The sequence below is a fragment of the Streptomyces sp. NPDC051243 genome, from assembly GCF_044455405.1.
Taxonomy (GTDB): domain Bacteria; phylum Actinomycetota; class Actinomycetes; order Streptomycetales; family Streptomycetaceae; genus Streptomyces.
On sequence record NZ_JBITES010000029.1, the window covers coordinates 1 to 56,147 of the forward strand.

Consider the following 56,147-nt stretch of genomic DNA (forward strand, 5'->3'; position numbering starts at 1 on the left):
ACGCCCGGTTACATTCCGAACCCGGAAGCTAAGCCTTACAGCGCCGATGGTACTGCAGGGGGGACCCTGTGGGAGAGTAGGACGCCGCCGAACAATCTTTGGAGGACCCCTGGTCACCAGCGTTCAGCTGGGACCAGGGGTCCTTTTGTTTTTACAATGCTTGCGGTACCGAAGACAGGAGTCACCGATGTCCACCAACTCTCCCGACGACCGACCGGAGCGCGATCAGCGGCGACGGGACAGTGGTGACCGTGGCGGCTTCCGTCGTGACAACGACCGTGGTGGTTACGGGCGTCGTGACGATCGCCGGGGTGACGACCGGGGCGGCGACCGCGGTGGGTTCCGCCGTGATGACCGGCGTGATGACCGGCGTGACGACCGTCGGGATGATCGCCGTGACGACCGTCGTGATGAGCGTCGTGGTGATGACCGGGGTGGGTTCCGGCGGGATGACAGCCGGGGCAGTGGCTACGGTCGGCGCGATGACCGGCGTGAAGGCGATCGTGGTCCGCGTCCGCCGTTCCGTAGGGACGACCGTTCCGGTGGGCCGCGTCGGGACGATCGCGACCGTGGCTACCGTCGTGAAGGCGATCGACCGTCCTTCCGTCGCGACGACCGTGGGGCGCGTCGCGACGACGAGCGTGGTGGCTTCCGCCGCGATGAGCGGCGTGACGACCGTCGTGGTGATGACCGGGGTGGGTTCCGGCGGGATGACAGCCGGGGCGGTGGCTACGGTCGGCGTGATGACCGGCGTGACGACAACCGGGGCGGTGGCTACGGTCGGCGTGATGACCGGCGTGACGACCGTCGGGATGATCGCCGTGATGAGCGTCGTGGTGATGACCGCGGTGGCTTCCGCCGGGATGACCGGGACCGTGGTTTCCGTGGCGACGACCGTGACCGTGGTTTCCGCCGTGACGACCGTCGTGGGGACGACCGCCGTGACGACCGGGGCGGTTTCCGGCGTGATGACCGTCGTGACGAGCGTCGTGATGAGCGTCGTGGTGATGACCGGGGTGGGTTCCGGCGGGACGACAGCCGCGGTGACCGTGGCGGGTTCCGTGGGCGCGATGACCGTGGCGGTCGTGGGCCTCGTCGTGACGACCGAGGTGGGCGTCCCGGAGGGTTCCGTGGGCGGGACGACCGTCGGGATGACCGGCGTGGCGGTGGCCGGTTCCGTGAAGAGCGGGATCGGGACCGTGGGGACCGCGAGCCGATCAAGCGGCTGCCGATCCCCGAGGACGTCACGGGCGACGAGATCGACAAGGACGTACGGCAGGAGCTGCAGAGTCTGCCGAAGACGCTCGCCGAGGATGTCGCCAAGAACCTGGTGATGGTCGCGCGGCTCATCGATGAGGATCCCGAGGGCGCTTACGGATACTCCAAGGTCGCGCTGCGGCTGGCGTCGCGCGTGGCTGCCGTGCGGGAGGCGGCCGGGTTCGCGGCGTACGCGAACCAGAAGTACGCCGAGGCGCTCGCCGAGTTCCGGGCCGCGCGGCGGATGACCGGGAACGTGGAGCTGTGGCCGCTCATGGCCGACTGCGAGCGTGGGCTCGGGCGGCCGGAGAAGGCGCTGGACATGGCCGGCGCGGCCGAGGTGCACAAGCTGGACAAGGCCGGGCAGGTCGAGATGCGGCTCGTCGCGGCCGGCGCCCGGCGTGACATGGGGCAGCTGGACGCGGCCATCGTGACGCTGCAGAGCCCCGAGTTGGCCTCCAACGCCGTACAGCCGTGGACCGCGCGGCTGCGGTACGCGTACGCGGACGCGCTGCTGGCCGCCGGGCGGCAGGGTGAGGCGCGGGAGTGGTTCGCCAAGGCCGTCGAGGCCGACAAGGACGGCAGCACGGACGCCTCGGACCGGCTCGCCGAGCTGGACGGTGTCGACTTCGTCGACGCCCTCGACGAGAACGAGGGCGAGGACGACAACGACGGCAGCGGTGAGGAGCAGGCTCCGGTCGACCCCGAAGAGGGCGGCAAGGAGTGAGCTGCGCGTGAGGTGAAGGGCGGGACCGCGGGTCGGGGTCCCGCCCTTCGGCGTTCACAGGTCCAGCGCGCGCAGCACCAGGCCCGAGGCCGGTTTCGGGCCGAACGACGTCGACTTGCGGGGCATCGTGACGCCCTGGCGGGCGAGGTCGCGTACGACGTCCTCGCGGACCGGGTGCATCAGGACGGCCGTACCGCCGTCGCGTTCCGCCTTTCTGACGGTGGCGGCGGTGTCGTGGATGTAGGCGATGCGGGTGGGGTCGTCCTCGGGGATGTGCCAGACGTGGGCGAGCAGGGTGGCGTGCAGGACCGTCGCGTCCAGGGTGCGCCAGGCGTCGGGGTGTTCGGCGGGGACCGTGCGGGCGAGGAGGGCCGGGTCGGGTTGGTCGACGAGGTGGAAGGCGCCGTCTCCGGCGAGGAGGTAGGCGTTGCCCTCGCAGGCAGCGTCGGCCAGGGACTCCAGGGCCTCGGGCAGCGGGACTTCGAGGCGGCGTACGCGGAACAGGCCGTCGAGGGCGGCCAGGGCGTCGGGTACGGGCAGGCCGTGCAGGAGGCGGTGGATGGCGCGGACGCGGAGGGGGTAGCGGGCCGTGTCGACCAGGAGGACGAGGCCGTAGTCCCAGGCGCTGGGGGAGGGGTGCTCCGCGCGTAGACGGCGGTATGTCGCCCAGCGGTGGTGGCCGTCGGCGATCAGGGCCTGGTGGCGGGTCAGGTCCGACTGGATGCGGGACAGGTCCGTGGGGTCCGTGATCGACCACAGGCGGTGGCTGAAGCCGTCCTCCGTGGTGGTCGCGAGGAGCGGGGGGCGTTCGACCGTGCGCTCGATGACGGCGGTCGTGTCGGCCGCCGTGCCGTTGCCGCGGTAGGTCAGGAGCAGGGGTTCGAGGTTCGCCGATGTGGCGCGCATCAGGGCCGCGCGGTCGGCGACAACGTGCGGCATGACGTCCTCGTGGGGCAGGACCAGGCCCTCCGACGGCTCCGAGACCCGCAGGGCGCCGATGATGCCGCGCTGGACCATGCCGTCGCCGTCGTGCTGTTCGTAGACGTAGAGACCGGGTTCCGGGTCGGCGGTGAGGACGCCCTCGGACAGCCAGCGGCGGAGGGTCTTGGCCGCCTGTTCGTTGCGGGCGCCGGGGGTGTCGGCCTGGGGGAGGATCAGGCGGACGATGTTGTGCGGGTCGGCCGACTCGAGATGGAGCAGGCCGTCGGGGCGGACCACGACGTCGTACGGCGGTGAAGTCACGGCCGCCAGGCTGCCGACCCGGTCGGGGTCGTAGCGAAGACCTCGGAACGGGGTCAGTTCGAGGCCTCGGCGCGCCGTTGTTTCCGGGTGACCTGCTGAGTTCATCCAGGCATCGTACGGGTGTCAGTGGCATGGGGGATGATCGGGGGAAAGCCGTCGAACGAGGAGCGATGCGGAATGAGCCAGAGCGTCAGGACGAGGCCCGAGGGCAGTGGCCAGGCCCTGAGCGAGGCGTACGACACCGCGCTGCTCGACCTCGACGGTGTGGTGTACGCGGGAGGCAACGCGATCGGGCACGCCGTGGAGTCGCTGGCCGCGGCCCGTGCGGGCGGGATGCATCTCGCGTACGTCACCAACAACGCGCTGAGGACTCCCGACGTCGTGGCGGCGCATCTGACCGCGCTGGGCATACCGACAGGGGCGGACGACGTGATCACCTCGGCGCAGGCGGCCGCGCGGCTGATCAGTGAGCAGGTGCCGGCCGGCGCCCGGGTGCTCGTGATCGGTGGGGAGGGGCTGCGGGTGGCGTTGCGGGAGCGCGGGCTGGAGCCGGTGGAGTCGGCGGACGACGATCCGGCGGCGGTCGTGCAGGGGTACGGCGGGCCCGAGCTGGCGTGGGGGCGGTTCGCGGAGGCGTGCTACGCCATCGCGCGCGGGGTGCCGTGGTTCGCCTCCAACACCGACCTGACGATTCCCGGCGCACGAGGGATCGGGCCGGGCAACGGGGCCGCCGTGGAGGTCGTACGGATAGCCACCGGCGCCGAGCCGCAGGTAGCGGGCAAGCCGTTGCCTCCCATGCACCGGGAGACGATCCTGCGGACCGGCGCCGAGCGTCCGCTGGTGGTCGGGGACCGGCTGGACACCGACATCGAGGGCGCATTCAACGGTGATGTCGACTCGCTGCTCGTGCTGACCGGGGTGACCGACGGCGCGCAGTTGCTGGCCGCGCCGCCGCAGCACCGGCCGACGTATGTGGACGCCGATCTGCGGGGGTTGCTCACCGGGCAGCCCGAGGTGGTCCAGGACGGGGGTGGCTTCCGGTGCGGTGGCTGGACTGCGACCGCCGGGGCCGAGCGGCTGGAACTCGACGGGGACGGTGCGGCTTTGGAGGGGCTGCGAGCGCTCTGTGCGGCTGCCTGGACCGTGGCCGGGGCGGGCACTTGCGCGCTGGACGCGGAGAAGGCACTGGCCCGGCTGGGGTTGTGAGCCGCTGTACGGCTGTGGAGCGGTCGTACGGCTCCGGAGTGGTCGTACCGCTGTGGAGCGGTCGTACGGCTTTGGGGTGCGGCTGACCGGGGGCATGCAGCGGGATCGTGGCTGAATGGGAGGGTAGGCTAACCTAACTGCGTGTTGGTCGACAGTCCTCCCGAACAGCGCGCGGAGTCCGTGTCCGCGCCCCCAACCCGACGGGCGATACGAGCCGTTGGGCTGCTCGTCTCTGTCCTGATCCTGGTGGTCGTCGCGTTGGCGAGTATCGCGATCGGGGCGAAACAGCTGTCCATCGGTGAGGTCTGGCACGGCTTGTTCGAGGCCTCCGGGACCTACGGCGACGTCGTGGTCGACGACCGGATCTCGCGCACCGTCCTGGGGCTGCTCGTCGGCGCCGCCCTCGGCCTCGCCGGGGCTGTGCTGCAGGCACTCACCCGCAACCCGCTCGCCGATCCCGGCCTGCTCGGGATCAACGCGGGCGCGTCCGCCGCCGTCGTCACCGCCATCACCTTCTTCGGCGTCACAAGCCTGAGCAGCTATGTCTGGTTCGCCTTCTTCGGCGCGGCCGCGGTCGGGGCGATGGTCTGGTTCCTGGGCGGCAGCCGGGGTGCCACACCGGTGCGGCTTGCACTGGCGGGTACGGCGATCAGCGCCGCGCTCTACGGCTATCTCCAGGCCGTGATGATCATGGATGACGCGGCGCTCAACAAGATGCGCTTCTGGACGGTCGGTTCACTGTCCTCGGCGACCGACGCGACCATCACCCAGGTCCTGCCGTTCCTCCTCGCGGGCACCGTCCTGGCACTCGCCCTCGCCCGGCCGCTGAACGCCATGGAGATGGGCGACGACACGGCCAAGGCCCTCGGTGCCCACCTGAACCGCACCCGGGTGCTGTCGATGCTCGCCGCGACCGTGCTGTGCGGGGCGGCGACCGCCGCCTGTGGGCCGATCGTGTTCGTCGGCCTGATGGTGCCGCACGTCGTACGGTCCTTCACCGGGCCCGACCTGCGCTGGATCCTGCCGTACGCGGCCGTCCTGTCGCCCGTGCTGCTGCTCGGCGCCGACGTCCTCGGCCGGATCGTCGCCCGCCCTTCCGAGCTCCAGGTCGGCATCGTCACCGCGATCCTCGGGGGACCGGTCTTCATCTTTCTCGTACGACGGCGGAGGACGGCGCAGCTGTGAGGACCGCAGTGAAGAGCGATGCGAAGAACGCGTCGAGGAGCGAAGCGAAGGCGGCGGACGAGGCCTCCGCGAAGATCAGCCGTGCCACCCGTGCCTTGCGGACTCCGGGCGGGCTCTCCGTCCGGCTGGACGTCCGGGCGCTGGCCGTCGTCGTCCTGTTGCTCGTCGCCGCGCTTGCCGCGAGCGTCCTGCTGATCGGCACGGGAGACTTCCCGATCGCCGCGGGTGACGTACTGAGGACGCTGGTCGGCGACGGCAACGCGGGGCAGGAGTTCATCGTCAACGAGCTGCGGCTGCCGCGGGTCCTGGTCGGGCTCCTCGTCGGCGCCTCGCTGGGTCTCGGCGGCGCGCTGTTCCAGGCGCTGTCCCGCAACCCGCTGGGCAGCCCGGACATCCTCGGTCTCGGGCAGGGGTCCACGGCCGGGGCGCTCGTGGTGATCGTGCTGTTCTCCGGGAGCGCCGGCCAGGTCACCGTCGGCGCGCTCGTGGGCGGCCTCGCGACCGGGCTCGCCATCTATCTGCTCGCCTGGAAGCGGGGTGTGCACGGTTATCGACTGGTCCTGGTCGGTATCGGCATGTCCGCGATCATGACGGCGGTCAACGGCTATCTGCTGACCAAGGCGGACCTGGTCGACGCGGCCCGTGCGGTCGTGTGGATGACCGGATCCCTCAGTGGCCGTGACTGGGCCCAGGTCTGGCCGCTGCTCGCGCTGTGCGCCGTCCTCGTACCCCTCGTCCTCGGCAACGCGCGGGCGCTGCGGATGATGGAGATGGGCGACGACGTCTCGTACGCCCTCGGAGTGCGCGTCGAGCGGGTACGGATGCTGCTGATGCTGGCCGCCGTGCTGCTCACCGCTGCCGCCACCGCCGCCGCCGGCCCCGTCAGCTTCGTGGCGCTCACCGCCCCGCAGCTCGCCCGGCGCCTAACCCTCCCCCGCTGCCTTAAGGGCGCGGGAGGTGCCCCCATGCCCGGGCCGAACCTGCTGCCCTCCCTGTGCATGGGCGCCGCGCTGCTCGTCGCCGCCGACTGGATCTCCCAGCGGGTCTTCGGCGCGGACCAACTGCCCGTGGGCGTGGTCACGGGTGTCCTGGGCGGTGTGTACCTGCTCTGGCTGCTGGTCACCGAGCGCAAGGCGGGCCGGATATGAGCGCCGCCGGCAGCAACAGCAGCGAGAGCCTCAGCAGCGGGCCGAACAACGGGCTGAACAACCGAAGGAGCACTGTGAACCGCCTGTCCGCCGACAACGTCACCCTCGCCTACGACCAGCGGGTCATCGCCGAGCAGCTGTCGGTGGAGATACCCGACAACTCCTTCACCGTGATCGTCGGCCCGAACGCGTGCGGCAAGTCCACGCTGCTGCGGGCGCTGTCGCGGATGCTCAAGCCCAGCCAGGGCCGGGTGCTGCTGGACGGGCAGGTCATCCAGTCGATGCCGGCGAAGAAGGTGGCGCGCACGCTGGGGCTGCTGCCGCAGTCGTCGATCGCGCCCGACGGGATCACGGTTGCCGACCTGGTGGGCCGCGGCCGGTATCCGCACCAGGGGATCCTGCGCCAGTGGTCGACCGAGGACGAGCGGGTCGTACAGGAGTCGATGGAGCAGACCGGGGTCGCCGAGCTGGCCGATCGCTATGTCGACGAATTGTCGGGTGGCCAGCGGCAGCGGGTGTGGATCGCCATGGCGCTCGCCCAGCAGACGCCGTTGCTGCTCCTCGACGAGCCGACGACCTACCTCGACATCCAGCACCAGATCGACGTCCTCGACCTGTGCGCCGAACTGCACGAGGAGCAGGGGCGGACGCTGGTCGCCGTACTGCACGACCTCAACCACGCCGCCCGGTACGCCACGCACCTGATCGCGCTGCGCGGCGGGAAGATCATCGCCGAGGGCGCGCCGAACGACATCGTCACGGCCGAGCTGGTCGAGGAGGTCTTCGGGCTGCGCTGCCAGGTCATCGACGACCCGGAGACGGGGACGCCGCTGGTGGTGCCTGCGGCGCGGAAGGCGCGTGTCGAGGGCAAGGTGGACAGGGCCGACAAGTCCGACAAGGCCGACGTCACGAAGGTCGCGGCCACGGAAGTGTCCTGAATTGCGGGCCCAGCAGGGAGCCTCTGAGGAGCGGGCTAGAGAAGTTTCCTGAGGAGCAGCAAGTCGCGTACGCCCGCGTGCAGTTTCACGCGGCCCGAGCCCCAGGCCTTGGCGAAGTGCAGTTCGCCGTCGACCAGGGCGACCAGGTCGTCGCCGGCCATGCTCAGTCTGATCTGGGCCTTTTCGCGGGGCGGGCCCTGGAGCGTGTCCTGGACATGGATCCGGCCGCCCGCCATGCGGCCGGCGAACGTGACGTCCAGGTCGGTGATGTGGCAGCTCACCGAGCGGTCGAGGGCCGCGGCCGCGCGGACGTCCCCTTCGGCACGCTGCATGTTGTCCGAGAGCTTTTCGAGTGCGGCGCGGCACTCCTCGATCGTGGCCATCGCGATCGACGGTACCCCAGCGGTTCGGGGTAGCGTCTGGGCATGAGCGACACAGTTCCGGAGACGGAGATCCCGGAGGAGGCCGGGGTGGCGGCCGCGGTCGAGGCCGGGGCGCCGGCAGGGCTCGCGGGCGAACCCGAGTACGACCCCGCCGCTCCCGCCCCGCTGAGCGTCCCGCGTACCCCCACCGGCAACGCCGACGTCGACGCCCAGCTGGAGCGGCTCGGCGACGCCGACCACCTCGCCACCGACGGGCACCTCGAGGTGTACGAGGATGTACACCGGGGGCTGCGTGACGCGCTCACCGCGCTCGACGCCCGCCCGGGACCGCCGGCGCCCCCGCCCGCCCGTCACCCGACCACCACCCCTCAACGAGGCCCTTCGGGCCACACCTTCTAGTCTGTACGGGAACAGGAGCTGAACCGAAAGTGGCAGGAGTCGCACGTCGCCGTCTGGACGCGGAGCTGGTCCGCCGGAAGCTCGCGCGCTCGCGTGAGCACGCCAGCCAGCTGATCGCGGCCGGGCGGGTCACCGTCGGCAAGACCGTCGCGACCAAACCCGCCACGCAGGTCGAGACCGCGGCCGCCATCGTCGTCTCGGCCGATGACAGCGAACCCGACTACGTGTCCCGGGGCGGGCACAAGCTCGCGGGTGCGTTGAAGGTGTTCGTGCCTGAGGGGCTCGTCGTCGAGGGGCGGAGGGCACTGGACGCCGGCGCGTCGACGGGTGGGTTCACCGACGTCCTGCTGCGATCCGGAGCCGCGCACGTCGTCGCCGTCGACGTCGGATACGGACAACTCGCCTGGACTCTCCAGAGTGATGAACGCGTCACCGTCAAGGACCGTACGAACGTACGCGAGTTGACGCTCGAAGCGATCGATGGGGAACCAGTGGATCTTGTCGTGGGGGATCTGTCCTTCATCCCGCTCGGCCTGGTGCTGCCCGCCCTGGTGCGGTGCGTGAAGCCGGACGCCGATCTGGTGATGATGGTCAAGCCGCAGTTCGAGGTGGGGAAGGAACGGCTGGGGAGCGGCGGGGTCGTCCGCAGCCCTCAGCTGCGGGCCGAGGCCGTGCGCGGCGTGGCCGAGAAGGCGTGGGGACTCGGGCTCGGGGTCAAGGGCGTCACGGCCAGTCCGTTGCCCGGGCCGTCCGGGAACGTCGAGTACTTTCTGTGGCTGCGTGCCGGGGCGCCCGCTCCGGACCCGGCCGACGTTGACCGTGCAGTGGCGGAGGGGCCTCGTTGATGCAGAACCGAGCTCGTACTGTTTTCCTGCTGGCCCACACGGGGCGGCCCGCCGCCATTCGCAGCGCGGAACTTGTGGTGAAGGGGCTGCTGCGGGAGGGCATCGGTGTGCGCGTCCTGGAGTACGAGGCCGCCGACCTGCCGCTACCGGGCGAGGTGGAACTCGTCAAGGAAGCGACTCCGCAGTGCCTCGACGGCTGCGAGCTGCTCATCGTGCTCGGCGGTGACGGAACGCTGCTGCGCGGTGCCGAGTTCGCCCGGGCGTCCGGGGTGCCGATGCTGGGCGTCAACCTCGGGCGGGTCGGGTTCCTCGCGGAGGCCGAGCGGGACGATCTCGACAAGGTTGTCGACCGGGTCGTGACCAAGGCGTACGAGGTCGAGGAGCGGATGACCGTCGACGTCGTCGTGCATCAGAACGGCAACGTCGTGCACACGGACTGGGCGCTGAACGAGGCCGCCGTGCAGAAGGCGGGCGCCGAGAAGCTGCTCGAGGTCGTGCTGGAGATCGACGGGCGGCCGGTTACGGGGTTCGGGTGCGACGGCATCGTGTTGTCCACGCCGACCGGGTCCACCGCCTATGCCTTTTCCGCGGGTGGGCCGGTGGTGTGGCCTGAGGTCGAGGCGTTGTTGATGGTGCCGATCAGTGCGCACGCGCTGTTCGCGAAGCCGTTGGTCACTTCGCCGGATTCCGTGCTCGCCGTTGAGGTTCTGCCGCATATTCCGCCGGGTGTGCTGTGGTGTGACGGGCGGCGGACCGTTGAGTTGCCGCCGGGGGCGCGGGTCGAGGTGCGGCGGGGGGCTGTGCCGGTGCGGTTGGCTCGGCTGCACCATGCGTCGTTCACCGACCGGCTGGTTGCGAAGTTTGCGTTGCCCGTTTCCGGGTGGCGGGGGGCGCCTCACTAAGCGGTCTGTGGGGGGTGGTTCCGGAGCGCGGGCGGCTGCGGGTTCTCTGTGGTTGCTCGCGCCCACGCGGCGGAGCCGCACATCGATACAGCCCCGCGCCCCTGAGGGCGTGACACTCGCCCGGGTGACAATGCGCCGTCGGTACACATTCGTCACCTGCACCTTCACACCATGCACCCGGGGGCCGTCGCACTCCCCGCCCCCGACCTCGTAAGGTCGTGTCCGTGTTGGAGGAGATGCGGATACGGTCGCTCGGAGTCATCGACGACGCTGTCGTCGAGCTGTCGCCGGGGTTCACCGCCGTCACCGGTGAGACGGGTGCGGGCAAGACCATGGTGGTCACCAGCCTCGGGCTGTTGCTGGGTGGGCGTGCCGACCCGGCGCTCGTGCGGATCGGGGCCGACAAGGCGGTCGTGGAGGGGCGGATCACCGTCGACGCGGGTGCGTCGGCCGTCGTGCGCGCCGAGGAGGCCGGGGCCGAGCTCGACGACGGGGCGCTGCTGATCAGCCGTACCGTTTCCGCCGAGGGGCGGTCGCGGGCGCATGTGGGCGGGCGCAGTGTGCCCGTGGGGCTGCTGGCCGACCTCGCCGACGACCTCGTGGCCGTGCACGGGCAGACCGACCAGCAGGGGCTGCTGAAGCTGTCCCGGCAGCGCCAGGCGCTCGACCGGTACGCCGGTGACGCGGTCGCCGGGCCGTTGGCCAAGTACGGCGAGGCCTACCGGCGGCTGCGGGCCGTGGCGGTGGAGCTGGAGGAGATCGTCACACGCGCGCGTGAGCGGGCCCAGGAAGCCGACATGCTGCGGTACGGGCTCGACGAGATCGCGGGCGTGGAGCCGCGTGCCGGTGAGGATGTCGAGCTGGCGGAGGAGGCGGAGCGGCTGGGGCACGCGGAGGCCTTGTCGTCCGCTGCGACGGCCGCTCACGCCGCCCTCGCCGGCAATCCGGAGGATCCCGAGGGCATCGACGCCGCCACGCTCGTCGCGGGCGCTCAGCGGGCCCTGGACGCCGTGCGGTCGCACGATCCGGCGCTGGCCGCGCTGGCCGACCGGATCGGGGAGATCGGGATCCTGCTGGGCGATGTGGCGGGGGAGTTGGCGGGATACGCCGACGACCTGGACGCCGACCCGCTGCGGCTGTCGGCCGTCGAGGAGCGCCGGGCCGCGCTCGGCGCGCTGACGCGGAAGTACGGCGAGGACGTCGCCTCGGTGCTGGCCTGGGCCGAGAGCAGTGCCGCGCGACTCACCGAACTGGACAGCGACGACGAGCGGATCGAGGAGCTGACCGCCGAGCGGGACGCGCTGCGAAGCGAGCTCGGCGGGCTGGCGCAGGCGCTGACCGACGCGCGGGCGGAGGCCGCCGAGCGGTTCGCCGCCGCCGTGACCGCCGAGCTGGCCTCGCTCGCCATGCCGCACGCGCGCGTGTCCTTCGCCATCCGGCAGACCGAGGACCCGGAGGGGGTCGAGGTCGGCGGGCGTACGGTCGCGTACGGGCCGTCGGGTGTGGACGAGGTCGAGCTGCTGCTCGCGCCGCACCCGGGGGCGCCGCCGCGGCCCATCGCCAAGGGCGCGTCCGGTGGTGAGCTCTCGCGCGTGATGCTCGCCGTGGAGGTCGTGTTCGCGGGGACGGATCCCGTGCCGACGTATCTCTTCGACGAGGTCGACGCCGGTGTGGGCGGCAAGGCGGCCGTTGAGATCGGGCGGCGGCTGGCGCGGCTGGCGAAGTCCGCGCAGGTCGTGGTGGTCACGCACCTTCCGCAGGTCGCCGCGTTCGCCGATCGGCAGCTGCTCGTCGAGAAGACCAACGACGGGTCGGTCACCCGGTCCGGTGTGAAGGTCCTCGAAGGCGAGGAGCGGATCCGGGAACTGTCCCGGATGCTCGCGGGGCAGGAGGACTCGGAGACCGCGCGGGCCCACGCCGAGGAACTGCTGGCGACGGCGCGGGCGGACGTGTAGCCGGGCCGGCGCTGGGCTTCCTCGCGCGAGGGCGGTGCGGCGGACCGGGTGGCGGCTGTGGCCGGGATTGTCAGTGGCGGCTCGTAAGGTGGCCGAATGATCGAACGTGCCCCCAGGACCACCGCCTTCGGCCTCTCCGCCGCCCTCACCCGCGTCACGGTCGCCGTCCTGCGCGCCAAGGCCCCCGGCGGCCGCGGCCGTTGGGAGCGGAAGAACTACGCGGGACGGACCGTGGAGCTGTACGCCGGTGCCGCCTCCGCGCTGGCGGCGACGGTCGGTGCCGGGCGGATACGGCCGGCCGCGGGGGTCGCCGTGGCCGTCGCCGGAGCCTGTGGGGCGTACGACGACGTCGTCGGGGCCGGTGATCCCCGGCGTGGGTTCCGGGCGCATCTGTCGGCCCTGCGGGACGGCGAAGTCACCAGCGGTGCGGTCAAGTTGTTCGGGATGTCCGCCGCCGGCCTCGCCGCGGGGGCGTTCCTCAAGGAGCGGCCCGTGGACAAGCTGCTCGCGGGCGTGGTGATCGCCGGGGCCGCGCACTTCGTCAACCTCGTCGATGTGCGCCCGGGCAGGGCCGCCGCGGCGGTGCTCGCGCTGGGCGTGCCGGGGCTGCTCCGCGAAGGGACCGGCGCCGGGATCGCCGCCGGCGCCATGGGAGCCGCCGCGGCCGTGCTGCCCGACGACCTCGGGGAGCGGGCGATGATCGGCGACACCGGCGCGCACGCGCTGGGCGCGGCCCTGGGCGCCGCTGTCGCTGCCGGGAACAGCCGGGCCGGGCTGGCCGCGCACGCCGCCGCCCTCGTGGCCGCCGCGGTGTACGGGGACAAGGTGAGCGAGGCGGCGCGGGCGTTGGGCCCGCGCTGATGTGAAACGTCGCGCCTCACCGGGGTGCGGCCCGGTGCGGCCCGGTGCGGTGCTGCGCGTGGGTTCGGATCGGTTGTCGGGACATGCGCCACGCGCGCGTGTTCGGGCACACCGGCCGACGTCAACTCACTCGTGCAGGTGACTCGGTACGCCGTGTTGCCTGCCCTCCGCGCTCCCGCCGTTCCCGGAACAACGGTGCCTCCTGGCATCCTTGGCGTAAGCACGTCGTATGCGCAGGGATCCTCGCGGTACACCCCCTCCGCGCGATCCTTCTGTACTTTCTTCGTGACCGCCCCACCCACAACCAGGAGCCCCGGCCACGTGACCCCCGTGAGCAGCCACTCACCGCACGGCCAGTCGTCGCTGCGCACCGTGCAGGTGCTGGGCGGCGGCAACGCCGGCAGCAGCGCGCATGTGCGTTCGCTGGCCTCGGGGCTCGTCGCACGGGGTGTGCGGGTCACCGTGTGCGCCCCAGTGGAGGCCGATCACCGCTACGACTTCACCGGCGCCGGGGCCGAGCACGTGCACGTTCCGCGCAGCAGCGACCCCGGCTCCGTGGCCGCCCTGCGGGCCGCGTGCGCGGACGCCGACCTGGTGCACGCGCACGGGCTGCACGCCTCCTTCCGTGCCGTGCTGGCGCTCAGCGGGCGGCGTACTCCACTCGTCGTCACCTGGCACGACCGGGCGCATGCCGAGGGGGCCCGCGCCCATCTCGTACGGCTGCTGGAGCGGCGGGTCGTCAAGGCAGCCTCCGTCGTGCTCGGGACCACCTCGGCGCTCGTGGACCGGGCCCGCCGGACCGGGGCGCGGGACGCGCGCCTGGCCGCCGTCGCCCTGCCCGGAACGGGACGCCGGGCCGCCGAGCACGACGACACCGACCGGCTGCGGCCCAAGATCAGGGCCGAACTCGGCTCCACCGGACGCCCGTTGCTGATCGCCGTCGGCTCGCTCGAGCCGCATCGCGGGTACGACGTGCTGCTGGACGCCTCGCGCGCGTGGCTGCGGCTCGATCCCGTGCCGTTGGTCGTGATCGCGGGGGAGGGGCCGCTGCGGGCCGATCTGCAGCGCCGGATCGAGGACGAAGGGCTGCCCGTGCGGCTCATCGGGCGGCGCGACGACGTGTCCGAACTGCTGGCCGCCGCCGACATCGCGCTCGTGCCCAGCAGTTGGGAGTCGCGGTCCGTGCTCGCCCAGGAGGCCCTTCACGCGCGCGTGCCGCTCGTCGCCACCCACGTCGGAGGCATGGCGGAACTCGTCGGCGACGCGGCCGAACTCGTCCCCTACGGCAACGCGAAGGCGCTCGCCGACGCCGTCGTGGGGCTGCTGGGTGATCCGGAGCGCCAGGAGCTGCTCAAGGAGCGGGGCGTGCGGCAGGCGGCGACCTGGCCGACCGAGGACGAGACCGTGGCCCAAGTGCTCAGCGTCTACGACGAGTTGACCCAGCCCCTGCCGATGATCTGAGCCGGCTCCTGATCCGGGCGCCCCTCCGCCGTCGTTCTGCCCTACGGCACGTGCCTGCGTGCCCGCAGCGCCAGGCTCAACGCCAGCACGGTCTGCGGGTCGTCGAGGTCGGTGCCGAGCAACTCGCCGATGCGGGCGAGGCGGTTGTACAGGGTCTGCCGGTTGAGGTGCAGTTCACGGGCCGTCTCCGCCTTGCGGCCCGCGTGCGCCAAGTACGTCTCCAGCGTGGGCAGCAGGGGCGGTTTGGAACGGTTGTCGTGGTCGCGGAGCGGGCCGATCGCGCGGTCCACGAAGGCCGCCAGGTCGGGGTGGTCGCGCAGCCGCCACAGCAGCAGGTCGATGTCCAGGCGGCGGGCGTCGTACCAGGGGCGGTCCGACAGGCCCTGTGCCGCAGTCGCCGTCTCCGCCGCGTGCCGCAGGCCCGCCGAGGCCGCCGCCCAGCCGCCGGCCACTCCGACGACCACGACCGGCGGCGGTGCCCCGGGCCGCTGGATCCCGGCCCGCTCCACGCCCGCCCGCAGCGCCGCCGCGACCCGGTCCGCGACCGACGACCGCTCCGCCTCCGAACGCAGGCCCAGCAGCAGCGGGACGCGCCCCTCGACCGGCCGTACGCCCAGCAGAACCGGCACTCCCACGGACGCCAGCTCCTCCCCGACCGCGCGGGCCAGCACCGCCCAGCCGCCCCCGCTCGCGAAGCCGCTCGCGTGGGAGGCACCCCCGTCCGGGGACAGCACGTCCCCGAGCCGCATCACCACCGGCAGCAGCGGGCTGTTGCCCGGCTTGAAGCCCAGCACGCGCGCCTGCGCCGGGGCGTCCTCGGCGGAGACGCGGCCCTCCGCGAGGTCGGTCAGGAAGTCGCCGCGTCCGCGTGCCGCCAGCTCCTCCTCCTGCCGGGCCTGCATCAGCACCACGGCCAGGATGCCCGCGGCCCGCTCGGCGGCGATGCGGTGGACGGGCGTGAGCAGGCCCCGCACGGGGAGCAGAACCAGCCGCGCCCTGACCGAACCCGGCCCGGGGCCGCCACCCGGCACATCCACCAGCACCGACCCGGTAGGCGGCGGCGCGTCCTTGTGCTGCCCCCGCAGCCCCTCCCACACCTGCAACGGATCCGCGCCCTCGGGACCGGCCCCGGCGGCGTACAGCAGCCGTCCGTCCGTCGTCTCCAGGAAGACCGGGTTGCCGCTGAAGTCGGCCAGGATGACCAGCACCTGGGGCACACCGCCGCCGCCGAGCAGTGCTTCCGTGCATCGGCGGTGCACCTCCTCCGCCCGTTGCAGCAGCGCGTAGTGGCCATTGACGATCTCGGTGTGGATCTCCTCGGTGACCGTCACGAAGGGCACCTCGCGGTGCAGCTGGACCAGCGGCAGGCCGGCCGTACGGGCCGTGTCGACCAGCGCGGCGGGCAGGCGCGTGAAGCGCGGGCCGAGTTCGACGACGAGGGCCGCGATGCCGCGCTCGGCCAGGGTTCGCACGAACGCGCGCTGGTCGGCGGGTCGGGTGCCGAGGCCGTAGCCCGTGGTCAGCAACAGCTCCCCGCCCTTCAGCAGGGACGCGATGTGGGGCACCTCGCCCGCGTGCACCCAGCGCACGGTCCGCCCCAGCCGGTCGGCGCCCGCCAGGATCTCGGGCAGCCCGCTGCGCAGCCCGGGCAGCTCCAGCGCGCGCCGCACGGTGATTCCGGCGCCGTGGGTGTCGAATCCGCCGTCCGGACCGCCCGTGCCGCTGTCCATACCGCCCGTACCGCTGTCCATGAGCCGGACGCTACCCCTGGGGACGCTTCCACGACATATCCGGACCGTTACGGAGACGATCATCGACCTCCCGCGCCCGACAATGCGTCGCGCCGCACACCGAATTGCCGGAATCCTTGTCAGTTGTGGCGTACATCACTGCACCGCCAGACTGACGCATTCGAAGGGTGGCGGAGCCTTCAGCTTCGGATTTCGTTGCGGAAACACCTCGAGAGGGACGGAATGACGGAAACACCCAAGTGAGAGGTCCACCGGCTCAAGGCGAACTCCATGGGCCTGGTGGGCGTCGTCTTCATGGCGGTCGCCACCGCCGCGCCGATCACCGCGATGACCGGCAACCGGCCCATCGCTGTCGGCTTCGGCAACGGCACGGGCGCGCCCGCCGGCCATCTCTTCGCGACGCTCGCGCTGACGGTGTGCTCCGTCGGCTACGTCGCCATGGCCCGCCGGATCACCGCCGCCGGCGCCTTCTACGGCTACATCTCGCACGGGGCCGGCCGGATCACCGGCATGGCGTCCGGGATGCTCGCCGTGCTGGCGTACGTCGTCTGCGAGGCGTCCATCGGGGAGCGGACGCAGACGGCGCTCAGAAGAGGCTGGTGAGGGCGCTCGGGCGAGGCTGGTGGCGGTGCTCAGGCCGGCCTGATGTTGTGGTTGAACCGGAAGACGTTGTCCGGGTCCCAGCGACGCTTCAGCTCCGCCAGCCGCCGGGTGTTCTCGGCGCCCAGACCGGCCACCACGCGCTCCGCGCCCTCGTCGCCGATGAAGTTCAGGTACACGGCGCCGGTGCTCCAGGGCCGGACGCCGGTACGGACGTCACGCACCCACCGCACGCACCGCTCGTCGTCCGCCGGGTCCTCCCACATGCCGTACGGATGGACCGCCCAGGGCGCGTCCCGGTACGGCACCGGGAACTCGTGCGGACCGGCCGCGACCGCGCCGCCCTGCGGGAGGAGGGCGTGCTGGGTGCCGGTCGGCACGGGCATCGTCAGCGCCTCGGCGGTGTAGACGTCCACGAAGTCGTCCGGCGCCCCCGTCAGGTACTCCGCCGACCAGTAGTGCCGCATGCCGGGCGGATCGTCGATCATGCACTGCACATCGGCGTACGGCATCGCACCCACGACCTCCGCCTCGTGCGGCAGGGCCAGCAGCGGCTCCGCGTACTTGCGCATGTCCTGCTCGGCACCGGCGTACGTCAGGAGCACACCGCACACCAGCGAGCCGACCAGGGGCGGCGGTACGAAGTCCTCGGGCGGGCCGGTGAACCACAGGGCGCCGCCGCCCACCTCGTCGGGGCCGGACTCGATCACGTCACGGAAGGTGCGGACGGCGTCCGGTGCGGACTCCGGCCGGTACAGCAGCAGCGCGATGGCGAACTCGGGCAGCTCGTGCAGCTCCAAGGTGATCGCGGTGGCGATGCCGAAGTTGCCGCCGCCCCCGTGCAGCGCCCAGAACAGGTCCGGGTTCTCGTCCGCGTTGGCATGGACGCGGTCGCCGTCGGCGGTGACCAGTTCCACACCGAGCAGATTGTCGACGGCGAGCCCGCACCAGCGGTCCAGCCAACCGGTGCCGCCGCCGAGGACGAAGCCGCCGACGCCGGTGGTCGAGGCCCGGCCGCCGGTCGTGGCGAGGCCGTACGGCTGGGTGGCGCGGTCCAGGTCGCTCATCGTGGCACCGCCGGCGACCCGTACCGCCTCGGCCGCGGGGTCGACGGTCACCGCACGCAGATGACGCAGGTCGACGACCAGGCCGTTGTCGTTCAGCGCCATGCCCGCGACGCTGTGCCCGCCGCCGCGCACCGCGATGTTGAGGTCCAGCTCCCGGCCGAACCGCACGGCCCGCACCACGTCGGCCTCGTCCACGCACTGCGCGATCACCGCGGGGCGCCGGTCGATCATGGTGTTGAAGACGGCCCGGGCGTCGTCGTAACCGAAGTCCCCCGGGGCGAACACATCACCGGAGAGATCCTCGCGCAGCGCCTCCAGGGCCGCGCCCGCCTTGGACCGGGAAGCCATGGCCGCCCCCTTCCGACAAGGGGCAATCGCTTGCTTCCAGGCTAGGCGGGCGCGTCACGCGCGTCCTGTCGAGCGGCAGTCCGGCCGGGCTCAGCCGCCGTACGCCCCGGACGCCGTCAGCCGCAGCGCGGTGTCGATCAGCGGGACGTGGCTGAAGGCCTGCGGGAAGTTGCCGACCTGGCGCTGCAGACGCGGGTCCCACTCCTCGGCGAGCAGACCGAGGTCGTTGCGCAGCGAGAGCAGCTTCTCGAACAGCTTGCGGGCCTCGTCCACGCGGCCGATCATCGCCAGGTCGTCGGCCATCCAGAACGAGCAGGCCAGGAAGGCTCCCTCGTCGCCGGGGAGGCCGTCGACGCCCTCGTGGTCTCCTTGCGTCGGGTAGCGCAGGATGAAGCCGTCCTCGGTGGACAGCTCGCGCTGGATCGCCTCGATGGTGCCGATGACGCGCTTGTCGTCCGGCGGCAGGAAGCCCATCTGCGGGATCAGCAGCAGTGAGGCGTCCAGCTCCTTCGAGCCGTACGACTGCGTGAAGGTGTTGCGCTCCTTGTCGTAGCCCTTCTCGCACACGTCCCTGTGAATGTCGTCACGCAGTTCGCGCCAGCGCTCCAGCGGGCCGTCCGCGTCGCCGGACTCGATCAGCTTGATGGTGCGGTCGACGGCGACCCAGGCCATGACCTTGGAGTGCACGAAGTGGCGGCGCGGGCCGCGCACCTCCCAGATGCCCTCGTCCGGCTCGTCCCAGTGGTCCTCGAGGTAGCGGATCAGCTTCAGCTGGAGCAGCGAGGCGTAGTCGTTGCGGGCCAGACCGGTCATGTGGGCCAGGTGCAGGGCCTCGGTGACCTCGCCGTACACGTCGAGCTGGAGCTGGTGCGCGGCGCCGTTGCCGACCCTCACGGGCGCCGAGTTCTCGTAGCCGGGCAGCCAGTCCAGCTCGGCCTCGCCGAGCTCGCGCTCGCCGGCGATGCCGTACATGATCTGCAGGTTCTCCGGGTCACCGGCGACGGCCCGCAGCAGCCACTCGCGCCAGGCGCGGGCCTCCTCGCGGTAGCCGGTGCGCAGCAGCGAGGACAGGGTGATCGCCGCGTCGCGCAGCCAGGTGTAGCGGTAGTCCCAGTTGCGGACGCCACCGATGTCCTCGGGCAGGGAGGTCGTCGGGGCGGCGACGATGCCGCCCGTCGGGGCGTACGTCAGCGCCTTGAGCGTGATCAGCGAGCGGATGACCGCCTCGCGGTAGGGGCCGTGGTACGTGCAGTGCTCGACCCACTCGCGCCAGAACTCCTCCGTCGCCTCCAGCGACTGCTCCGGCTCCGGAAGCGCGGGCGGCTGCTTGTGCGAGGGCTCCCAGGAGATCGTGAACGCGATGCGTTCACCCGGGGCGACCGTGAAGTCCGAGTACGTCGTCAGCGACTTTCCGTAGGTCTCGGCCTCCGTGTCGTACCAGACCGAGTCCGGACCGGCGACGGCCACCGTGCGCCCCTCGTGCTTGTGCACCCACGGCACGACCCGGCCGTAGGAGAAACGCATCCGGAGCGCCGAGCGCATCGGGACGCGGCCCGAGACGCCCTCCACGATCCGGATCAGCTGGGGCGCGCCGTCTCGCGGGGGCATGAAGTCGATCACCCGGACCGTGCCGCGCGGCGTGTCCCACTCCGACTCCAGGATCAGGGAGTCGCCGCGGTAGCTGCGCCGGGCCGCGGTGGGCGGCGGGGCGTCGGAGGCGTGGGCGGGGCCGAGCCGCCAGAACCCGTGCTCCTCGGTGCCCAGCAGGCCGGCGAAGATGGCATGCGAGTCGAAGCGGGGCAGGCACAGCCAGTCCACCGTGCCGTCCCGGCAGACCAGGGCAGCGGTCTGCATGTCTCCGATGAGTGCGTAGTCTTCGATGCGCCCGGCCACGTGCAACTCCAGTCGAACGGCCACGTCACCCCCTCCTGGCAAGGGGGCTCTCGCTAGTGCGGTCAAGGGGTGTTGTAAATCGTCGTTGAGCGGTGAAGCAAAGCAGTCGGTTCGGCGGTGAGGCAAAACGACTGGCGCTTCTCAACAATCTCTGCTCAACGAACTGACGAGCTCTCGTTGTTCCGGGTGCGACGGGCGGGGGTGGTGCCGTGTTTGCCGGCCGGGCTCGGCAGCGAATGTCCGAGCAGGATACGACGCACGTAGATGATCTGCGTGCCGCTCCGGGCAACCCGGGTCGGCCGAACGGGTGAGCAATGGGTGACCGACGGGTGAGAGACCGGTGAAGCATCCGGATCCGTGCCGGCTCGTATGCGGAGCGTGGCCGGAAGCCATCGCTTCTCGGCGCTGATACCCTGGTAGCCCGTGGACCGGTGGGCGTGAAGACCCCCGAACCGCACTTCAAGATCGCGACCACGGGAGCCCCCTCTTGGCCATGCCAAAATCCACGACGACCAAGCACATCTTCGTCACCGGGGGTGTCGCCTCCTCGCTCGGCAAGGGCCTGACGGCCTCCAGCCTCGGCATGCTCCTCAAGGCGCGGGGTCTGCGCGTCGTCATGCAGAAGCTGGACCCGTACCTCAATGTCGACCCTGGCACGATGAACCCGTTCCAGCACGGTGAGGTGTTCGTCACCAACGACGGCGCCGAGACCGACCTGGACATCGGCCACTACGAGCGCTTCCTCGACCGCGACCTGGACGGTTCCGCGAACGTCACCACCGGTCAGGTGTACTCGACGGTGATCGCCAAGGAGCGGCGCGGCGAGTACCTCGGCGACACCGTGCAGGTCATCCCGCACATCACCAACGAGATCAAGCACCGCATCCGCCGCATGGCGACGGACGAGGTGGACGTCGTGATCACGGAGGTCGGCGGCACGGTCGGCGACATCGAGTCGCTGCCGTTCCTGGAGACCGTCCGCCAGGTCCGTCACGAGGTCGGCCGGGACAACGTCTTTGTGGTGCACATCTCGCTCCTGCCGTACATCGGCCCCTCGGGAGAGCTGAAGACGAAGCCGACCCAGCACTCGGTTGCGGCCCTGCGCAACATCGGTATTCAGCCAGACGCGATCGTGCTGCGCTGCGACCGTGAGGTGCCGACGGCGATCAAGCGGAAGATCTCCCTGATGTGCGACGTCGACGAGGCCGCCGTGGTGGCCTGCCCCGACGCCCGCTCGATCTACGACATCCCCAAGACCGTGCACGGTGAGGGCCTGGACGCCTATGTCGTCCGCAAGCTGGACCTGCCGTTCCGCGACGTGGACTGGACGACCTGGGACGACCTGCTCGACCGCGTCCACAACCCCGACCACGAGATCACCCTCGCCCTGGTCGGCAAGTACATCGACCTGCCCGACGCCTACCTTTCGGTCACCGAGGCGCTGCGCGCGGGCGGCTTCGCCAACCGGGCCCGCGTGAAGATCAAGTGGGTCACCTCGGACGACTGCAAGACCCCGGCCGGCGCCAAGCAGCAGCTCTCCGACGTGGACGGCATCTGCATCCCGGGCGGCTTCGGCGACCGCGGTGTGCTCGGCAAGGTCGGCGCGATCAAGTACGCCCGCGAGAACAGGATCCCGCTGCTGGGCCTCTGCCTCGGCCTGCAGTGCATCGTGATCGAGGCGGCGCGCAACCTCGCCGACATCAATGACGCCAACTCCACCGAGTTCGACCCGGCCACCTCCCACCCGGTGATCTCCACCATGGCCGAGCAGCTGGACATCGTGGCCGGTGAGGGCGACATGGGCGGCACGATGCGGCTCGGCATGTACCCGGCCAAGCTGGCCGAGGGCTCGATCGTGCGCGAGGTGTACGACGGCAAGGAGTACGTCGAGGAGCGGCACCGCCACCGCTACGAGGTCAACAACGCCTACCGGGCGGAGCTGGAGAAGAAGGCGGGCATCCTGTTCTCCGGCACGTCGCCCGACGGCAAGCTCGTCGAGTACGTGGAGTACCCGCGCGAGGTCCACCCTTACCTCGTGGCCACGCAGGCCCACCCCGAGCTGCGCTCGCGCCCGACGCGTCCGCACCCGCTGTTCGCCGGCCTCGTGAAGGCCGCCGTCGAGCGCAAGAATTCCAAGTAACACACCAGTTGTACGGTGGCCGGGGTGCAAACCTTCAAAGGTGCGCACCCCGGTTTTCTTGGCGGGTTCTTTTCGGAAGTGTGTGGAAGGGCAGGGCATGACGATCAAGGACACCCCGCAGGAGTGGGAGATCCGGGCGACGGACACCCCCTTCGTGGGCAACAAGACCTCGGTCCGCACGGACGACGTGGTCATGCCCGACGGCTCGGTGGTGCGCCGCGACTACCAGGTCCACCCCGGCTCCGTGGCCGTCCTCGCCCTCGACGACGAGGACCGCGTCCTGCTGATCAAGCAGTACCGCCACCCGGTGCGTCAGAAGCTGTGGGAGATCCCGGCCGGCCTGCTCGACATCCCCGGCGAGAACCCGCTGCACGCCGCCCAGCGCGAGCTGTACGAGGAGGCGCACGTCAAGGCGGAGGACTGGCGTGTCCTGACCGACGTGTACACCACTCCGGGCGGCTGTGACGAGGCCGTACGGATTTTCCTCGCCCGCAACCTCTCCGCGGCCGACGGGGAGCGCTTCGAGGTCGAGGACGAGGAGGCCGACATGGAGCACGCGCGCGTGCCGGTCGACGAGCTCGTCCGGGGCGTCCTAGCGGGCGAGTTGCACAACAACTGCCTCGTCGTGGGTGTGCTGTCGCTGGTCGCCGCGCGCGGCGGCGACGGGCTCGACTCGCTGCGCCCGGCGGAGGCGCCCTGGCCGGCGCGTCCCTTCGAGGCCTGATCACGCACGGCGTCAGTTTTCCTGACCCGCTGCACCCACCCGTCAGTGTGAAGATCGGCTGATCCGGTCGGGGGATGTCCTCGCCGTGCCCGCCCTGGTCCGCACGGAACGTAGCAGAGCGTGAACTAGGCTCTGAACACGCCCGAACCGGAGTCCCGGCGGGCTTGCGCGTGTGGTGGGACGGGAGCGTGGCCCGTGACGGATCAGGTGGTGGACACAGGCGGCGTGCAGGTGTCGGCACAGGCGTCCGGCCGGAACCAGTTCCTGGGCCGTACCCGCGAGTTGAAGGAACTCCGCGCCGACATCGAACGCGCGGGACTGGACACCCTCTCCGGCCGCAAGGCGCCACGCGCGCGCGTACTGCTCATCGCGGGCCGCCCCGGCTCCGGCCGCACCGCGCTCGCCGAGGAACTGGTACGGCAGGTGGCGGACCGTTACGCCGACGGCGTACTGCGCACCCGCCTCAGCGAGCCCGACGGCACCCCGGTCCCCGTAGGGCGCGCCGCCCGGGAACTGCTCGCCGCCCTTGACCAGCCCGCTGCGCCCGGCGCCGGCGAGGACGACCTCACGGCGGCGCTGCGTGACGCTCTCGCCGAGCGCCGGGCCCTGCTCCTGCTGGACGACGCCGCCGAGGCCGAGCAGGTCGACGCCCTGCTGCCGGACAGTCCGCAGAGCCTGGTCGTGGCCGTCTCCGGGGGACCGCTGACCGGGATCTCGGACGTACGGCCCTGCACCCTCGGCGGCCTGGACACCAAGTCGGCGGTGGAGCTGCTGTCCCGGTTCGCCGGCTCGGTGCGCATCACCGTCGACCCGCGTTCCGCCGAGGGACTCGTGGAGGTGTGCCAGGGGCAGCCCGCCGCGCTGATGCTGGCGGGTGGCTGGCTCGCCGCCCGGCCCAAGGCGGCCGTCGCGGATGTCGCCAAGCAACTGCGCGCCGAGGGCGAGGAGGGCACGCCGCTCGGCCGCGTCTTCCGCCTCGCCTACGCGTCCCTTCCCGCCCCCGCGGCCCGCATACTGCGCCTGCTCTGCCTCGCTCCAGGCGGCCTCGTCGACCCGCACACCGCCTCCGCCCTCGCCGGCTGCTCGGTCGACGGGGCCCGCGCCACCCTGGACGACCTCGCCCTCCTCGGCCTGCTGCACTCCGTCGACTCGCCGCTGCCCCAGTACGAGGTCCCGGCCTGCCTGCACCCGTATCTCAGGGCCCTCACCGAGACCCACGACCGCCCCGCCGAGCTCCAGCTCGCCCGCGCCCGCATGCTGGAGCGGACGGTACGGCTGCTGCAGTCCTGCCGGGCGATCACCGAGACCGACAGTCCGGAGACCCGGCAGAAGCTCCTGGGCATGCCCCAGGCCCTGCGCTTTCCCAGCCCGCGAGCGGCCGCCGACTGGCTCACCATCCGCAGGCCCGCCCTGCTGGCCTCGGCCCGGGCGGCCGTCGCCGACGGCGAGCTGGACACGCTCGCCCGGCGCCTGATGTCCCAGCTGGTCAGGGCGCTGGTCGCGCACGTCGGCACCCAGGCGGCCGCCGACGACCTGTACGCCATCCACAGCCTGGTCCTGGACGTGGCCGAGCGGCAGGACCTGCCCCGAGAGAAGACGGCGGCGCTGCTGAACCTCGGCGACGTCGACGCCCGGACGGGGCGCAGGCAGGAGGCGCTGGCGCGCTATCGGGCCGCGCTGGAGGCCGGGCGGCAGGCGAACGACCCCTACGCGACGGGTCGCGCGATGGAATCCGTAGGCGGCGCCCATCTGGCCCTGGGGGACTACGACCGGGCCGCCGACTGGTTCGGCCGGGCACTCGCCCAGCGGCTGGCCCGCGACGAGCGGGTGGACGCCGCCCGGCTGTACGGCCGTATCGGCGAGGCCCACACCTATGCGGGCCGGTACGGCGAGGCGCTGCGCAACTGGCGGGCCGCCGTCGCCGGGCACCGCAAGAACGGCGATCTGGCCGGTCACGCGCGGGCGTTGAGCGAGCTGGCGAGGGTCCAGGAGTACGCGGGCCGGCCGGAGGAGTCGCTGCGCACCTGCCAGGAGGCGGCGGAGTGGGCGCGCCGCGCCGAGGACTCGCGGCTGCAGGGCGCCCTGTATCTGCGGCTCGCCGACACCCTCGACCACCTCGGCGATCCCGCGGCGGCGCAGCTGCACCGGAGCGCGGCCCGGCGGATGCTGGGGGAGGAGCCCGAGGAGCCCGAGGAGTCCGAAGTGGAGGAGCCGCGGCCCGAGCAAGACGCTTTCGAGCCGGAACAGAGCCCTAACGCCTGCGAAATCCGTAGTACATCAGCTGAAGATTGATGCAATGAAAGGCTAGACAGCGGGAACACCTTCATTAGACTGGCTCTGCCGCACCTTCTCCTGCGGTGTCTCCCGGTGTGCCCTGCATGCCTGGGTATGTCTTGTAATGCCCCCACACCCTCTGAGCCAAGGACCGTGATCGACGTGAAGGTCGGCATCCCCCGCGAGGTCAAGAACAACGAGTTCCGGGTGGCCATCACCCCCGCCGGCGTGCACGAGCTGGTGCGCCATGGCCACCAGGTCGTCATCGAGCAGGGCGCCGGTGTCGGCTCGTCGATCCCGGACAGCGAGTACGTCGCCGCCGGTGCCCAGATCCTCGGCACCGCCGACGAGGTGTGGGCCACCGCCGACCTGCTGCTGAAGGTCAAGGAGCCCATCGCTGAGGAGTACCACCGCCTCCGCAAGGACCAGACGCTCTTCACCTACCTGCACCTGGCCGCCTCCAAGGAGTGCACGGACGCCCTCATCGAGTCCGGCACCACGGCGATCGCATACGAGACGGTCGAGCTGCCCTCCCGGGCCCTGCCGCTGCTCGCGCCCATGTCCGAGGTCGCGGGCCGCCTCGCCCCGCAGGTCGGCGCCTACCACCTGATGCGCTCGGCCGGCGGCCGTGGCGTGCTCCCCGGCGGTGTCCCGGGCACCCAGCCCGCGAAGGCCGTCGTCATCGGCGGCGGTGTCTCCGGCTGGAACGCGACGCAGATCGCCGTCGGTATGGGCTTCCACGTCACCCTGCTCGACCGCGACATCAACAAGCTGCGCGAGGCGGACAAGGTCTTCGGCACCAAGGTCCGGGCGATCATGTCCAACGCCTTCGAGCTCGAGAAGGCCGTCCTGGAGGCCGACCTCGTCATCGGTGCCGTCCTCATCCCGGGCGCCAAGGCGCCGAAGCTGGTCACCAACGAGCTGGTCTCCCGGATGAAGCCGGGAAGTGTTCTTGTCGACATCGCGATCGACCAGGGCGGCTGCTTCGAGGACTCCCGTCCCACGACGCACGCCGAGCCGACCTTCCAGGTCCACGACTCGGTCTTCTACTGCGTCGCCAACATGCCGGGCGCGGTGCCCAACACCTCCACCTACGCGCTCACCAACGCCACGCTGCCGTACATCGTCGAGCTCGCGAACAAGGGCTGGGTGGAGGCGCTGCGCCGCGACCCCGCGCTGGCCAAGGGCCTCAACACACATGACGGCAAGGTGGTTTACCGGGAGGTCGCGGAGGCGCACGGCCTGGAGCACGTGGAGCTCGAATCGCTGCTCGGCTGAGCCGATCGGTTAAGTCACTTTCTGGTAAAGGCGATACGTCAACACAGGTCGTCAACCGAACGCACCCGGCCGGACCTTGCCCGAAAAGGTCCGGCCGGATGTGTGTATGGTCACTTTGCGACTCTCGGTCAACTCGCCTCGAACGCAACCCTTCGACCGATTCGTACACCGGTGAAACCTGCTGTGCGACGGCCGTACGCCCTTGACAGCGGGATGTTTCATTGTCGACACATCTGCCCGGTCCGGCGGATTGTGTTGCTGCGGACCGCCGACACGCCATAGAGTCGCCAACCGTCGGCATGGTGCCACGCTGACCTGTCTAGAAGTTTCCTGGTCCCCAAGGAGGTAAGACGACTTGTGAATGAGTCGACATTTTCTCCCGGGGGTGGTCAACCAGGAATGCCGGTACGGGGCCAGGGTCCCGCGGGATTCGAGGCTGTCGGCTCCGTCGCGGTGCGCACCTTCGCAGCCCACCAGAGTCACCTGGCCTCAAAGGTGACTCAGCCAGCAAACATGAGCATGGATGGCCATCACGTGAACGCCATGGCCGGCGACGGAAGTGGCGCGCCCCACAACCACTTCGCCGACTACGACGAACTGCCCGAGGGGCACTTCTACGACCCCGACGCGGAGTACGAGCCCGACCCCGAGTACGCGGCCACCCTCGCGCCCGACGCTGCCCGCCAGCGTCGCGAGCGCATCGGCCCGACCGGGCGTCCGCTGCCGTACTTCCCGATCCCGGGTCCACTGACCGACCACGGCCCCGCGAAGATCATCGCGATGTGCAACCAGAAGGGCGGCGTCGGCAAGACCACGTCGACCATCAACCTGGGTGCCGCGCTCGCGGAATACGGGCGCCGGGTCCTGCTCGTCGACTTCGACCCCCAGGGCGCGCTCTCGGTCGGCCTCGGCGTCAACCCTATGGAGCTCGACCTCACCGTCTACAACCTGCTCATGGAGCGGGGCATGTCGGCCGACGAGGTGCTCCTGAAGACGGCGGTCCCCAACATGGACCTGCTGCCGAGCAACATCGACCTGTCGGCCGCCGAGGTCCAGCTGGTGAGCGAGGTCGCGCGCGAGTCCACGCTCCAGCGCGCGCTGAAGCCGCTGATGGACGACTACGACTTCATCGTCATCGACTGCCAGCCCTCGCTCGGCCTGCTCACCGTGAACGCCCTGACGGCCGCCCACAAGGTGATCGTGCCGCTGGAGTGCGAGTTCTTCGCGCTGCGTGGTGTGGCGCTGCTGACCGAGACCATCGAGAAGGTCCAGGAGCGGCTCAACCCGGAGCTGGAGCTCGACGGGATCCTCGCCACGATGTACGACTCGCGCACCGTGCACAGCCGTGAGGTGCTGGCGCGTGTCGTCGAGGCGTTCGATGACCACGTCTACCACACGGTCATCGGGCGCACGGTCCGCTTCCCGGAGACCACGGTCGCCGGTGAGCCGATCACCACGTACGCCTCCAACTCCGTCGGTGCCGCCGCCTACCGCCAGCTCGCCAGGGAGGTGCTCGCCCGGTGTCACGCCGAGTGAGTCTGCCGGGGGCCGACGAACTGTTCCGCACGACAGGGGGTATGGCGCTCCAGCCGTCCACTCCCCGGCGCCCGGCCAACGGCGAGGCCCGGGTGCCGGCTCCCGCGGGGGAGTCCGACGCCGTCGCGGCGGAGGACGCGCCGCAGTCGGTGCCCGCGCAGGGCGGTGACGGCGACGGCGTGGAACACGTGGCCGCCGACACGGAGTCCGTCGACGCGGGCGAGTCGCGCAGCCGGTCCGCCACCGCTGAGCGTTCCGCGCGACGTCAGGGGGCGCAGGAAGGTTCTGCCGCGGGTGCCTCCGGCGGTTCCGCCGCGTCCGGTGCTGCTGCTTCCGCCGCCTCCGCCGCCGCGCCGCGCAAGCGCGGACGGTCGGCGTCGCGTCGGCCCAGTGGCCGCGAGCGGCACGACGAGAAGATCACCGTGTATGTCTCCGCCGAGGAGCTCATGGACCTGGAGCACGCGCGTCTGGTGCTCCGAGGTGAGCACGGACTGGCCGTCGACCGCGGGCGCATCGTCCGCGAGGCGGTGGCCGTGGTGCTCGCGGATCTGGAGACCCGGGGAGACGCCAGCATCCTCGTTCGACGGCTTCGCGGGCGGTAGCGGTAGCCTGCGGGGGCTATGACCTCGAACGACGTTCCCCCTCACGGCGCCGGTGCCAGTGCCTCCGGCGGTCGGCGGCGTGCGCTGGGGCGGGGACCGGGCGCTCCGCGGGTCGAGCCGGATCCTGCGGCGGCTCCGGACGACCGGGCGCCGGAGGTCCTCCCGGAGTCCGAGGCCGTCGTACCGGAGCCCGAACCTCCGGTCCTTGCGCCGGATCCGGTACCGGAAGACTCTGCTGCCGAGCCCGAGCCCGAGCCCGAGCCCGAGCCCGTGCCAGAACCCGAACCCGCCGCCTGCGAAGAACCCGACGACGGCGTCTTCAAGGTCCGCCTCTCCAACTTCGAGGGCCCCTTCGACCTCCTCCTCCAGCTGATCTCCAAGCACAAGCTGGACGTCACCGAGGTCGCCCTGTCCAAGGTGACCGACGAGTTCATGGCCCACATCCGGGCGATGGGCGCGGACTGGGACCTCGACGAGACGACCGAGTTCCTGGTGGTCGCGGCCACCCTGCTCGACCTCAAGGCGGCCCGGCTGTTGCCCTCCGCCGAGGTGGAGGACGAGGCCGACCTCGCGCTGCTGGAGGCGCGGGACCTGCTGTTCGCCCGGCTGCTGCAGTACCGCGCGTACAAACAGATCGCCGACATCTTCAGCCGGCGGCTCGACGACGAGGCCCGGCGCTATCCGCGGACCGTCGGGCTCGAACCGCAGCACGCCGAGCTGCTGCCCGAGGTCGTCATCAGCATCGGGGCGGAAGGATTCGCCAAGCTCGCGGTCAAGGCGATGCAGCCCAAGCCCAAGCCGCAGGTCTACGTCGATCACATCCACGCGCCGCTGGTGAGCGTGCAGGAGCAGGCCGGGATCGTCGTCGCGCGGCTGAAGGAGCTCGGCGAGGCCAGCTTCCGGGCGCTCATCGAGGACACCGACGACACGCTCACCGTCGTGGCGCGATTCCTGGCCCTGCTGGAGCTGTACCGCGAGAAGGCCGTGGCCCTCGACCAGGAGACCGCGCTCGGGGACCTCGTCGTGCGGTGGACCGGCGGGGACGGGGACGAGACGCCCATGGTGACCGACGAGTTCGACCGGCCGCCCGAGCAGCCCAAGGAGGAGAAGAAGGCGTGAGTGAGGAGACCACCGAGCTGCCGGCCGGGCTGCGCACCGTCGCGGACCTCGACCTCAAGCCCGCCCTGGAGGCGATGCTCATGGTCGTGGACGAGCCCGCGACCGAGGAGCACCTCGCGAAGCTGCTGGAACGACCCAAGCGCCGGATCGCCGAGGCCCTGCGGGAGCTCGCCGACGAGTACGCCGTGCAGGGGCGCGGTTTCGAGCTGCGGTTCGTCGCGGGCGGCTGGCGCTTCTACACCCGCCCCGAGTACGCGGCCGCCGTCGAGCGGCTGGTGCTGGACGGGCAGACGGCCCGGCTCACCCAGGCCGCCCTGGAGACGCTCGCGGTCGTCGCGTACCGCCAGCCGGTCAGCCGCAGCCGCGTCTCGGCCGTGCGCGGAGTGAACTGCGACGGGGTCATGCGCACCCTCCTTCAGCGCGGGCTGGTCGAGGAGGCGGGCACGGAACCCGAAACAGGTGCGATCCTGTACAGGACGACGAACTACTTCCTGGAGCGGATGGGCCTGCGCGGTCTGGACGAGCTCCCGGAGCTCGCGCCCTTCCTCCCGGAGGCGGAGGCGATCGAGGCCGAGACCCAGGAAGGGGTGCCGTCGTTCGACCCGGACGCTCCCGATGACGGTCCGGGGATCCCGGCCAGCCGGGGGACCGACGACGTAGACGACCAGACGGAACTTTGATGCGAAGCAGCGGCAGCGGCAAGAGCGGCGGGCGCGGTAACTACCGCGGTGCCGGCAACAACAGGGACCAGAAGCAGGGCGGCCAGGGCGGCCGTCCGCGCAAGCCCCGTCCCGAGGAGCGCCGCTACGACGTGGGCCCGGGGGCGACCAAGGACGGCCCGAAGTCCGGTCGCGGGGCCTCCGCGCGCGGTGGCGCCAAGGGCGGGCCGAAGCAGTCCCAGCAGCGCGACGGCGGACGCGGCCGTACGGCACCCGCGCGTTCCCGCGAGTACGAGGCACGGGCCGAGGAGCGCAACCGCGAGCGGTACGCGGGCAAGAAGGACGTCAAGCTGCCCAAGACCTTCCCGGGCGCCGAGCAGGAGGGCGAGCGCCTGCAGAAGGTGCTCGCGCGCGCGGGCTACGGCTCCCGGCGCGCCTGCGAGGAGCTGATCGACGAGGCCCGGGTCGAGGTCAACGGCGAGATCGTCACCGAGCAGGGCCTGCGGGTCGACCCGGAGAAGGACGAGATCAAGGTCGACGGCCTGACGGTCGCCACGCAGTCGTACCAGTTCTTCTCGCTCAACAAGCCCGCCGGTGTCGTCTCGACGATGGAGGACCCCGAGGGCCGTCAGTGCCTCGGCGACTACGTCACCAACCGCGAGACCCGGCTCTTCCACGTCGGCCGGCTCGACACCGAGACCGAGGGCGTCATCCTGCTCACCAACCACGGCGAGCTGGCCCACCGCCTCACCCACCCCAAGTACGGCGTGAAGAAGACGTACCTCGCGGCCATCGTCGGCCCGATCCCGCGCGACCTGGGCAAGAAGCTCAAGGACGGCATCCAGCTGGAGGACGGCTACGCGCGCGCGGACCACTTCCGGGTCGTCGAGCAGACCGGCAAGAACTACCTGGTCGAGGTCACCCTGCACGAGGGCCGCAAGCACATCGTGCGCCGCATGCTCGCGGAGGCCGGCTTCCCCGTCGAGAAGCTGGTGCGCACCGCCTTCGGGCCGATCACGCTCGGCGACCAGAAGTCGGGCTGGCTGCGGCGGCTGTCGAACACCGAGGTCGGGATGCTGATGAAGGAAGTCGATCTGTAGGCACGCGCGCGTGCGGTGTCGGCCGGTTCCGGGTTGTCCCCGGGGCCGGCCGATGTGTTTTCGCCTCCCGGTCGGTCTGTATGTCGGTCCGTCTCCGTATCCGTATCCGTGACGGAGGGAGCGGCGATGACGAGGACGATCGAGAACCGGAGTGCCGTCGGCGAGTGTCAGACGGCGCTGGAGAGCCGCAGGGGGACGCTGCCGCCCTCGGTGCCCGGAGGGCGGCGGGAGGCGCCTGAGGGGCCGCTGAGGGCCTTTGCGGCAGGTGTACGCGGGCGGGGTGAGCGCCGGTGAACTCCGGGGAGTTTCTGGAACGTTCGCTCAGCTACGCGCTGGGCAGCGTCGCCGATGTGGAGCCCGGCACTCTGGGGTGCGGGACGCCGTGTGCCGAGTGGGATCTGGGGGAGCCGCTCGGCCATCTCGACGACTTGCTGGACGCCTTGTACGAGGGGCTCACCGGTGGGCGGATCGGGCTGGTCCGCGCGCCGACCTCGCCTGCGGCTTCCGTACGCGCGCGTGCGCCGTGCTCGGCGCCTGGGCGGCCGGGCCGCCGGAGTCGGCCCTGGTGGGCGAACGGCCGCTGGACGTACGGGTGATGGCCGCCCTGGGGGCCGCGGAGATCGCCGTGCACGGGTGGGACGTCGCCCAGGCAGGCGGACGGCCCCGGCCCATGCCCGACGCGCTCGCGGCCGAGCTGCTGCCCGTCGCCAGGTGCGTGGTCGGGGAGGCGGACCGGGGAGTGCGGTTCGGCGCGCCGGTCGCGGTGACGGTGGGGTCCGGACCTGGTGTGCGGTTGCTCGGAGACCTGGTGTGCGGTTGCTCGGATTCCTGGGGCGGCGCGACTCCGTGCCGGAGTGACGGGGATTTGCCTTCCGTTGGGTTGTGCAACCGGTCAGCCCTCTTTATAGTCGTAGTGACTAATAGTCGCACTGACCATAAAAGGGGTGAGCGGTATGCCGGGACCCACCGTGCCGGAGGGCTACGACAAGCACGCCCACGAACCCTTCGCGGTCACCGCCGACCTCGCCGTCCTCACCATCCGCGACGGCGTCCTGCACGTCCTGCTCGTCGAACGCGGGCAGGAGCCGTACCTGGGCCACTGGGCGCTGCCCGGCGGTTTCGTACAGCCCGACGAGTCGGCGGAGACGGCGGCCCGGCGGGAACTCGCCGAGGAGACCGGCCTGTCGGACGTCTCCGGACTGCATCTGGAACAGCTGCGGACCTACAGCGAGCCCGACCGCGACCCCCGGATGCGGGTCGTCACGGTCGCCTTCACCGCGCTGCTGCCCCACCCGCCCGAACCGCACGGCGGCAGCGACGCGGCGCAGGCCCGCTGGGTGCCGTACGACAAGGCCGGGCCGCTCGCCTTCGACCACGACCGGATCCTGGCCGACGCCCACGACCGCGTCGGCGGCAAGCTCGAGTACTCCAGCCTCGCCACCGCCTTCTGCCCGCCCGAGTTCACGCTCGGCGAGCTCCAGCACGTCTACGAGGTGGTCTGGGGCACCGTCCTCGACCGGCCCAACTTCCGCCGCAAGGTGCTCGCCACGCCGGGCTTCGTCGAACCCGTCCCCGGCGCCGCCCGGCTCACCGGCGGCCGCGGCAAACCGGCCGCGCTGTACCGCGCGGGCACGGCCACCACCCTCCACCCACCCCTGCTCCGGCCGACCCCGGAAGGACGCCCCGCATGACCACGACCACCGTCCGCAAGCGCGCCGCCACCGGCTCCCTGCTCGGCCTCGCCCTGGGCGACGCGCTCGGCTTCCCGACCGAGTTCAACGACGTGCCGTCGATCCTCGCCAAGTGCGGGCCGTGGCGCGAGATGGAGCTGCCGACGCCGGCGATCGTCACCGACGACACACAGATGACGCTGGCGCTCGGGAAGGGGCTGCGGACGGCGATGGACCGGGGCGTGCTCGGGCCGAAGCGGCTGGAGCGGCCGGTGCGGGAGGAGTTCGTGGACTGGTACCGGTCGCCGGAGAACAACCGCGCGCCGGGCCGGACCTGCCTCGTCGCCTGCAATCTGCTGAAGGACGAGAGCAGGCCCTGGCAGGACGCAAGCCAGATCGACTCCAAGGGCTGCGGCGCCAACATGCGCGTCGCACCGATCGGCCTCGTCCCCGGCCTGAGCGACGAACAGCGCGCCGGCGCCGCCCAGTTGCAGTCCGCCCTCACCCACGGCCACCCGACGGCACTCGCCGCCTCCGACCTGACCGCCCACGCCGTACGCCTGCTCGCGCAGGGCGCCGACCCGGCCGGACTCGTCGGGCTGCTGCGGTCGTACGCCCTCGACAACCGCACCCGTTACCACGAGCGCTGGCTCGGCGACCTGTGGACGCGCAGCCAGGACCCCGACGCCGAGCACTTCATCGCGCGCGGCTGGGACGAGTGCCTGGCGATCCTGGACCGCCTCCAGGACGCCGTGCGCACGGCCTCGCCCGAGACCGACCCGTGCCTGGCCACCGGCGCGGGCTGGATCGCCGAAGAGGCGCTGGCCACCGGCCTGCTGTGCTTCCTGTGGTTTGTCGACGAGCCGCTGACCGCCCTGCGCCGGGCGGCCTGCACCTCCGGTGACTCCGACTCGATCGCCTGCCTGACGGGCGCGTTCGCGGGCGCCTGGCGGGGCGACGAGGCCTGGCCGACGGAATGGGCGGACCGGATCGAGTACCGGGGTGACCTGCTGACTCTCGGAGCGCTCTGGGACGCTTGACGGATGATCGACGCCCTGGACATCGACCTCACGCCCGTCGTCGCCGAACAGCCCGACCCGGTGCTGTTCGCGACGGTCTCCGGCGCGCATCTGTACGGCTTCCCGTCGCGCGACTCCGACGTCGACCTGAGGGGCGTCCACCTGCTGCCCGCCGCCGACCTCGTCGGACTGCGGGAGCCGGACGAGACACGGTCGCGGATGTGGTTCCGGGACGGCGTCGAGATGGACCTGGTCACGCACGACCTGCGCAAGTTCGTACGGCTGATGCTGCGCCGCAACGGCTATGTGCTGGAGCAGCTGCTCTCGCCGCTCGTCGTGCACACCACGGACGCCCACCGGGAACTGGTCGAGCTCGCTCCGGGCGTGCTCACCAGTCACCACGCCCATCACTACCGGGGGTTCGCCACCACGCAGTGGCGGCTGTTCGAGAAGACCGGGGAGCTCAAGCCGCTGCTGTACACGTTCCGGGTGCTGCTCACCGGCGTCCACCTGATGCGCGCCGGTGAGGTCCAGGCCCATCTGCCCACGCTGCTGGAGCAGGTCGACGCCCCGGCCTACCTGCCGGAGCTGATCGCGGCGAAGGCGGAGCAGGAGCACGGGGCCGCCGACGTCGACCACGCGCGCGTGGCGGCCGACATCGAGCGGCTGCACGGTGAGCTCGACGAGGCGCAGACCGCCTCAGCGCTGCCCGACGCTCCGAGCGTGTACGACGCCCTGCACGCCTTCGTCGTACGGGCCCGGCTGGAGGGCTGAGGCGCGCGGATCCGGCTGGAGGGCTGAGGCCCGGCGGGCCCGCATCAGGAAGTCCTCCACGCGGCGGCGGTCCGGCTCGGCCGGGAGCGGGCTGTGCCGGAGGGCCCGCTCCGCCTCGCTCGCCAGGCGGGTCATCCGGGACTCGACCTCCGGCCAGGGGACCTCGCCGCGCTTGACCGCCAGCAGTGGCTCGCGCTCGTCACCCACGTCGATCGTCAGACGGCCGGTGCGCAGCAGGTCGCGGGCGCTCGCCAGGAGACGCAGGAGGTGCATCGCGTGCTTCCAGCGCGGGGCGCCGTGCGCGCGGACGTCGGCCTCCAGCTTCTTGCGCTGGCCGAGCGCGTAGCGGGTGAACGTCTCGTGGGCCTGGCGGGACAGGAACGCCTCGCGCAGGGTGAGGAACTCGCGGCCGGTGTCGTCGGTGTACTCGACGAACGGGGAGTGCAGGCACTCCAGGATGTTCGGGTTGGCACGCAGGGCCAGCTCGCAGAAGCGCTCCAGTTCCCAGCTGAACTGCTCCTCCTGGGGCCCTTCGACGTGCGTCGGCGGCTTGTCGAAGCGCCAGAAGAGGGGAGTGGGCGCGAGGAACACGCCCCGGCGGTCGGTGTCGCTGCCGTCCGTCGCCAGACCGAAGGCGCGCGAGCCCATCACACAGGCGTAGATCGTGTGGTCGCGTACCAGGGTCTCGGGGTGCATGCCCCGGAGCGTACGCGGCGGATCACACCAGGCGGATCGAATTTCCGTCCACGGTGATCTGCTTCTCGGGCAGCGGCTGCGTCGCCGGAGGGTTGGCCACCGAGCCGTCCGTGATGCTGAACTTGCTGCCGTGGCAAGGGCAGTTGATGGTCCCGTCCGAGACACTGCCGACCGTGCAGCGCTGGTGGGTGCAGATCGCGGAGAAGGCCTTGAACTCGCCCTGCTGCGGCTGCGTCACCACCACCTGCTGGTCCTTGAGGATCGTGCCGCCGCCGACCGGCACCTTGTCCGTGGTGGTCAGCTCCTGGCCTTCCTGGCCGTCCCGGCCGGGGGAGCCGGTCGAGGGCGAGGTCGGTGTCGAGTCGCTGGTGTCGCCGTTGCCCCCGGAGTCGCCGCAACCCGCGACGAGCGCCGCCGCGCCCGCCCCGCCTGTCGCGATGAGGATCGTGCGCCGCGTCGGACGGATGCTCATGTCGTCACTCCGAAAGTGCGGAAGAACCAGAGGGCGGAGGTCAGCCAGATGATCGTGAGAGCGGTGAAGACCAGCCCGCCCATGATCGGCAGCAACCAGCCGGGCAGTCGCTCCGACCGGAGCAACAGCATCTTTGCACTGAAAGCACCGAAGAAGAAGCAACCCAGGACAGAGTGCATGAAAACGCGCGATTCGTACGTCTGGTAGCCCATGGCGTACAGGCAGTGGACCGCCACGGGGACGGACGCCAGGAACGCCACGCGGCCCGACCAGCGGTGCAGCCCGGACGCCCAGGCCGGCCCCGGGAGCTTGCCGTACACCATGAGCGCGGAGACCACCTGGACCAGCGCGAGGAAGACCGCCGCCGTCGCCAGCCACGACTTGACCGCACCTGTGCTGTCGAACCCGGCGAGGTTGAACGCCGTCCCCGACGGGTCGTGGACCTTGCCGTACGCCCCGAGGCCCACCGCGACCGCGCCGGCGACCAGCGCCGGGACCAGGTAGCGGGCCGGGCTCGGGCGGCGGTGGCGGGGCTGCGGGGACGGGAAGTCCTGGGTTGCGGCGTTCGGGTCGACGGTCATGATCGACTCCCGTGGGAAAGCGGAATGAGGCAAGGCGCAAGAGGCGAGGGACGAGGGCCGGGGGAGGGATCAGGGGGTCGCGGGGAGGGCCGTGAGCTGCTGTCCGTCGACCGTCACCGCGCCCGTTTCCGGGTCGATCCGTGGGGCGGGCGAGGGCTCGCCGTCGCGGGTCAGGACGCCGACCTGCCGGCCGTCGGGCAGCACGATCCAGCCGCCGTCGACCTGGGCGCCGCGCACGGTGGCGGTGGCCCGGTACAGGCCCGACGGCTTCTTCGTCCTGTCGGCCGTGAAGGCGTAGCGCCCGCCGTCGATGTCGACCGTGCCGCGGATCCGCTTGCCCTCCTTCAGGGTGCCGGTCAGGACGGAGCCGTCCCTGCCGGTGAGCCGCATGGTTCCGTCGTCGTTCACGTCGCCCTTGAGCCAGGACTCCTTGTTGCGGCCGTCGCAGAAGTACGCGATCGCTCTTCCGTCGCGCAGGGTGACGGCCACGGCGGAGGAGCCGTCGTCGGTGCGGCCCGCGTAGCCGGCGTTCGGGACGGGCGTCCTCGACGGCGACGGGGTCGGCTTCGTGGGCGCCGGGGACTGTGTCGCCGCGGGCGACTCCTTCGTGTCCTTCGTGGTGTCCGCGGACGAGGGCGGCGGGGACGCCGATGACGACGTGTTCTTCGCCCCACTCGTCGCGTTGAGTGACAGCAGGAACACACCGAGCAGCAGTCCCGCGAGAAGGGTGAGCAAAGGTCCGGGACGCTTCATGCGGCCTCCCCCCGAGGCGGGCTTCCTGCCCATGAGAGCGGACCCGCGACCCACCGTCCAGAGGCGTACGGAGGTGTTCGCGGTCCGGTGGCGAAACCGGGATGGACGGGTGACATTGACTCAAAGCCGACCGCCCGAGGCCTCGAAGCCGACCGCCCGGATCCCAGGCGTCTCAGCGGGCGGGCGACCCGCGTCCGCCGCACGCGGGCTGACTAGGCTGGCGAGTCGAAGAGCCGATCCACAGAACAGCGCAAAACAGCGCGGAGCAGCGAGGAGCAGAGCCGTGGCGGTACGAGCGGTCCGGGGGGCCGTCCAACTGGAGCGGGACGACGCCGGCCACATGGACGAGCAGGTCGGGGCTCTGCTCACCGAGATCCTGGAGCGCAACGGCCTGAGCGCGGACGACCTGATCAGCATCTGGTTCACGGCGACGCCCGATCTGCACAGCGACTTCCCGGCGGCGGCCGCCCGCAAGCTGGGCAGCGGCTTCGCCGACGTACCGCTCATCTGCGCCCAGGAGCTGGACATCGAGGGCGCCATGCCGAGGGTCGTACGCGTCCTCGCGCACATCGAGTCCGACCGGCCCCGTGCCGACATCGCGCACGTGTACCTCGGTGCCGCCGCCGCTCTGCGCAAGGACATCGCCCAGTGAGAACCGCACTCGTCATCGGCACCGGACTCATCGGTACGTCCGCCGCCCTCGCCCTGTCCCAGCGCGGTGTCGTCGTCCACCTCGCCGACCACGACCCCGAACAGGCCCGCACGGCGGCCGCGCTCGGCGCCGGCACCGACGAGGCGCCCGAGGGCCCCGTCGACCTCGCGATCGTCGCCGCCCCGCCCGCGCACGTGGCGGACGTGCTCGCGGACGCCATGCGCCGGGGTGTGGCCCGCGGCTACCTCGACGTGGCGAGCGTCAAGGGCGGGCCGCGCCGCGCGCTCGAGGCGCTCGGGCTCGACCTGTCGTCCTACATCGGCACCCACCCCATGTCGGGACGTGAGAAGTCCGGGCCGCTGGCCGCGACCGGTGACCTCTTCGAGGGCCGGCCCTGGGTGCTCACGCCGACCCGCGACACCGACACCGAGGTGCTCAACCTCTCTCTGGAGCTGGTCTCGCACTGCCGCGCGGTGCCGGTGGTGATGGACGCCGACGCCCACGACCGCGCGGTCGCGCTGGTGTCCCACATGCCGCACCTGGTGTCCAGCATGGTCGCCGCACGGCTGGAGAACGCCGAGGAGGCGGCCGTACGGCTGTGTGGTCAGGGCATCCGGGACGTGACCCGGATCGCCGCGTCCGATCCCCGGATGTGGATCGACATCCTGTCCGCGAATCCCGGGCCCGTGGCCGATCTGCTCACGGAAGTCGCCGGGGATCTGGAGGAGACGGTGCGGGCGCTGCGCGCGCTGCAGTCGTCCGACGAGGCGAAGCGGCTGGAGGGGACCTCCGGTATCGAGGACGTGCTGCGACGCGGGAACGCGGGGCAGGTCCGGGTGCCCGGCAAGCACGGGGCCGCTCCGCGGGTGTACGAGGTCGTCGCCGTGCTGATCGACGACCAGCCCGGGCAGCTGGCGCGGATCTTCGCGGACGCGGGACGGGCGGGGGTCAACATCGAGGACGTGCGGATCGAGCATGCGACCGGGCAGCAGGCCGGTCTGGTCCAGCTGATGGTGGAGCCCAAGGCGGCGCCGGTGCTGTCGGCCGGGTTGCGGGAGCGGGGCTGGGCCATCCGGCAGTAGCCGGCCGGCATCGCCGCCGCTGCCCTCGTGCCGTCCGGCAGACCCTGCGCGGCCGGACGAGTGATGCGCACCCAGTAACCTTGTGCGGGGCGCCCTCGCGCTCCGCCAACCCCGCCACACCGCACCAGGAAGGTGTCCCCCCGTGGAAAACGGTGCCGCCAAGCCCGTGATTGTCGCCATCGACGGCCCCTCCGGCACGGGCAAGTCGAGCACGTCGAAGGCCGTCGCCGCGCAGCTCGGGCTGAGCTACCTCGACACCGGCGCCCAGTACCGGGCGATCACCTGGTGGATGGTGACCAACGGCATCGACATCGAGGACCCGTCCGCGATCGCCGCGGTGGCCGGCAAGCCGGAGATCGTCTCCGGCCTCGACCCGGCGGGCCCGACGATCACCGTCGACGGCATCGACGTGTCCGGCCCGATCCGCACCCAGGAGGTCACCTCCCAGGTCAGCGCCGTCAGCGCGGTGCCCGAGGTGCGTGCGCGGATCACCGAGCTGCAGCGCTCCCTCGCCACCTCCGCCGAGTACGGCATCGTCGTCGAGGGCCGCGACATCGGTACGACCGTGCTGCCCGACGCCGACCTGAAGATCTTCCTCACCGCCTCGCCGGAGGCGCGTGCCGCCCGCCGCAGCGGTGAGCTCAAGGGCGCCGACGTGCACACGACCCGCGAGGCGCTGCTCAAGCGCGACGCGGCCGACTCCAGCCGCAAGACCTCGCCGCTCGCCAAGGCGGACGACGCGGTCGAGGTGGACACCACCGAGCTCACGCTGGCGCAGGTCATCGAGTGCGTCGTCACGCTCGTCGAGGAGAAGCGAGCCGCGAAGTGAGTCTTCCGTCCGAGCGGGGTGCCGACGTCGGCCGGCGCATCGGCGTCGGCCTGATGTACGGGCTGTGGCGGCCTCGGGTCCTGGGTGCCTGGAAGGTGCCCGCGACCGGGCCGGTGATTCTCGCGGTCAACCACAGCCACAACATCGACGGGCCGATGGTGATGGGCGTGGCGCCCCGGCCCGTGCACTTCCTGATCAAGAAGGAAGCGTTCGTCGGCCCGCTCGACCCCTTCCTGACCGGCATCGGCCAGCTGAAGGTGGACCGTCACACGGCCGACCGCACGGCCATCACGCAGGCGCTCGACGTGCTGGCGCACGGCGGTGTCCTGGGCATATTTCCCGAGGGCACGCGGGGCGAGGGCGACTTCGCCTCGCTGCGCGCCGGGCTCGCCTACTTCGCGGTGCGCAGCGGCGCGCCGATCGTCCCGGTCGCCGTCATGGGAAGTTCCGAGAAGCGGGGACGGTTGATGAAGGGGCTGCCTCCGCTGCGGCACCGCGTCGACGTCGTCTTCGGCGAACCGTTCGAGGCGGGCGACGGCAGCGGGCGGCGTACCCGCACGGCGCTGGACGAGGCGACCGAACGCATCCAGAAGCAGCTCACCGAGCACCTGGAAATCTCCAAGCGGCTGACCGGCCGCTAGGCGACACTGAGTAGTGGATCAGCCGGGAAAAATCCGACTGCTCCACCGATCACCACGATGAACGAGGTACGGACTTCATGAACGACCACATCCACTCCGAGGGCTCGCGCGAAGAGCACGACCACGGAGAGCTTGGCGACGCCGAGTACGCGGAGTTCATGGAGCTCGCCGCGGAAGAGGGCTTCGACCTCGAGGACGTCGAGGGGGCCATCGAGGCCGCCGGTCACGGGCCGTTGCCCGTCCTCGCCGTCGTAGGGCGCCCGAATGTCGGTAAGTCGACTCTCGTCAACCGCATCATCGGGCGGCGTGAAGCTGTCGTCGAGGACAAGCCCGGCGTCACCCGCGACCGTGTGACCTACGAGGCCGAGTGGGCCGGCCGCCGCTTCAAGGTCGTCGACACCGGCGGCTGGGAGCAGGACGTCTTCGGTATCGACGCCTCCGTCGCCGCGCAGGCCGAGTTCGCCATCGAGGCCGCCGACGCCGTCGTGTTCGTGGTCGACGCCAAGGTGGGTGCCACCGACACCGACGAGGCCGTCGTACGACTGCTGCGCAAGGCCGGCAAGCCCGTGGTGCTGTGCGCCAACAAGGTCGACGGTCCCAGTGGCGAGGCGGACGCCGCGTACCTGTGGTCGCTCGGCCTCGGCGAGCCGCACCCGGTCTCGGCCCTGCACGGCCGTGGCACCGGCGACATGCTGGACGCCGTCCTGGAGGCACTGCCGGAGGCGCCGCTGCAGACCTTCGGCGGGGGCGGCATCGGCGGCCCGCGCCGTATCGCCCTGATCGGCCGTCCGAACGTCGGCAAGTCCTCGCTGCTGAACAAGGTCGCCGGCGAGGAGCGCGTCGTCGTCAACGAACTGGCCGGCACCACCCGTGACCCGGTCGACGAGCTCATCGAACTGGGCGGCGTCACCTGGAAGTTCGTCGACACGGCGGGCATCCGCAAGCGCGTCCACCTGCAGCAGGGCGCCGACTACTACGCCTCGCTGCGGACCGCGGCGGCGGTGGAGAAGGCCGAGGTCGCCGTCGTGCTGATCGACGCCGCCGAGTCCATCTCGGTGCAGGACCAGCGCATCGTCACCATGGCGGTGGAGGCGGGCCGCGCGATGGTGATCGCCTACAACAAGTGGGACACCCTCGACGAGGAGCGCCGCTACTACCTGGAGCGGGAGATCGAGACCGAGTTCGGCCAGGTCGCGTGGGCGCCCCGGGTGAACGTCTCGGCGCGCACCGGGCGGCACATGGAGAAGCTGGTCCCGGCGATCGAGACGGCCCTCGCGGGCTGGGAGACCCGGGTCCCGACCGGGCGGCTGAACGCCTTCCTCGGCGAGCTGGTCGCCGCCCACCCGCACCCGATCCGCGGCGGCAAGCAGCCCCGCATCCTGTTCGGCACCCAGGCCGGCACCAAGCCCCCACGGTTCGTGCTCTTCGCCTCGGGCTTCATCGAGGCGGGCTACCGCCGCTTCATCGAGCGCCGGCTGCGCGAGGAGTTCGGCTTCGAGGGGACGCCGATCCATATCTCGGTGCGCGTGCGCGAGAAGCGCGGCAAGAAGAAGTAACGGACGCAAGAAGTAGCGGACGCATGCGCAAGGGCGGCCCCGATCGGGGCCGCCCTTCGTGTGTGCTCAGCCTCTGCGCGCCGGGGGCAGCGCGGCGGGGACGTGGTGCATCCCCGAGCCCTGCGGGCCGATGTGCCCGACGCGCTGCCACTGCGGCTGCTGACCGCCGCCGTGCCGGGCGCTCTGGGCGCCCGCGCTGTACGCGCTGTACGAGCTGCTGAACGACCCCGGGCGATGGCCGCCGTACGAGCCCGTACTCCGCGGCATGTTCCCGAACGCGGTGAACCCCAGGTCCTCCTCGCCGCTGCGGTCACCCGGCAGCGAGCGGAAGGACTTGACGTACTCGGCGTAGAGCGCGTCGTAGATAGGCGTGGCCGATGGGCCGCCCTGAAGGCGGGGAACGTCGTATGCATGCACGTATGTCCAAACGACACCGCGCTCGAAGAGATGCGGCCGTCGTGACGGGTCGCCTGCTCATCGGGGGCGCGGGCGGCGCCTCAGGGGTGCGGGGAGAGGCTCTCAGGTGCCCGCGAGCGGCAGTGCGGCCGCGACCAGCTTCCCGTTGGCGGCGGCCTTGTCCAGGGCGTCCCTGAGTAGATCCTCCCTGGGCTGACGGCCGATGGAGCCCACCGGTGCCGCGAACATCAGTACCTGCTGATGCTTGTTCGCGGCGGCCCGCCATCCGTCCGTCACGAGCAGCGGCTGGTGTGCCTGCCACCACGCGACCGGCTGCCCCCCATTCGTGCCCGGCTGCAGAACCGCGTGCAGCTGCCCCATGGCCAGCAGCACCGACCAGCCGTGCAGCACCGGCGGCACGTCCGCCAGCTCCGGCACCGGCATGAACCCCTGCTCGATGAGCAGCGGAAGGAAGTCGTCCCCGGCGCCGGTCGCCCCCGGACGCACGATGGGCCCGGTCGGCTCGACAACCAGGGCGGGGTGCAACTCCCCGGCGATCAGCACCAGTCCGCTGGTCACGCCGAGCACGGCCTGCTCCGGCACGATGGTCTCGGGCTCCAGGTCGACCCGGTCGCCGGTGATGGACTTCACGGCGCCCCGCAACTGCTCCTCGGTGACCTGGACCACCTGCGAGGGCAGGCAGGTGGCGTGGGCGAAGGCGAGGACTGCGGTCTCGTCCCCGATGAACAGGACGGTGCTGGTGCGCTCCTGTTCGGAGTCGCCCGGGGTGCGACAGGACGTGCAGTCGTAACTGCCGGGGGCGTTGTCCCCGGCGAGCAGCCGGTCGGCTTCCTCGTCGCCGATCTCGGCACGTACCTCGTCGCTGACGTCGAGCATGCGTGGCACGGGTGGCTCCTCGGGATGTGGTGCGTGGCGGGGCCGGGTGGCTCCCGGCCCGTGAACCGGGCGGGTCCCGGGCTCATGAAGAAGACAACGGGCGATCTGTGGCGGGAGTCACGCCCCACACCGAACGGAATCGAACCATCCACCGCACACGGTCACCTCGGGTGCGGAATCGCGCACTCAGCGTCAAGTCCTGGGAATACCAAGGAAGTTGGTTGCGTGAGGTGAGTCACAGATCATCGAGGTGGTTGGTCGACAAATCCCGAAATCAGCGAATGAAGTGGGTGGCCGGAAATCGCCGATACCGGAGGTAACGGCGAACTGGCCTGGAATGACAAGGAGTTGGTTGATACCGGCCGGTCCCCCTCCCTACATTCCTCGGCCGTGTGCAACGAGCACCGCTCGGGTACGTCCGCCGACCGCACCAGCCAGCACTCAGCACCAACCCTCGGCGGACGGGGCGGGCGTGACTCACACGCCCCATGGCGTGCGCAGTGGCGTTCCGCTCCGGGGGACCCCGGGTCCTTCGAGAGGGAACTACATGTCCGAATGTGCCGATAACACTCACGACAACGCTCGGAAGGCGCCGAAGGCTCCCAACGGGAGCCGGACTCGTACGACGGCGGTCCTCGCCGGGGCAGCACTGCTCGCCCCGCTCGGGCTGCTGGCCGCGACCGGCAACGCCGCAGCGGCGGACAACGGAGTGTGGGACCGCATCGCACAGTGCGAGAGCGGCGGGAACTGGCACATCAACACCGGCAACGGCTACTACGGCGGACTGCAGTTCGCCGCCTCCACCTGGCGCGCGTACGGCGGTACGGCCTACGCGCCGACGGCGGACCGGGCCACCAAGGCCCAGCAGATCGCGGTGGCCACCAAGGTCCAGCGTGCCCAGGGGTGGGGCGCGTGGCCGACCTGTTCGGCCCGGGCCGGAGCGTACGGGAGCGCACCCGCGGCTCCCTCGACCGGCTCGGCGGCCTCCTCCTCGAGCAAGGCTGCCCCCTCGAACAACCAGGCGGCCCCGTCGAATCCGGCGCAGCCGCCGGAGCGTTCGTCGGGACACACGACCCGTGGCTCGTCCCGCGGTGACTACACCGTCCGCGAGGGCGACACGCTGAGCGGTATCGCCGCCCGGCACGGGACCACGTGGCAGCGGATCTTCGCCGCCAACAAGGCGGTCATCGGCGGTGATCCCGACGTGATAGTGCCCGGGCAGCGACTCGAACTCTGAGCGTCGCTCCCCTGCCGGGGCACGGGGCCCCATCCGGTCCGCCGACCGGGTGGGGCCCCAGGGTCCCTCGGACGCGCCGCGACGGCTGACCGCAACAAGCTGCCTAGCGTGCTCATATGAAATGCACACCGCTCGCGATCGTCATCGCCGCCACACTGCTGACCGCCGCCGCCCCGGGAACCTCGCAGGCAGCGCCGGCCACGCACACAACACGCGCAAGCCATACGGCGCCGCCACGACCGGCCCCTGGACCGCCCCCCAAACACACGTCGTTCGGCTGTGCCAAGGACCAGTGGCCCTGGGGTTGCGTGGCCAAGTGCGAGAGCGGCGGCAATTGGCACATCAACACCGGCAACGGCCACTACGGCGGACTGCAGTTCTCGCAGCGGACCTGGGTCGCCTTCGGCGGGGCGAAGTACGCCCCGCGCGCGGATCTCGCCACCCGCACGGAGCAGATCACGGTCGCCAAGAGGGTGGTGGCCGTGCAGGGATGGGGGGCCTGGCCGCACTGCTCCAGGCGGTACGGGCTCAAGGGCCGTATCCAGATGTGGAAACCCGGCGTCACCGACCGGCTGTCCTCACGCGCGCTGCGGGTCATCCCGAAGGGATCGACCCGGTTCGGTGCGCTGCACGGCGCTCCCATTCGCCCGCCTCGCCGCTGAACACGACCGCTCCGCGACGCAGTTCGTGGACGATTGCCGTCCGGCCGCGCAGGACGGGCGGCAATCGTTGCTCGGCGACGACCACGCACGCGTCGAGTTCGCTCAGCAGCCCGTACGTACGGGCCGCGACCGTGGGCGACATGCCCTGCGCGGGCTCGTCGACGAGCAGCACGCGCGCGCGGGCCAGCAGGGCGCGGGACAGCGCGAGCATGCGCTGCTCGCCGCCGGAGAGGGTGCCGGCGTGGCGCGCGAGGAGAGGCGCCAGCGCGGGATAGGCGTCCAGGGCGATGTCGTACGAGGGCGCCGCGAGTTCGAGGTTCTCGCGCACGGTGAGGGAGCCGAACACGGCCCGGCGCTCGGGGACCAGGCACAGTCCGCGGCGGGCCCGCTCATGGGCGGGCACCCGGGTGATGTCGGTGCCGTCCCAGACCACCGTGCCGCCGGACAGGGGCACGGTGCCGGCCAGGGCGCGCAGGACGGTCGTACGGCCGGCACCGTTCCGGCCGAGCAGAACGGTGAGGCCGGGGCCGGGGGCGGCGAGGGTGACGCCGTGGAGGGCCTCCAACGGGCCGTAGCGCACGCGCGCGTGCCGCAGGGCGATGGTGGTCATGCGAGGGTCTCCTGGGGGCCTGCGGCGTCGAGCACGCGGTCGGGCGGGCCGGAGGCGACGATGCGGCCCGCCGCCATGACGTGCACGGTGTCGGCGAGGTCGGCGACCAGGTCGAGGTCGTGCTCCACGACGAGCAGGGCGGTGCCGTCGGCCGCGAGGGCCCTCAGGATCCGGGTCAGTGCGGTGACCTCGGCCGTGTCGAGGCCGGCGGCGGGTTCGTCGAGCAGCAGGACGTGCGGGCTGCCGGCGAGGGCCCTGGCCAGCTCCACGCGTCGGAGGGTGCCGGTGGGGAGGCCGGCGGCGGGGAGGGAGCGGACCGGGCCGTCCAGGCCGAGGAGTCTCAGGGACCTTTCCACGGCTGACGGGTCGTGGATTCTGCCCTGTTCGGCGCCTACGCGGACGTTCTCGGCGACGGTCAGTGAGGGGAAGACGGCCAGTTGCTGGAAGGTGCGGGCGATGCCGAGGCGGGTGCGGGCGTGGGCGGGGAGGCGGGTGATGTCGCGGGGGCCGAGGAGGACTTGGCCTCGGGTGGGGCGGTGGGTGCCGGCGAGGCAGTGGAACAGGGTGGTTTTGCCTGCGCCGTTGGGGCCGATGACCGCGGTGATGTGGCCGGGTGGGACGGTGAGGGTGACGTCGTGCAGGGCGGTGAAGCCGTCGTAGCGGGCCTGGAGGTGGTGGGTGGTCAGTGCGGGTGGGCCTTGCGGGGGCTGAGCGTCGTCGGCGGCTGCGGGGGGTTGGGGGGTGACACCGTGGCCGTCGGCTCCGGTGCCCGTGCCGCCGTCCCTCCTCCCAGCGTCATCGGCTCCGCTCTCCACCCCGCCGGCTTCTCCCCGCGGTTCGCCGGCGTCTGGCGTGTCGTCCGTCCGTCGGTCGGCCGTTGAGTGGTCCTGTTGCCGCTCTGGTGGACCGGCAGGACCGCCCTGTCGTCGGGGTGGTGGTCCGACGGTCCCGCCGCGCTCGGAGCCGCGTGTCGACTCTGTGGCGGTCGACGCGGTCAGGCCTGTCGAGGCCGGCTGGAGGGTGGCTTCGGGTGCTGTTGGCCGTAGGCGGCTTCGTACCTGTGCTCCGAGCGGCGTCAGAGTTGCCCTTCGTCGCGGGCGCAGGTTCCGCGCCGTTGTTCGTAGCGCCTCGTACGGGCCCCCGGGGAACCGGCCCACCAGCACCGCAAGGACTCCGATCAGTGCCGCCGCCACCCCGCCCCGGGCGCCCGCGTCGAGGCCGACCAGGAGGGCCGCCGCGGCCAGGGCGCCCAGGGTGCTGTCGGCGCCCAGGACCACCACCGCGGCGAACCAGAGCAGGCCGCGGACGGGGTCGTAGGCGGACGGGTCGAAGGCGCGCAGGCCCATGCCGAGCATTCCGCCGCCCAGGGCTGCCAGCGCCGCGCCCGAGACGAAGGCCAGGAGCTTGAGGGACGGGACCTGGACGCCTGCCGCGGCCGCCCCCGACTCGTGGTCCCGCATCGCCGCCAGCGCCCGGCCCGTGCGGCCCCGGCGCAGCAGCCAGGTCGTCAGGAGGGCGGCCGCCAGGAGGGCCAGTTCCAGGACGTAGTACGCGCGGTCGCCCTCGAAGCCCGCCGGGCGGCCGAGCGAGAGCCCTGAGATCGCGTACGGCTGGGCGAAGACGAAGCGGCTCACGCCGACGCCCACCGCGAAGGTCACCAGCGCGAGGGCCAGGCCGCGGCGGCTGATCGCCGGCCAGCCCGTGAGGAGGCCCAGGGGGGCGACCAGGACGACCGCCAGCGCGAGAGCGGCCAGCTCCGGCAGGCGTGGCAGGCCGGGGAAGCGGCCCGCCGCCAGCAGGGCCGTGAACAGGGCGCCCAGTCCCGCGTACGCCGCCTGGCCCAGGGAGATCTGGCCGCCTCGGCCGGTGACCATCACCAGTGAGAGCAGCACCACTGCCAGCGCCGGCACCTGTACCGAGGTGTGCAGGTCCGAGCCCGCGAAGCCCAAGGGGAGCAGGAAGAGCACCGACGCCACGATCCGGGCGCCCGGCGGGGTCGGCACGCGCGCGGTGGCCGTGCGGGGGAGGGCGTCGCGGGTGCCCAGGCTCGGAAGGGCAAGGGCCGCGATCAGCAGGGCCACCACGAAGAGGTTCGTGCTGACCGCCTGGAGCAGGGGCGCGCCCCAGCCCGACGGGTGCAGACGCGTCAGCTGGCTCTGCGCCGCTGCGACGGCCAGCGCCGTCAGCACGGCGATCGGCAGGCTGCGCATCCGGGCGGCCACCGCCACCGCGACCACCTCCATGACCAGCAGCGGCAGCCCGTACGGGTCGAGGCGGACGTACGGCGCGAGCAGTACGCCGGTCAGGCCCGCCGTGAACGAGCCGAACGCCCAGCCCGCCGCCGCCACCCGGTCCGCGTCGACGCCGCCGAGGACGGCCAGTCGGCGGTCGTCCACCACGGCGCGGAGTTCCCGACCGAAGCGGGTCCAACGGATCACCGCACCGACGCCGGCCGCCAGCAGCAGTGCCACCGTCAGCTGCCCCCACGGATCCGCCGACACCAGCTCCGGCGCGTCGTCCCGCGCCCCCTGGCCCCACAGCAGCGCCGCGCCGCCCACCAGCAGCACGAACAGACCGATCGACGCGACCAGGGTCTGCGCCGGGTCGCCGCCCAGGACCGACAGCGGCCGGAAGACGAACCGTTCCAGCACCATCCCGATGCCGGGTGCGAGAAGCAGCAGCGTCACCGTCGCGCCCGCCCACAGCGGCCATCCCCACTCCACCACACACTGGCGCAGCACATACGCGCACACCATCGCGATCGCCCCGTGCGCGAAGTTCAGCACTCCGGTCGCGCGGTACGTCACGATCAGGCCGATCCCGGTGAGCGCGGCGGCGCTGCCCACCGACAGGCCGGCCAGGGTGAGGTCGTACGTCAGCGAGGACATCGGTCATCCGCTTCAGTCATCCGCTTCGGCGGGCTCACAGATCGGGCACGGGCCCAGTTCGCCGCTCCTCACCAGCTTCGCATCGACGGGGACCGCCTCCGCCTTCCCCGCGACCAGCGGGCAGTCCGCGCGGTGCCAGAGGGTTCCGCCGGGCACCATCAGCAGGTCCCCGCTGACCGCGAGGGGCGTCGTGGCCGGCTGACCGGACTCCTCGGCGTCGGCGGGCTCGGCGGCCACCAGAAGGCCGTACAACTCCTCCACGCGCGCGGCGGCGAGCGCGCCCCGGCCATGGGTCAGCAGCACCGAACCGGCGATGATCAGCGCGGCGCCGGGCACCGTGCAGGACGCGAGATACGGCAACTGCCGCTCGGCGAACCGCTCGCCGGAGACGCCGTACCAGCCGATGACGCACAGCACCGCGCCGGCCGCGAGCGCGGCCCAGCCGGCCCACAGGACGGGGTGCACGGTCCGCAGTCGGGCTGTCCGCATCGCTGGCTCCCACACGTCGGGTTTGTGTGCACGCACATCGGGATTCCGTGCGTGTGCCTGGCCCTATTCCATGTCTGCCAATGAACTTGCACTATGCCTCCTGCAAGCTGACCCTGAAAGCACCGGGCGTACACGGCCCGGATCGACACCCGGCGGTGAGCCAGATGGTTCTCGGGAGCGACCTCAGGCGGAGCAACGCGCACAGGGGGCGGGGGACGGCACTGGCGGCCGCCCTGCTCCTCTTCCTCGCCCCGGCCCTCGTGGCCTGCAGCGACGACGAGGGAGGCGGCGGCAACCAGACGCCTCCCACACCGACCGTCGAGCGGACCGAACCGGCCGAGCGGTCGCCGGCCGTGACCGCACCCGCCGACGTGGGGGCGGCCGAGACGGAGATCAAGCAGAACTGGCAGAAGTTCTTCGACCCGGCGACGTCCATGGAGGACAAGCAGACCGTCCTGGAGAACGGCGAGCGGATGGCGCCGGTCCTGCAGGCGTTCAGCGGTGACGAGCGCGGCGGGCAGGTCCAGGCGACGGTCTCCAAGGTCGAGTTCACCTCGCCGACCGAGGCGAACGTGACGTACGACCTGACCCTCAAGGGCGCGACCGCCCTGCCGAACGCCTCCGGGACCGCCGTCGAACAGGACGGCACCTGGAAGGTGTCCGCCAAGACCCTGTGCGCGCTGGTCCAGTTGAGCGGCAATGGGTCGCCGATCCCGGGGTGCTGAGGCGGCGATCGCCGTGATGGTGCTGGCTCTGAGTACGGCGTGCGGCAGCCGGCTGCCGGAGAGCGACTTCGAGCACCGCGACCGGAGCACTCCCTCGGCTCCCGCGGGCGACCGCACCCCGATCCGCGTCGGCATCATCACCAGCGCCACCAGCCCGGTCGGCGGCGACGCCTTCACCGGGCCGCGCGACGGCGCCAAGGCCTTCTTCGACCGCCTCAACGCGCGCGGGGGCATCGACGGCCGCCGCGTCGAGGTGCGCGAGTGCGACGACGGCGGCAGCGGCGTCGGCAACAACGAGTGCGTGCACGAGCTGATCGACGAGGAGAACGTCGTCGCTCTGGTAGCCACCACCGCCCTGGACTACGCGGGCGCCTCCCGCGTCTCACGCGCGCGCGTGCCCGACATCGGCGGCCAGCCCATCGGCGCCGCCTACGACACCTACCCGCACCTGTACGGCATCTACGGCAGCCTCGCCCCCCGGAACGGCACCACCGGCTGGGACGGCGAGCAGTACGGCGGCACGGAGGTCTACCGCTACTTCAAGCGCGAGCACGGCGCCCGTACGGCCGCCGTCGTCTCGTACAACCAGCCCGCGTCCGCCGCCTACGCCCGGCTCGTCGAGCGGGGGCTGAAGGCCGAGGGCTACCAGGTGGTCACCGAGCAGGTCGACTTCGCGCTGCCCAACTTCCGCGCGGTGGCGGCCGATCTGAAGGAGCAGGGCGCCGACCTCGTCTTCGACGCCATCGACAGCCACGGCAACGCCCGGCTGTGCGAGGCGATGGACGACGTCGGCGCCGAGGTCACCGCCAAGGTCACGAACGTACAGAACTGGACGTCCACCGTCGCCGAGGACTACAAGGACGCTCCGCGCTGCCGCAACGCCCTGTGGGCGACCGGGTCGTCCCGCAATTTCGAGGACAAGGACCAGGCCGCCGTACGGGAGTTCCGGAACGCCACGAACAGCCTCGAGACGTACTCGCAGTGGCAACTGGAGGGCTGGGCCGCGGCGATGTGGTTCACGGACGCGGCGAAGGCGTGCGCCGAGCGGGGCGTCACGCGCGCGTGCGTCGACGACTTCATGAACCGCAGCCAGGGATACGACGCCGAAGGACTGCTGATCCCGGTCAGGTTCGAGCGCCTGGCCGAGCCGCCGAAGAGCCGCCGGACCTGTCTGTCGGTGGCCCGCTGGCAGGACGGCAGGGGCTGGGTGACCCAAGGAGACATGAACAACACGTGCTTCGACGTGCCGCAGCTGCCGTACCGGCCGTGACGGGCAACCAAACGGCCGCATCGCCGGTCCAACCGACAGACCACAGAGCGGAGGAGGAACCGCAGCGCATGACGCCCGTGCCGCAGGCCGCACCACTGCGCGCCGACTGCATCGCGGATTCGGCCGGCGGGTTGACCTTCGACGTCAGCGCGACCGGGGCGACCGAGCCCGCCCACCTCGTCCTGCGCCACCGCGAGGGGCGCGAGGAGGTCACCCTGCCGCTGACCCCGGCCACGAAGGGCCACCTGCGCGCCGCACTGCCGAGCAGCGTCGCTCTGCCGGAGGGCCACTGGGACGCGTACGCGCGCGTGACGGAAGGAGAGCCGCACCGCCTGGCACCGGGCGACATGGACGTGAACCCCCTCGCCTCCCGAGTCCCGTACGAGACCCGCCAAGGCAACCTGAGCGTGGAATGCCGGGAACCGGCAACCCCCTTAGGGGCAAAATCGGATCATGTTGGAGACCTCGGCAAGACTCCTGCGCCTCCTCTCGCTCCTCCAGGCCCATCGCGAATGGTCAGGCGCTGAACTGGCCGACCGCCTGGGCGTCACACCCCGCACGGTCCGCCGGGACGTCGACCGCCTGCGCGAACTGGGCTACCCGGTCAACGCCAGCCCCGGCACAGGCGGCGGCTACCAACTCGGCGCCGGAGCGGAACTTCCCCCGCTGCTACTGGACGACGACGAGGCGGTCGCCGTGGCCGTAGGCCTGCGCACCGCCGCCGGCCACGGCATCGAGGGCATCGGCGAAACCTCCGTACGGGCCCTCGCCAAACTGGAGCAGGTCCTGCCGAACCGGCTGCGTCGCCGCGTCGGCGCCCTGAACGCCTTCACCGTGCCGATGCTGCGCGGCCCCCAGCCCTCCGCCGTGGATCCGGCCGTCCTCACCGAGCTCGCCAACCTCTGCCGGGACGCGGAGCGCCTCCGCTTCGAGTACCGCGACCACGAGGGCGCCCCCACCCGCCGCACCGTCGAACCGCACCGCCTGGTGTGCAGCGAGCGCCGCTGGTACCTGGTCGCCTGGGATCTCGACCGCGACGACTGGCGTACGTTCCGCGTCGACCGCATCACCCCCAAGCCCCCGCACGGCCCGCGCTTCGCCCCGCGCACCCCGCCCGCCGAGGACCTGGCGGCCTACGTCTCCCAGGGCGTCTCCACGCGCGCGTACGCCTCGCACGCCGTGATCCGGCTCCTGGTGCCCCTGCACGAGGCCGCCGAGCGCATCTCGCCCTCCGCGGGCACGCTGGAGGCCGACGGGGACGCCGCCTGCGTGCTGCGCACCGGGGCCGCGAGCCTCGACGTGATGGTGCTGCACATCATGATGATCGGCTTCGAGTTCGAGGTGCTGGAGCCCGCCGAGTTCACCGAGGCGCTCAGGGGCGCTCGGGATCTGCTGTCCCGGGCGCTGGAGCGGGGCGATTCTCACGCTCGTCGATCGCCGCGTGCGCCGGATGGTGCAGATCGAACGCCGGGGACTCGGAGCGGATCTTCGGCAGCGAGGTGAAGTTGTGCCGCGGGGGCGGGCAGGAGGTGGCCCACTCCAGGGAGCGGCCGTAGCCCCAGGGGTCGTCGACGTCGACCTTCGTGCCGTACTTGGCGGTCTTCCAGACGTTGTAGAGGAACGGCAGCGTCGACAGGCCGAGCAGGAACGCGCCGATCGTCGAGACCGTGTTCAGCGCCGTGAACCCGTCGGCGGCGAGGTAGTCGGCGTACCGGCGCGGCATGCCCTCCGCGCCCAGCCAGTGCTGCACCAGGAACGTGGTGTGGAAGCCGATGAAGAGCGTCCAGAACTGGATCTTGCCGAGCCGTTCGTCGAGCATCTTCCCGGTGAACTTCGGCCACCAGAAGTAGAAGCCGGCGAAGATCGCGAAGACGACGGTGCCGAAGACGACGTAGTGGAAGTGCGCGACCACGAAGTACGAGTCCGTGACGTGGAAGTCCATCGGCGGCGACGCCAGGATCACCCCGGTGAGGCCGCCGAACAGGAACGTCACCAGGAAGCCCACCGACCACAGCATCGGCGTCTCGAAGGACAGGGAGCCCTTGAGCATGGTGCCCGTCCAGTTGAAGAACTTCACGCCCGTCGGCACCGCGATCAGGAAGCTCATGAAGGAGAAGAACGGCAGCAGCACCGCGCCGGTCGCGAACATGTGGTGCGCCCACACGACCACCGACAGACCGGTGATCGCCATCGTCGCCGCGACCAGCGTCAGATAGCCGAACATCGGCTTGCGCGAGAAGACCGGGACGATCTCGCTGACGATGCCGAAGAACGGCAGCGCGATGATGTACACCTCGGGATGCCCGAAGAACCAGAACAGGTGCTGCCACAGCAGCGCCCCGCCGTTGGCCGCGTCGAAGATGTGCGAGCCGAACCGCCGGTCCGACTCCAGGCAGAGCAGCGCCGCCGCCAGCACCGGGAACGCCATCAGGATCAGGATCGACGTGAACAGCGTGTTCCAGGTGAAGATCGGCATCCGGAACATCGTCATGCCTGGGGCGCGCATCCCGATGATCGTGGTGATGAAGTTGACCGCGCCGAGGATCGTGCCGAAACCGGCCAGCGCCAGCCCCATGATCCACAGGTCGGGGCCGATGCCGGGTGAGCGCTCCAGGCTGTTGAGCGGCGCGTAGGCGAACCAGCCGAAGGAGGCCGGCCCGTTCGGCACGATCAGCGAGCCCATCACGATCAGGCCCCCGAAGAGGAACAGCCAGTACGAGAACATGTTGAGCCGGGGGAAGGCCACGTCCGGGGCACCGATCTGCAGCGGCATCAGCTCGTTGGCGAAGCCCGCGAAGGTCGGGGTCGCGAACAGCAGCAGCATGATCGTGCCGTGCATGGTGAACAGCTGGTTGAACTGTTCGTTGGTCAGCAGCTGCAGCCCCGGGCGGGCGAGCTCGGCCCGCATCAGCAGTGCCATGACACCGCCGGCCAGGAAGAACACGAACGACGTGATCAGGTAGAGATGCCCGATCTTCTTGTGGTCGGTGGTGGTCAGCCAGTCGACGACCACCCGGCCGCCGGGCGGCTTGTCCCACATGGGCCGTGCCGTCGCCTGCGCGGTCTGCGTCCCCATCGCTCGCTCGCCCCTTCGCTCGTCGCGCCCCGGGCCCGCTGGAACCCGCGCCGCACGCGCCGACGCGAGCTCACGCCATGATGCTCGCGTCGACAGCGCTCCGACAGGGGGCGTACGGGGGTTCTGTGTCGGAACCATGTGCTTTATGTGAGGAACCGGCTCCCCCGGACGGCGCGGAATGGCGGGGAAAACGAGTTCGCAGGCAGCTCTTCCGGAACTTTTCCGCCGGGCAATTGGCAGGGTCGGCGCGACACGCGGAAATTACGATCGAATGCCTGCGGAAGGCCTAGGGAACCGCTCGTCCGTGTGACGAAGCGTGGCCGAAACGCGTGTCGTGATCCTGTGACAAAAGCGTGACCCGAGAGGAACGTGCGACCCGGATGGCCGCTACAAAGGTTCACGGTCGGCTCTGGCCCGATCCTTCCGAGAGGGCCTAGCGTGGCGTCATGGCACCCATTCCGAAACCCTCTGACGAACCCCAGGACACCCCGGACAGCTATGTCGGACTGGCCGCCGACCGGGCCGAGCGGCTCGCCCGTGACCGAGGTTGGTCCACGGTCCGTTCGCTGCCGCCGGGGGCGATCATCACCATGGAGTACCGCTCGGGGCGGCTGAACTTCGAGGTCAAGGACGGCCAGGTGGCGCGGGCCTGGAAGGGCTGACGAGGGACTGACGCAGACCTGTTCAAGGGCGACGGCCCCGGCTCCTGGAGAGGAGCCGGGGCCGTCGTCGTGCGGGGCGGTCGTGCGTACCGAACCCCGCTGTCCTGCGTCCCTGCGGTCAGCCGCCCGTCAGCGGCCGGGCCGTCGGGGCCGTGCCGCGGGTCAGGCGGTCCTGGTGGGGCGGGCGGCGGCTGCCGACCGGAGTGACCGGTGTGCGCTCCGCGCGGGCCGTGTGCGGGCCCGGCGCCAGATGGATGGTGGTCCGTGGGGGGTGGGCCACGGCGGCCGCCTCGCGGGCCGCGGCCTCCTCCTCGGCGGCGGCCGGGCACGGCTTGATCCGCACCGGCACTCCCACCGGAGCGGGCGGCAGCTGCGCCGGGGCGCTCTGACGTGCGCGCCAGCGGTCGCGCAGGTCAAGGATCCAGGTCTCCGAGCGCGCGATCAGCGGCTCGAACCACGGCAGTGCCAGCAGGATCAGCAGACCCGCGGCCCAGCCGAGCAGCACGTCGCTCAGCCAGTGCGTACCGAGGTAGACCGTGGCGAGGCCGACGCCCAGCGAGGTCACCGCCGACAGGGCCGACAGCCAGCGGCGCGCTCTCGGGGTCGAGGCCAGATAGGCCAGGATTCCCCAGGTCACCACGGCGTTGGCGGTGTGGCCGCTGGGAAATATATCGCCGCCCAGCCACATCTCGTTCGAGCCGATGGAGGTGGCGTAGTGGGGGCCGAGGCGCCCCATGCCGAGCTTCGCGGCGCCGACGGTGATGTTCAGCAGGAGCAGTGAGACACCGAGCGCGAGCAGCGGCCGCAGGGTGTGCTGCCGCCACGAACGCCAGCCCAGCCAGGCGGCGACCATCACGGCGGTCGGGCCGCGCTGGCCGAGCACCACGTAGTAGTCGACGAACGCGTGGAT

Annotated in this window: 52 protein-coding genes, 1 rRNA gene and 2 pseudogenes (1 of these 55 running past the window's edge); 39 read left to right on the forward strand and 16 right to left on the reverse strand. The window is 71.5% G+C overall.

Features of this window, described 5'->3' with window-relative positions; translation table 11 throughout:
- The 3 genes from rrf to ACIBAG_RS44460 all read left to right on the forward strand — a co-directional run.
- Window positions 1-93: ribosomal RNA gene (gene rrf / locus ACIBAG_RS44450) — 5S ribosomal RNA — on the forward strand; the annotation flags it as partial.
- 5 nt (window positions 94-98) lie between these two features.
- Window positions 99-1,334, forward strand: a complete 1,236-nt coding sequence (locus tag ACIBAG_RS44455; protein WP_399113690.1) for a hypothetical protein — start codon at window positions 99-101, stop codon at window positions 1,332-1,334.
- Window positions 1,334-1,984, forward strand: coding sequence for a hypothetical protein (locus tag ACIBAG_RS44460; protein ID WP_399113692.1), 651 nt, complete (start codon window positions 1,334-1,336; stop codon window positions 1,982-1,984). The genes ACIBAG_RS44455 and ACIBAG_RS44460 overlap by 1 nt, the downstream gene beginning before the upstream one ends.
- Before the next feature lie 54 nt (window positions 1,985-2,038).
- Here the strand turns inward: ACIBAG_RS44460 and ACIBAG_RS44465 are convergent, their stop codons facing one another.
- Window positions 2,039-3,331, reverse strand: coding sequence for a DUF1015 domain-containing protein (locus ACIBAG_RS44465; protein WP_399113693.1), 1,293 nt, complete (start codon window positions 3,329-3,331; stop codon window positions 2,039-2,041).
- 72 nt (window positions 3,332-3,403) lie between these two features.
- On the opposite strand from ACIBAG_RS44465, the gene ACIBAG_RS44470 reads away from it, so the two are divergent.
- From ACIBAG_RS44470 to ACIBAG_RS44485, 4 genes are all read left to right on the forward strand, one after another.
- Window positions 3,404-4,432 (forward strand): HAD hydrolase-like protein, encoded by a 1,029-nt coding sequence (locus ACIBAG_RS44470; protein ID WP_399113695.1) that lies wholly within the window; start codon window positions 3,404-3,406, stop codon window positions 4,430-4,432.
- Between the two features lie 141 nt (window positions 4,433-4,573).
- A complete protein-coding gene (locus ACIBAG_RS44475; protein WP_399113696.1) occupies window positions 4,574-5,617 on the forward strand; it encodes a FecCD family ABC transporter permease in 1,044 nt (347 codons plus the stop codon).
- 74 nt (window positions 5,618-5,691) lie between these two features.
- On the forward strand, window positions 5,692-6,765 hold the full coding sequence (locus tag ACIBAG_RS44480; RefSeq protein WP_399113770.1) for a FecCD family ABC transporter permease: 1,074 nt from the start codon (window positions 5,692-5,694) through the stop codon (window positions 6,763-6,765).
- Complete coding sequence (locus ACIBAG_RS44485) at window positions 6,762-7,703, forward strand: ABC transporter ATP-binding protein (RefSeq protein ID WP_399113697.1); 942 nt, start codon at window positions 6,762-6,764, stop codon at window positions 7,701-7,703. Before ACIBAG_RS44480 ends, ACIBAG_RS44485 begins: the two co-directional genes overlap by 4 nt.
- Before the next feature lie 35 nt (window positions 7,704-7,738).
- On the opposite strand, the gene ACIBAG_RS44490 is transcribed toward ACIBAG_RS44485, so the two are convergent.
- Window positions 7,739-8,086 (reverse strand): sterol-binding protein, encoded by a 348-nt coding sequence (locus ACIBAG_RS44490; protein ID WP_399113698.1) that lies wholly within the window; start codon window positions 8,084-8,086, stop codon window positions 7,739-7,741.
- Between the two features lie 42 nt (window positions 8,087-8,128).
- On the opposite strand from ACIBAG_RS44490, the gene ACIBAG_RS44495 reads away from it, so the two are divergent.
- From ACIBAG_RS44495 to ACIBAG_RS44520, 6 genes are all read left to right on the forward strand, one after another.
- Window positions 8,129-8,485 carry a hypothetical protein gene (locus ACIBAG_RS44495; protein ID WP_399113700.1) on the forward strand — a complete coding sequence of 119 codons (357 nt, stop codon included), beginning with the start codon at window positions 8,129-8,131 and terminating at the stop codon, window positions 8,483-8,485.
- 29 nt (window positions 8,486-8,514) lie between these two features.
- Window positions 8,515-9,330 carry a TlyA family RNA methyltransferase gene (locus tag ACIBAG_RS44500; RefSeq protein WP_399113702.1) on the forward strand — a complete coding sequence of 272 codons (816 nt, stop codon included), beginning with the start codon at window positions 8,515-8,517 and terminating at the stop codon, window positions 9,328-9,330.
- On the forward strand, window positions 9,327-10,232 hold the full coding sequence (locus ACIBAG_RS44505) for an NAD kinase (protein WP_399113704.1): 906 nt from the start codon (window positions 9,327-9,329) through the stop codon (window positions 10,230-10,232). The genes ACIBAG_RS44500 and ACIBAG_RS44505 overlap by 4 nt, the downstream gene beginning before the upstream one ends.
- Before the next feature lie 236 nt (window positions 10,233-10,468).
- Window positions 10,469-12,187 (forward strand): DNA repair protein RecN, encoded by a 1,719-nt coding sequence (gene recN / locus ACIBAG_RS44510; protein WP_399113771.1) that lies wholly within the window; start codon window positions 10,469-10,471, stop codon window positions 12,185-12,187.
- 96 nt (window positions 12,188-12,283) lie between these two features.
- Window positions 12,284-13,048 carry a hypothetical protein gene (locus tag ACIBAG_RS44515; protein WP_399113705.1) on the forward strand — a complete coding sequence of 255 codons (765 nt, stop codon included), beginning with the start codon at window positions 12,284-12,286 and terminating at the stop codon, window positions 13,046-13,048.
- A gap of 321 nt (window positions 13,049-13,369) precedes the next feature.
- On the forward strand, window positions 13,370-14,509 hold the full coding sequence (locus ACIBAG_RS44520) for a glycosyltransferase family 4 protein (protein WP_399113706.1): 1,140 nt from the start codon (window positions 13,370-13,372) through the stop codon (window positions 14,507-14,509).
- Between the two features lie 41 nt (window positions 14,510-14,550).
- Here the strand turns inward: ACIBAG_RS44520 and ACIBAG_RS44525 are convergent, their stop codons facing one another.
- A complete protein-coding gene (locus ACIBAG_RS44525; RefSeq protein WP_399113773.1) occupies window positions 14,551-16,239 on the reverse strand; it encodes a PucR family transcriptional regulator in 1,689 nt (562 codons plus the stop codon).
- A 291-nt stretch (window positions 16,240-16,530) separates the two neighbouring features.
- Between ACIBAG_RS44525 and ACIBAG_RS44530 the strand changes: the two are divergent.
- Window positions 16,531-16,824, forward strand: a pseudogene (locus ACIBAG_RS44530) (amino acid permease); the annotation flags it as partial.
- 68 nt (window positions 16,825-16,892) lie between these two features.
- Here the strand turns inward: ACIBAG_RS44530 and ACIBAG_RS44535 are convergent.
- Entirely contained in the window at window positions 16,893-18,275 is a 1,383-nt protein-coding gene (locus tag ACIBAG_RS44535; RefSeq protein ID WP_399113707.1) for an FAD-binding oxidoreductase, read from the reverse strand.
- Between the two features lie 90 nt (window positions 18,276-18,365).
- Entirely contained in the window at window positions 18,366-20,168 is a 1,803-nt protein-coding gene (locus ACIBAG_RS44540) for a glycoside hydrolase family 15 protein (RefSeq protein ID WP_399113774.1), read from the reverse strand.
- Between the two features lie 493 nt (window positions 20,169-20,661).
- Between ACIBAG_RS44540 and ACIBAG_RS44545 the strand changes: the two genes are divergently transcribed.
- From ACIBAG_RS44545 to ACIBAG_RS44605, 13 genes are all read left to right on the forward strand, one after another.
- Entirely contained in the window at window positions 20,662-22,308 is a 1,647-nt protein-coding gene (locus ACIBAG_RS44545) for a CTP synthase (RefSeq protein WP_399113708.1), read from the forward strand.
- A gap of 97 nt (window positions 22,309-22,405) precedes the next feature.
- Window positions 22,406-23,032 carry an NUDIX domain-containing protein gene (locus tag ACIBAG_RS44550; protein ID WP_399113709.1) on the forward strand — a complete coding sequence of 209 codons (627 nt, stop codon included), beginning with the start codon at window positions 22,406-22,408 and terminating at the stop codon, window positions 23,030-23,032.
- A gap of 195 nt (window positions 23,033-23,227) precedes the next feature.
- On the forward strand, window positions 23,228-25,324 hold the full coding sequence (locus ACIBAG_RS44555; RefSeq protein ID WP_399113711.1) for a tetratricopeptide repeat protein: 2,097 nt from the start codon (window positions 23,228-23,230) through the stop codon (window positions 25,322-25,324).
- Between the two features lie 144 nt (window positions 25,325-25,468).
- Window positions 25,469-26,584, forward strand: coding sequence for an alanine dehydrogenase (gene ald, locus ACIBAG_RS44560; RefSeq protein ID WP_399113776.1), 1,116 nt, complete (start codon window positions 25,469-25,471; stop codon window positions 26,582-26,584).
- A 399-nt stretch (window positions 26,585-26,983) separates the two neighbouring features.
- On the forward strand, window positions 26,984-28,120 hold the full coding sequence (locus tag ACIBAG_RS44565; protein ID WP_399113713.1) for a ParA family protein: 1,137 nt from the start codon (window positions 26,984-26,986) through the stop codon (window positions 28,118-28,120).
- Window positions 28,105-28,722 carry a hypothetical protein gene (locus ACIBAG_RS44570; protein ID WP_399113714.1) on the forward strand — a complete coding sequence of 206 codons (618 nt, stop codon included), beginning with the start codon at window positions 28,105-28,107 and terminating at the stop codon, window positions 28,720-28,722. Before ACIBAG_RS44565 ends, ACIBAG_RS44570 begins: the two co-directional genes overlap by 16 nt.
- 18 nt (window positions 28,723-28,740) lie before the next feature.
- Window positions 28,741-29,841: a segregation and condensation protein A gene (locus tag ACIBAG_RS44575; RefSeq protein WP_399113715.1), complete on the forward strand. Its 1,101-nt coding sequence runs from the start codon at window positions 28,741-28,743 to the stop codon at window positions 29,839-29,841.
- Window positions 29,838-30,521: an SMC-Scp complex subunit ScpB gene (gene scpB / locus ACIBAG_RS44580; protein ID WP_399113716.1), complete on the forward strand. Its 684-nt coding sequence runs from the start codon at window positions 29,838-29,840 to the stop codon at window positions 30,519-30,521. The genes ACIBAG_RS44575 and scpB overlap by 4 nt, the downstream gene beginning before the upstream one ends.
- Window positions 30,521-31,600, forward strand: coding sequence for a pseudouridine synthase (locus tag ACIBAG_RS44585; RefSeq protein WP_399113718.1), 1,080 nt, complete (start codon window positions 30,521-30,523; stop codon window positions 31,598-31,600). The genes scpB and ACIBAG_RS44585 overlap by 1 nt, the downstream gene beginning before the upstream one ends.
- Window positions 31,601-31,890: 290 nt before the next feature.
- Complete coding sequence (locus ACIBAG_RS44590) at window positions 31,891-32,196, forward strand: hypothetical protein (RefSeq protein ID WP_399113720.1); 306 nt, start codon at window positions 31,891-31,893, stop codon at window positions 32,194-32,196.
- A gap of 357 nt (window positions 32,197-32,553) precedes the next feature.
- Window positions 32,554-33,291 carry an NUDIX hydrolase gene (locus tag ACIBAG_RS44595; protein WP_399113721.1) on the forward strand — a complete coding sequence of 246 codons (738 nt, stop codon included), beginning with the start codon at window positions 32,554-32,556 and terminating at the stop codon, window positions 33,289-33,291.
- Window positions 33,288-34,310, forward strand: a complete 1,023-nt coding sequence (locus ACIBAG_RS44600; protein ID WP_399113723.1) for an ADP-ribosylglycohydrolase family protein — start codon at window positions 33,288-33,290, stop codon at window positions 34,308-34,310. Before ACIBAG_RS44595 ends, ACIBAG_RS44600 begins: the two co-directional genes overlap by 4 nt.
- A gap of 3 nt (window positions 34,311-34,313) precedes the next feature.
- Window positions 34,314-35,063: a DNA polymerase beta superfamily protein gene (locus tag ACIBAG_RS44605; RefSeq protein ID WP_399113725.1), complete on the forward strand. Its 750-nt coding sequence runs from the start codon at window positions 34,314-34,316 to the stop codon at window positions 35,061-35,063.
- On the opposite strand, the gene ACIBAG_RS44610 is transcribed toward ACIBAG_RS44605, so the two are convergent.
- The 4 genes from ACIBAG_RS44610 to ACIBAG_RS44625 form a co-directional block, all read right to left on the reverse strand.
- The gene (locus ACIBAG_RS44610) at window positions 34,989-35,759 is read right to left on the reverse strand and encodes a DNA polymerase beta superfamily protein (protein ID WP_399113727.1); all 771 of its coding nucleotides are present in this window, start codon (window positions 35,757-35,759) and stop codon (window positions 34,989-34,991) included. The two genes, ACIBAG_RS44605 and ACIBAG_RS44610, sit on opposite strands and share 75 nt — an antisense overlap.
- Before the next feature lie 22 nt (window positions 35,760-35,781).
- Window positions 35,782-36,231: a Rieske (2Fe-2S) protein gene (locus ACIBAG_RS44615; protein WP_399113729.1), complete on the reverse strand. Its 450-nt coding sequence runs from the start codon at window positions 36,229-36,231 to the stop codon at window positions 35,782-35,784.
- Window positions 36,228-36,812, reverse strand: coding sequence for a DUF6529 family protein (locus tag ACIBAG_RS44620; RefSeq protein WP_399113731.1), 585 nt, complete (start codon window positions 36,810-36,812; stop codon window positions 36,228-36,230). The genes ACIBAG_RS44615 and ACIBAG_RS44620 overlap by 4 nt, the downstream gene beginning before the upstream one ends.
- Before the next feature lie 69 nt (window positions 36,813-36,881).
- On the reverse strand, window positions 36,882-37,565 hold the full coding sequence (locus ACIBAG_RS44625) for a hypothetical protein (protein WP_399113733.1): 684 nt from the start codon (window positions 37,563-37,565) through the stop codon (window positions 36,882-36,884).
- 283 nt (window positions 37,566-37,848) lie between these two features.
- On the opposite strand from ACIBAG_RS44625, the gene aroH reads away from it, so the two are divergent.
- The 5 genes from aroH to der all read left to right on the forward strand — a co-directional run bounded on the left by aroH (window position 37,849) and on the right by der (window position 42,325).
- Window positions 37,849-38,217 (forward strand): chorismate mutase, encoded by a 369-nt coding sequence (gene aroH / locus ACIBAG_RS44630; RefSeq protein WP_399113734.1) that lies wholly within the window; start codon window positions 37,849-37,851, stop codon window positions 38,215-38,217.
- Window positions 38,214-39,299, forward strand: coding sequence for a prephenate dehydrogenase (locus ACIBAG_RS44635; RefSeq protein WP_399113735.1), 1,086 nt, complete (start codon window positions 38,214-38,216; stop codon window positions 39,297-39,299). Before aroH ends, ACIBAG_RS44635 begins: the two co-directional genes overlap by 4 nt.
- A 142-nt stretch (window positions 39,300-39,441) precedes the next feature.
- The gene (gene cmk, locus ACIBAG_RS44640; protein ID WP_399113737.1) at window positions 39,442-40,128 is read left to right on the forward strand and encodes a (d)CMP kinase; all 687 of its coding nucleotides are present in this window, start codon (window positions 39,442-39,444) and stop codon (window positions 40,126-40,128) included.
- Between the two features lie 53 nt (window positions 40,129-40,181).
- The gene (locus ACIBAG_RS44645; RefSeq protein ID WP_399113778.1) at window positions 40,182-40,769 is read left to right on the forward strand and encodes a lysophospholipid acyltransferase family protein; all 588 of its coding nucleotides are present in this window, start codon (window positions 40,182-40,184) and stop codon (window positions 40,767-40,769) included.
- A 77-nt stretch (window positions 40,770-40,846) separates the two neighbouring features.
- On the forward strand, window positions 40,847-42,325 hold the full coding sequence (gene der / locus ACIBAG_RS44650; RefSeq protein ID WP_399113739.1) for a ribosome biogenesis GTPase Der: 1,479 nt from the start codon (window positions 40,847-40,849) through the stop codon (window positions 42,323-42,325).
- A gap of 66 nt (window positions 42,326-42,391) precedes the next feature.
- On the opposite strand, the gene ACIBAG_RS44655 is transcribed toward der, so the two are convergent.
- Window positions 42,392-42,742 (reverse strand): hypothetical protein, encoded by a 351-nt coding sequence (locus ACIBAG_RS44655; protein ID WP_399113740.1) that lies wholly within the window; start codon window positions 42,740-42,742, stop codon window positions 42,392-42,394.
- Window positions 42,743-42,844: 102 nt separating this feature from the next.
- Window positions 42,845-43,627, reverse strand: coding sequence for a hypothetical protein (locus ACIBAG_RS44660; protein ID WP_031486221.1), 783 nt, complete (start codon window positions 43,625-43,627; stop codon window positions 42,845-42,847).
- 538 nt (window positions 43,628-44,165) lie between these two features.
- On the opposite strand from ACIBAG_RS44660, the gene ACIBAG_RS44665 reads away from it, so the two are divergent.
- A complete protein-coding gene (locus ACIBAG_RS44665) occupies window positions 44,166-44,855 on the forward strand; it encodes a transglycosylase family protein (RefSeq protein ID WP_399113742.1) in 690 nt (229 codons plus the stop codon).
- A 308-nt stretch (window positions 44,856-45,163) separates the two neighbouring features.
- Window positions 45,164-45,517 (forward strand): transglycosylase family protein, encoded by a 354-nt coding sequence (locus ACIBAG_RS44670; RefSeq protein ID WP_399113743.1) that lies wholly within the window; start codon window positions 45,164-45,166, stop codon window positions 45,515-45,517.
- Here ACIBAG_RS44670 and ACIBAG_RS44675 read toward each other — a convergent pair.
- The 3 genes from ACIBAG_RS44675 to ACIBAG_RS44685 are packed head-to-tail and all read right to left on the reverse strand — an operon-like array spanning window position 45,450 to window position 49,504.
- Window positions 45,450-46,127 carry an ABC transporter ATP-binding protein gene (locus ACIBAG_RS44675; protein ID WP_399113745.1) on the reverse strand — a complete coding sequence of 226 codons (678 nt, stop codon included), beginning with the start codon at window positions 46,125-46,127 and terminating at the stop codon, window positions 45,450-45,452. The two genes, ACIBAG_RS44670 and ACIBAG_RS44675, sit on opposite strands and share 68 nt — an antisense overlap.
- Window positions 46,124-49,015, reverse strand: coding sequence for an ATP-binding cassette domain-containing protein (locus ACIBAG_RS44680; RefSeq protein WP_399113747.1), 2,892 nt, complete (start codon window positions 49,013-49,015; stop codon window positions 46,124-46,126). Before ACIBAG_RS44680 ends, ACIBAG_RS44675 begins: the two co-directional genes overlap by 4 nt.
- 12 nt (window positions 49,016-49,027) lie before the next feature.
- Window positions 49,028-49,504 (reverse strand): hypothetical protein, encoded by a 477-nt coding sequence (locus tag ACIBAG_RS44685; protein ID WP_399113749.1) that lies wholly within the window; start codon window positions 49,502-49,504, stop codon window positions 49,028-49,030.
- Between the two features lie 164 nt (window positions 49,505-49,668).
- Between ACIBAG_RS44685 and ACIBAG_RS44690 the strand changes: the two genes are divergently transcribed.
- The 4 genes from ACIBAG_RS44690 (at window position 49,669) to ACIBAG_RS44705 (ending at window position 53,002) form a co-directional block, all read left to right on the forward strand.
- Window positions 49,669-50,229: a hypothetical protein gene (locus ACIBAG_RS44690; RefSeq protein WP_399113750.1), complete on the forward strand. Its 561-nt coding sequence runs from the start codon at window positions 49,669-49,671 to the stop codon at window positions 50,227-50,229.
- On the forward strand, window positions 50,204-51,499 hold the full coding sequence (locus ACIBAG_RS44695) for an ABC transporter substrate-binding protein (RefSeq protein ID WP_399113752.1): 1,296 nt from the start codon (window positions 50,204-50,206) through the stop codon (window positions 51,497-51,499). The genes ACIBAG_RS44690 and ACIBAG_RS44695 overlap by 26 nt, the downstream gene beginning before the upstream one ends.
- Window positions 51,500-51,567: 68 nt before the next feature.
- On the forward strand, window positions 51,568-52,026 hold the full coding sequence (locus ACIBAG_RS44700) for a hypothetical protein (protein WP_399113753.1): 459 nt from the start codon (window positions 51,568-51,570) through the stop codon (window positions 52,024-52,026).
- Complete coding sequence (locus ACIBAG_RS44705; RefSeq protein ID WP_399113755.1) at window positions 51,953-53,002, forward strand: helix-turn-helix transcriptional regulator; 1,050 nt, start codon at window positions 51,953-51,955, stop codon at window positions 53,000-53,002. Before ACIBAG_RS44700 ends, ACIBAG_RS44705 begins: the two co-directional genes overlap by 74 nt.
- On the opposite strand, the pseudogene ctaD reads toward ACIBAG_RS44705, so the two are convergent.
- Window positions 52,884-54,575: pseudogene (ctaD, locus tag ACIBAG_RS44710) on the reverse strand (cytochrome c oxidase subunit I); the annotation flags it as partial. The gene ACIBAG_RS44705 and the pseudogene ctaD overlap by 119 nt on opposite strands.
- A gap of 446 nt (window positions 54,576-55,021) precedes the next feature.
- Between ctaD and ACIBAG_RS44715 the strand changes: the two are divergent.
- Window positions 55,022-55,237 carry an I78 family peptidase inhibitor gene (locus tag ACIBAG_RS44715; protein ID WP_399113756.1) on the forward strand — a complete coding sequence of 72 codons (216 nt, stop codon included), beginning with the start codon at window positions 55,022-55,024 and terminating at the stop codon, window positions 55,235-55,237.
- A 118-nt stretch (window positions 55,238-55,355) separates the two neighbouring features.
- On the opposite strand, the gene ACIBAG_RS44720 is transcribed toward ACIBAG_RS44715, so the two are convergent.
- Window positions 55,356-56,147 carry the 3' portion of a phosphatase PAP2 family protein gene (locus ACIBAG_RS44720; RefSeq protein ID WP_399113757.1) on the reverse strand. It continues 234 nt past the right edge of the window, so the window shows 792 of its 1,026 coding nt (coding positions 235-1,026); the start codon falls outside the window, past its right edge; it ends in the stop codon at window positions 55,356-55,358.

Bases quoted from the DNA above. Each gene is read 5' to 3' on its own strand.
- ACIBAG_RS44665 (WP_399113742.1), top strand. From the start codon at position 44,166: ATGTCCGAATGTGCCGATAACACTCACGACAACGCTCGGAAGGCGCCG.
- ACIBAG_RS44460 (WP_399113692.1), top strand. From the start codon at position 1,334: ATGGTCGCGCGGCTCATCGATGAGGATCCCGAGGGCGCTTACGGATAC.
- ACIBAG_RS44545 (WP_399113708.1), top strand. From the start codon at position 20,662: ATGCCAAAATCCACGACGACCAAGCACATCTTCGTCACCGGGGGTGTC.
- ACIBAG_RS44615 (WP_399113729.1), bottom strand. From the start codon at position 36,231: ATGAGCATCCGTCCGACGCGGCGCACGATCCTCATCGCGACAGGCGGG.
- ACIBAG_RS44625 (WP_399113733.1), bottom strand. From the start codon at position 37,565: ATGAAGCGTCCCGGACCTTTGCTCACCCTTCTCGCGGGACTGCTGCTC.
- ACIBAG_RS44605 (WP_399113725.1), top strand. From the start codon at position 34,314: ATGATCGACGCCCTGGACATCGACCTCACGCCCGTCGTCGCCGAACAG.
- ACIBAG_RS44715 (WP_399113756.1), top strand. From the start codon at position 55,022: ATGGCACCCATTCCGAAACCCTCTGACGAACCCCAGGACACCCCGGAC.
- ACIBAG_RS44465 (WP_399113693.1), bottom strand. From the start codon at position 3,331: ATGAACTCAGCAGGTCACCCGGAAACAACGGCGCGCCGAGGCCTCGAA.
- ACIBAG_RS44490 (WP_399113698.1), bottom strand. From the start codon at position 8,086: ATGGCCACGATCGAGGAGTGCCGCGCCGCACTCGAAAAGCTCTCGGAC.
- ACIBAG_RS44610 (WP_399113727.1), bottom strand. From the start codon at position 35,759: ATGCACCCCGAGACCCTGGTACGCGACCACACGATCTACGCCTGTGTG.
- ACIBAG_RS44690 (WP_399113750.1), top strand. From the start codon at position 49,669: ATGGTTCTCGGGAGCGACCTCAGGCGGAGCAACGCGCACAGGGGGCGG.
- ACIBAG_RS44535 (WP_399113707.1), bottom strand. From the start codon at position 18,275: ATGGCTTCCCGGTCCAAGGCGGGCGCGGCCCTGGAGGCGCTGCGCGAG.
- ACIBAG_RS44525 (WP_399113773.1), bottom strand. From the start codon at position 16,239: ATGGACAGCGGCACGGGCGGTCCGGACGGCGGATTCGACACCCACGGC.
- ACIBAG_RS44675 (WP_399113745.1), bottom strand. From the start codon at position 46,127: ATGACCACCATCGCCCTGCGGCACGCGCGCGTGCGCTACGGCCCGTTG.
- ACIBAG_RS44645 (WP_399113778.1), top strand. From the start codon at position 40,182: ATGTACGGGCTGTGGCGGCCTCGGGTCCTGGGTGCCTGGAAGGTGCCC.
- ACIBAG_RS44705 (WP_399113755.1), top strand. From the start codon at position 51,953: ATGTTGGAGACCTCGGCAAGACTCCTGCGCCTCCTCTCGCTCCTCCAG.
- der (WP_399113739.1), top strand. From the start codon at position 40,847: ATGAACGACCACATCCACTCCGAGGGCTCGCGCGAAGAGCACGACCAC.
- ACIBAG_RS44595 (WP_399113721.1), top strand. From the start codon at position 32,554: ATGCCGGGACCCACCGTGCCGGAGGGCTACGACAAGCACGCCCACGAA.
- ACIBAG_RS44600 (WP_399113723.1), top strand. From the start codon at position 33,288: ATGACCACGACCACCGTCCGCAAGCGCGCCGCCACCGGCTCCCTGCTC.
- ACIBAG_RS44495 (WP_399113700.1), top strand. From the start codon at position 8,129: ATGAGCGACACAGTTCCGGAGACGGAGATCCCGGAGGAGGCCGGGGTG.
- ACIBAG_RS44700 (WP_399113753.1), top strand. From the start codon at position 51,568: ATGACGCCCGTGCCGCAGGCCGCACCACTGCGCGCCGACTGCATCGCG.
- ACIBAG_RS44485 (WP_399113697.1), top strand. From the start codon at position 6,762: ATGAGCGCCGCCGGCAGCAACAGCAGCGAGAGCCTCAGCAGCGGGCCG.
- ACIBAG_RS44695 (WP_399113752.1), top strand. From the start codon at position 50,204: ATGGGTCGCCGATCCCGGGGTGCTGAGGCGGCGATCGCCGTGATGGTG.
- ACIBAG_RS44575 (WP_399113715.1), top strand. From the start codon at position 28,741: ATGACCTCGAACGACGTTCCCCCTCACGGCGCCGGTGCCAGTGCCTCC.
- ACIBAG_RS44585 (WP_399113718.1), top strand. From the start codon at position 30,521: ATGCGAAGCAGCGGCAGCGGCAAGAGCGGCGGGCGCGGTAACTACCGC.
- ACIBAG_RS44515 (WP_399113705.1), top strand. From the start codon at position 12,284: ATGATCGAACGTGCCCCCAGGACCACCGCCTTCGGCCTCTCCGCCGCC.
- ACIBAG_RS44550 (WP_399113709.1), top strand. From the start codon at position 22,406: ATGACGATCAAGGACACCCCGCAGGAGTGGGAGATCCGGGCGACGGAC.
- ACIBAG_RS44470 (WP_399113695.1), top strand. From the start codon at position 3,404: ATGAGCCAGAGCGTCAGGACGAGGCCCGAGGGCAGTGGCCAGGCCCTG.
- ACIBAG_RS44620 (WP_399113731.1), bottom strand. From the start codon at position 36,812: ATGACCGTCGACCCGAACGCCGCAACCCAGGACTTCCCGTCCCCGCAG.
- ACIBAG_RS44680 (WP_399113747.1), bottom strand. From the start codon at position 49,015: ATGTCCTCGCTGACGTACGACCTCACCCTGGCCGGCCTGTCGGTGGGC.
- ACIBAG_RS44565 (WP_399113713.1), top strand. From the start codon at position 26,984: ATGCCGGTACGGGGCCAGGGTCCCGCGGGATTCGAGGCTGTCGGCTCC.
- ACIBAG_RS44685 (WP_399113749.1), bottom strand. From the start codon at position 49,504: ATGCGGACAGCCCGACTGCGGACCGTGCACCCCGTCCTGTGGGCCGGC.
- recN (WP_399113771.1), top strand. From the start codon at position 10,469: ATGCGGATACGGTCGCTCGGAGTCATCGACGACGCTGTCGTCGAGCTG.